The 56,700-nt window shown below is 67.4% G+C and carries 51 protein-coding genes (1 of these 51 only partly in view); 35 read left to right on the forward strand and 16 right to left on the reverse strand.

The genetic code is table 11. The features are described from left to right. Positions 1 to 72 precede the first annotated feature (72 nt). The 12 genes from C936_RS0107770 (at position 73) to C936_RS0107825 (ending at position 10,900) form a co-directional block, all read left to right on the forward strand. Positions 73 to 519 carry a glycine cleavage system protein H gene (locus tag C936_RS0107770; RefSeq protein WP_018649033.1) on the forward strand — a complete coding sequence of 149 codons (447 nt, stop codon included), beginning with the start codon at positions 73 to 75 and terminating at the stop codon, positions 517 to 519. Positions 520 to 527: 8 nt separating this feature from the next. Beyond that, complete coding sequence (locus tag C936_RS0107775) at positions 528 to 935, forward strand: DsrE family protein (protein ID WP_018138337.1); 408 nt, start codon at positions 528 to 530, stop codon at positions 933 to 935. A 37-nt stretch (positions 936 to 972) separates the two neighbouring features. Further along, positions 973 to 1,410: a glycine cleavage system protein H gene (locus tag C936_RS0107780; protein ID WP_081601199.1), complete on the forward strand. Its 438-nt coding sequence runs from the start codon at positions 973 to 975 to the stop codon at positions 1,408 to 1,410. 77 nt (positions 1,411 to 1,487) lie between these two features. Further along, complete coding sequence (locus C936_RS0107785) at positions 1,488 to 2,666, forward strand: radical SAM protein (protein ID WP_018138335.1); 1,179 nt, start codon at positions 1,488 to 1,490, stop codon at positions 2,664 to 2,666. Beyond that, positions 2,659 to 3,750: a biotin/lipoate A/B protein ligase family protein gene (locus tag C936_RS0107790; protein ID WP_038038659.1), complete on the forward strand. Its 1,092-nt coding sequence runs from the start codon at positions 2,659 to 2,661 to the stop codon at positions 3,748 to 3,750. The genes C936_RS0107785 and C936_RS0107790 overlap by 8 nt, the downstream gene beginning before the upstream one ends. A gap of 37 nt (positions 3,751 to 3,787) precedes the next feature. Further along, positions 3,788 to 4,870 carry an NAD(P)/FAD-dependent oxidoreductase gene (locus C936_RS0107795; RefSeq protein ID WP_018138333.1) on the forward strand — a complete coding sequence of 361 codons (1,083 nt, stop codon included), beginning with the start codon at positions 3,788 to 3,790 and terminating at the stop codon, positions 4,868 to 4,870. A 50-nt stretch (positions 4,871 to 4,920) separates the two neighbouring features. Next, entirely contained in the window at positions 4,921 to 6,093 is a 1,173-nt protein-coding gene (locus C936_RS0107800; protein ID WP_018174695.1) for a radical SAM protein, read from the forward strand. Between the two features lie 249 nt (positions 6,094 to 6,342). Further along, the gene (locus C936_RS0107805; protein ID WP_018174696.1) at positions 6,343 to 7,662 is read left to right on the forward strand and encodes an OmpP1/FadL family transporter; all 1,320 of its coding nucleotides are present in this window, start codon (positions 6,343 to 6,345) and stop codon (positions 7,660 to 7,662) included. A gap of 213 nt (positions 7,663 to 7,875) precedes the next feature. Further along, a complete protein-coding gene (locus C936_RS0107810) occupies positions 7,876 to 8,847 on the forward strand; it encodes a hypothetical protein (protein WP_018174697.1) in 972 nt (323 codons plus the stop codon). 142 nt (positions 8,848 to 8,989) lie between these two features. Beyond that, entirely contained in the window at positions 8,990 to 9,409 is a 420-nt protein-coding gene (locus tag C936_RS0107815) for a hypothetical protein (RefSeq protein WP_012982060.1), read from the forward strand. Positions 9,410 to 9,412: 3 nt separating this feature from the next. Then, a complete protein-coding gene (locus C936_RS0107820) occupies positions 9,413 to 10,459 on the forward strand; it encodes a lipoate--protein ligase family protein (protein ID WP_012982061.1) in 1,047 nt (348 codons plus the stop codon). 54 nt (positions 10,460 to 10,513) lie between these two features. Further along, a complete protein-coding gene (locus tag C936_RS0107825) occupies positions 10,514 to 10,900 on the forward strand; it encodes a hypothetical protein (protein WP_018174698.1) in 387 nt (128 codons plus the stop codon). A 90-nt stretch (positions 10,901 to 10,990) separates the two neighbouring features. Here the strand turns inward: C936_RS0107825 and C936_RS0107830 are convergent, their stop codons facing one another. Next, positions 10,991 to 11,308 carry a hypothetical protein gene (locus C936_RS0107830; protein WP_012982063.1) on the reverse strand — a complete coding sequence of 106 codons (318 nt, stop codon included), beginning with the start codon at positions 11,306 to 11,308 and terminating at the stop codon, positions 10,991 to 10,993. 245 nt (positions 11,309 to 11,553) lie between these two features. Between C936_RS0107830 and C936_RS0107835 the strand changes: the two genes are divergently transcribed. From C936_RS0107835 to C936_RS0107845, 3 genes are read left to right on the forward strand one after another with little or no spacing between them, the layout of a single operon-like run. Then, positions 11,554 to 12,414, forward strand: a complete 861-nt coding sequence (locus C936_RS0107835) for a CbbQ/NirQ/NorQ/GpvN family protein (RefSeq protein WP_018174699.1) — start codon at positions 11,554 to 11,556, stop codon at positions 12,412 to 12,414. Next, positions 12,411 to 14,969, forward strand: coding sequence for a nitric oxide reductase activation protein NorD (locus tag C936_RS0107840; RefSeq protein WP_018174700.1), 2,559 nt, complete (start codon positions 12,411 to 12,413; stop codon positions 14,967 to 14,969). Before C936_RS0107835 ends, C936_RS0107840 begins: the two co-directional genes overlap by 4 nt. After that, entirely contained in the window at positions 14,966 to 16,186 is a 1,221-nt protein-coding gene (locus C936_RS0107845; protein WP_018174701.1) for an acetoin utilization protein AcuC, read from the forward strand. The genes C936_RS0107840 and C936_RS0107845 overlap by 4 nt, the downstream gene beginning before the upstream one ends. Before the next feature lie 12 nt (positions 16,187 to 16,198). On the opposite strand, the gene C936_RS0107850 is transcribed toward C936_RS0107845, so the two are convergent. The 4 genes from C936_RS0107850 to C936_RS0107865 all read right to left on the reverse strand — a co-directional run bounded on the left by C936_RS0107850 (position 16,199) and on the right by C936_RS0107865 (position 20,887). After that, positions 16,199 to 16,759, reverse strand: a complete 561-nt coding sequence (locus tag C936_RS0107850; protein WP_018138327.1) for an SRPBCC family protein — start codon at positions 16,757 to 16,759, stop codon at positions 16,199 to 16,201. A gap of 130 nt (positions 16,760 to 16,889) precedes the next feature. Then, on the reverse strand, positions 16,890 to 18,116 hold the full coding sequence (locus C936_RS0107855; protein ID WP_018138326.1) for an MFS transporter: 1,227 nt from the start codon (positions 18,114 to 18,116) through the stop codon (positions 16,890 to 16,892). After that, positions 18,117 to 19,655: a GTPase family protein gene (locus C936_RS0107860; protein WP_018174702.1), complete on the reverse strand. Its 1,539-nt coding sequence runs from the start codon at positions 19,653 to 19,655 to the stop codon at positions 18,117 to 18,119. Beyond that, a complete protein-coding gene (locus tag C936_RS0107865; protein ID WP_018174703.1) occupies positions 19,652 to 20,887 on the reverse strand; it encodes a GTPase family protein in 1,236 nt (411 codons plus the stop codon). The genes C936_RS0107860 and C936_RS0107865 overlap by 4 nt, the downstream gene beginning before the upstream one ends. A gap of 133 nt (positions 20,888 to 21,020) precedes the next feature. Here C936_RS0107865 and C936_RS0107870 point away from each other — a divergent pair, with 133 nt between their 5' ends. The 15 genes from C936_RS0107870 to C936_RS0107940 all read left to right on the forward strand — a co-directional run bounded on the left by C936_RS0107870 (position 21,021) and on the right by C936_RS0107940 (position 38,083). Continuing rightward, complete coding sequence (locus C936_RS0107870; RefSeq protein WP_018174704.1) at positions 21,021 to 22,385, forward strand: replication-associated recombination protein A; 1,365 nt, start codon at positions 21,021 to 21,023, stop codon at positions 22,383 to 22,385. A 6-nt stretch (positions 22,386 to 22,391) separates the two neighbouring features. Then, positions 22,392 to 23,084 (forward strand): TVP38/TMEM64 family protein, encoded by a 693-nt coding sequence (locus C936_RS0107875; RefSeq protein ID WP_012982072.1) that lies wholly within the window; start codon positions 22,392 to 22,394, stop codon positions 23,082 to 23,084. Positions 23,085 to 23,098: 14 nt separating this feature from the next. Then, entirely contained in the window at positions 23,099 to 23,800 is a 702-nt protein-coding gene (locus C936_RS0107880) for a TIGR04283 family arsenosugar biosynthesis glycosyltransferase (RefSeq protein WP_018174705.1), read from the forward strand. Beyond that, the gene (locus tag C936_RS0107885) at positions 23,793 to 24,479 is read left to right on the forward strand and encodes a TIGR04282 family arsenosugar biosynthesis glycosyltransferase (protein ID WP_018174706.1); all 687 of its coding nucleotides are present in this window, start codon (positions 23,793 to 23,795) and stop codon (positions 24,477 to 24,479) included. The genes C936_RS0107880 and C936_RS0107885 overlap by 8 nt, the downstream gene beginning before the upstream one ends. A 10-nt stretch (positions 24,480 to 24,489) precedes the next feature. After that, positions 24,490 to 24,732, forward strand: coding sequence for a hypothetical protein (locus tag C936_RS0107890; protein ID WP_012982075.1), 243 nt, complete (start codon positions 24,490 to 24,492; stop codon positions 24,730 to 24,732). A gap of 91 nt (positions 24,733 to 24,823) precedes the next feature. Beyond that, positions 24,824 to 25,180 (forward strand): DsrE family protein, encoded by a 357-nt coding sequence (locus C936_RS0107895; protein ID WP_018174707.1) that lies wholly within the window; start codon positions 24,824 to 24,826, stop codon positions 25,178 to 25,180. A 126-nt stretch (positions 25,181 to 25,306) separates the two neighbouring features. Next, entirely contained in the window at positions 25,307 to 26,632 is a 1,326-nt protein-coding gene (locus C936_RS0107900) for a nitrate regulatory protein (protein WP_018649032.1), read from the forward strand. Between the two features lie 468 nt (positions 26,633 to 27,100). Next, positions 27,101 to 28,405 (forward strand): CmpA/NrtA family ABC transporter substrate-binding protein, encoded by a 1,305-nt coding sequence (locus C936_RS0107905; RefSeq protein ID WP_018174709.1) that lies wholly within the window; start codon positions 27,101 to 27,103, stop codon positions 28,403 to 28,405. Positions 28,406 to 28,452: 47 nt separating this feature from the next. Next, the gene (gene ntrB / locus C936_RS0107910) at positions 28,453 to 29,388 is read left to right on the forward strand and encodes a nitrate ABC transporter permease (protein WP_026278821.1); all 936 of its coding nucleotides are present in this window, start codon (positions 28,453 to 28,455) and stop codon (positions 29,386 to 29,388) included. A 25-nt stretch (positions 29,389 to 29,413) separates the two neighbouring features. Further along, the gene (locus tag C936_RS0107915; protein WP_018174711.1) at positions 29,414 to 30,214 is read left to right on the forward strand and encodes an ABC transporter ATP-binding protein; all 801 of its coding nucleotides are present in this window, start codon (positions 29,414 to 29,416) and stop codon (positions 30,212 to 30,214) included. Continuing rightward, positions 30,214 to 32,694 (forward strand): nitrite reductase large subunit NirB, encoded by a 2,481-nt coding sequence (gene nirB, locus C936_RS0107920; protein WP_018649031.1) that lies wholly within the window; start codon positions 30,214 to 30,216, stop codon positions 32,692 to 32,694. The genes C936_RS0107915 and nirB overlap by 1 nt, the downstream gene beginning before the upstream one ends. Next, on the forward strand, positions 32,691 to 33,062 hold the full coding sequence (gene nirD, locus C936_RS0107925; RefSeq protein WP_018649030.1) for a nitrite reductase small subunit NirD: 372 nt from the start codon (positions 32,691 to 32,693) through the stop codon (positions 33,060 to 33,062). The genes nirB and nirD overlap by 4 nt, the downstream gene beginning before the upstream one ends. Before the next feature lies 1 nt (position 33,063). Beyond that, on the forward strand, positions 33,064 to 35,754 hold the full coding sequence (locus tag C936_RS0107930; protein ID WP_018649029.1) for a nitrate reductase: 2,691 nt from the start codon (positions 33,064 to 33,066) through the stop codon (positions 35,752 to 35,754). A 2-nt stretch (positions 35,755 to 35,756) separates the two neighbouring features. Continuing rightward, positions 35,757 to 37,217, forward strand: a complete 1,461-nt coding sequence (gene cysG / locus C936_RS0107935; RefSeq protein ID WP_018649028.1) for a siroheme synthase CysG — start codon at positions 35,757 to 35,759, stop codon at positions 37,215 to 37,217. Then, complete coding sequence (locus tag C936_RS0107940; RefSeq protein WP_018649027.1) at positions 37,214 to 38,083, forward strand: uroporphyrinogen-III synthase; 870 nt, start codon at positions 37,214 to 37,216, stop codon at positions 38,081 to 38,083. Before cysG ends, C936_RS0107940 begins: the two co-directional genes overlap by 4 nt. A 21-nt stretch (positions 38,084 to 38,104) precedes the next feature. Here C936_RS0107940 and C936_RS0107945 read toward each other — a convergent pair whose 3' ends face one another. The 5 genes from C936_RS0107945 to hisI form a co-directional block, all read right to left on the reverse strand. Next, positions 38,105 to 39,913, reverse strand: coding sequence for a long-chain fatty acid--CoA ligase (locus C936_RS0107945; protein ID WP_018649026.1), 1,809 nt, complete (start codon positions 39,911 to 39,913; stop codon positions 38,105 to 38,107). An 80-nt stretch (positions 39,914 to 39,993) separates the two neighbouring features. Continuing rightward, positions 39,994 to 41,112 (reverse strand): nickel/cobalt transporter, encoded by a 1,119-nt coding sequence (locus C936_RS0107950; protein WP_018649025.1) that lies wholly within the window; start codon positions 41,110 to 41,112, stop codon positions 39,994 to 39,996. Between the two features lie 69 nt (positions 41,113 to 41,181). Further along, complete coding sequence (locus C936_RS0107955; RefSeq protein WP_018649024.1) at positions 41,182 to 41,838, reverse strand: DUF1007 family protein; 657 nt, start codon at positions 41,836 to 41,838, stop codon at positions 41,182 to 41,184. Between the two features lie 2 nt (positions 41,839 to 41,840). Beyond that, positions 41,841 to 43,265, reverse strand: coding sequence for a cysteine--tRNA ligase (gene cysS / locus C936_RS0107960; protein ID WP_018649023.1), 1,425 nt, complete (start codon positions 43,263 to 43,265; stop codon positions 41,841 to 41,843). Beyond that, a complete protein-coding gene (gene hisI / locus C936_RS0107965) occupies positions 43,262 to 43,705 on the reverse strand; it encodes a phosphoribosyl-AMP cyclohydrolase (protein WP_026278822.1) in 444 nt (147 codons plus the stop codon). Before hisI ends, cysS begins: the two co-directional genes overlap by 4 nt. Positions 43,706 to 43,995: 290 nt before the next feature. Here hisI and C936_RS0107970 point away from each other — a divergent pair, with 290 nt between their 5' ends. The 3 genes from C936_RS0107970 (at position 43,996) to C936_RS0107980 (ending at position 47,298) form a co-directional block, all read left to right on the forward strand. Then, positions 43,996 to 45,363 (forward strand): PAS domain S-box protein, encoded by a 1,368-nt coding sequence (locus C936_RS0107970; RefSeq protein ID WP_018649021.1) that lies wholly within the window; start codon positions 43,996 to 43,998, stop codon positions 45,361 to 45,363. A gap of 168 nt (positions 45,364 to 45,531) precedes the next feature. Next, positions 45,532 to 46,512, forward strand: a complete 981-nt coding sequence (locus C936_RS0107975; RefSeq protein ID WP_018649020.1) for a M14 family metallopeptidase — start codon at positions 45,532 to 45,534, stop codon at positions 46,510 to 46,512. 6 nt (positions 46,513 to 46,518) lie between these two features. After that, positions 46,519 to 47,298 carry a sulfite exporter TauE/SafE family protein gene (locus tag C936_RS0107980; RefSeq protein WP_018649019.1) on the forward strand — a complete coding sequence of 260 codons (780 nt, stop codon included), beginning with the start codon at positions 46,519 to 46,521 and terminating at the stop codon, positions 47,296 to 47,298. 130 nt (positions 47,299 to 47,428) lie between these two features. On the opposite strand, the gene C936_RS0107985 is transcribed toward C936_RS0107980, so the two are convergent. From C936_RS0107985 to C936_RS0107995, 3 genes are all read right to left on the reverse strand, one after another. Beyond that, positions 47,429 to 48,505: a GTP-binding protein gene (locus tag C936_RS0107985; protein WP_018649018.1), complete on the reverse strand. Its 1,077-nt coding sequence runs from the start codon at positions 48,503 to 48,505 to the stop codon at positions 47,429 to 47,431. Positions 48,506 to 48,568: 63 nt separating this feature from the next. Continuing rightward, the gene (locus C936_RS0107990; RefSeq protein WP_018649017.1) at positions 48,569 to 50,110 is read right to left on the reverse strand and encodes a S10 family peptidase; all 1,542 of its coding nucleotides are present in this window, start codon (positions 50,108 to 50,110) and stop codon (positions 48,569 to 48,571) included. Then, complete coding sequence (locus C936_RS0107995; RefSeq protein ID WP_018138299.1) at positions 50,104 to 50,859, reverse strand: FKBP-type peptidyl-prolyl cis-trans isomerase; 756 nt, start codon at positions 50,857 to 50,859, stop codon at positions 50,104 to 50,106. The genes C936_RS0107990 and C936_RS0107995 overlap by 7 nt, the downstream gene beginning before the upstream one ends. Positions 50,860 to 51,053: 194 nt before the next feature. Between C936_RS0107995 and C936_RS0108000 the strand changes: the two genes are divergently transcribed. Further along, entirely contained in the window at positions 51,054 to 52,415 is a 1,362-nt protein-coding gene (locus C936_RS0108000; RefSeq protein ID WP_018138298.1) for a sulfite oxidase, read from the forward strand. A gap of 60 nt (positions 52,416 to 52,475) precedes the next feature. Continuing rightward, positions 52,476 to 52,799, forward strand: coding sequence for a cytochrome c (locus C936_RS0108005; RefSeq protein WP_018138297.1), 324 nt, complete (start codon positions 52,476 to 52,478; stop codon positions 52,797 to 52,799). 161 nt (positions 52,800 to 52,960) lie between these two features. On the opposite strand, the gene rlmKL is transcribed toward C936_RS0108005, so the two are convergent. The 3 genes in view from rlmKL to C936_RS0108020 are tightly spaced (at most 50 nt apart) and all read right to left on the reverse strand, a layout consistent with a single transcriptional unit that may run on beyond the window. After that, complete coding sequence (gene rlmKL, locus C936_RS0108010; RefSeq protein ID WP_018862886.1) at positions 52,961 to 55,165, reverse strand: bifunctional 23S rRNA (guanine(2069)-N(7))-methyltransferase RlmK/23S rRNA (guanine(2445)-N(2))-methyltransferase RlmL; 2,205 nt, start codon at positions 55,163 to 55,165, stop codon at positions 52,961 to 52,963. Between the two features lie 50 nt (positions 55,166 to 55,215). Further along, the gene (locus tag C936_RS0108015; RefSeq protein WP_018138295.1) at positions 55,216 to 56,004 is read right to left on the reverse strand and encodes an ABC transporter permease; all 789 of its coding nucleotides are present in this window, start codon (positions 56,002 to 56,004) and stop codon (positions 55,216 to 55,218) included. Beyond that, positions 56,004 to 56,700: the 3' portion of an ABC transporter ATP-binding protein gene (locus C936_RS0108020; RefSeq protein ID WP_018174726.1), read on the reverse strand. 209 nt of this gene lie beyond the right edge of the window; 697 of the gene's 906 nt are visible here — the last part of the coding sequence; its start codon lies beyond the right edge, outside the window; it ends in the stop codon at positions 56,004 to 56,006. The genes C936_RS0108015 and C936_RS0108020 overlap by 1 nt, the downstream gene beginning before the upstream one ends.

Here is a 56,700-nt window from a genome sequence, read left to right on the forward strand (position 1 = left end):
GCCCAGTAGTACTTTCAGAAGACGGGCGCCTGGCGCCCGTTTTTTGTGTCGATGCCAGGAACGAGGCGAAACATGGACTGCAACGGTTGCGAGTTTCATCCCGAACTGTTCTACGACGACGAATTTCAGATCTGGCTGCGCCGCGAGGATGACGACACCCTGACCGTGGGGATGACCGACCTTTCGCAGACCATCGCGGGAAAGATCATTCACGTACGAGTGCGTCGCCCCGGTACCCGGCGTCCGCCCGGGAAGCCGGTCGCCACGATCGAAAGCGGGAAATGGGCCGGTCCGATCCCGAACTTCATCGACTGCAAGATCGTCGAGGGCAACGAGGAGGTGCTGGAAAACCCAGTGCTGCTGAACTCGGATCCCTACAATGCGTGGATTGCGCGTGTCGAAGCGACCGACGGTGTGGAGGTGGCGCTGGAGCAGTTTCTGACCGGCGACAAGGCCGAGGAGGGCTACTGCAAGCGCGCCAAAGATGAAGACATCGAGTGTCAGCGGAAACTGCGATAGAGAGAACGATGGCGGAACTGGGCAACGATTACTATCTGGACAACGACGAGCAGACGGTCGTGTTCATCATGACCTCGGGGCCGTCGACGCCGCATCGTTGTGCGACGCCGTTCTACCTTGGGGCGGTGATGGCCTCGATGGATGTGGACGTCTATATCTTCTTCACCATGGAGGGCGTTCGCCTGATGGAGAAGGGGGTCGCCGACGACCTGCGGGCCATGGAAGATGGCAAGTTGATCAAGGATTTTATCCAGGACGCAAAACGCGCAGGTGTGCGCCTGCACGTTTGCCAGCCCGCTTTACCGGGGTATAGAATCGACGCGTCTTCGGATCTCATCGACGAGGTCGATGAAGTGAATCGGGCGAGCGAACTGGCGGACCTGATTCTGCGTAGCGATAAAACGATAACGTTTTAATTTTCCCGCATTATTACTTTCACGCTTGGAGGAAAACATGGGCGCAGTACGGGGTTGTGATATTCCGGAAGATCTGATGTACAACGTTGAAAACAACGTGTGGGTGCGCAAGGAAAGCGACGGTACCGCGACCGTGGGCCTGACCTCCTACGCGTGCTCGCTGGCCGGCACCATCGTGTCCTTCACTCCCAAGAAGGTCGGCAAGACCGTGAAGAAGGACAAGTCCTGCACCACCGTTGAATCTGGCAAGTGGGTGGGTCCGGCGAAGACCCCGGTGACCGGTGAAGTGACCGAAACCAACGACAAGGTTGCGGCCAACCCGGGTCTGATCAACGAAGATCCGTACGGCGAAGGCTGGCTGATCAAGCTGAAGCCTGAAGACTGGGACGGCGAAGTCGGCGACCTGAAGACCGGTTCCGACGCCCTGGCGGCGTTCGAAGCCAAGATGGAAGCAGACGGTTTCGGCGGCTGCTAAGCCCCTACCGAGCCTCGGGCCGCCGTTCCCCAGTGTTCGGCGGCCTTTTTTGATTCTGTGGTATCCGGAGCAAGCTGATGACGACCTGGAACGAGGTGATCCAGCGGGTCGAACCCCTGGAAGACATCCCTGTCGATGCGGCGTTGGTGAATGACCTTCAGCACAGCGTTCAGCGGGGCTCCGATCCCGGATCGGTGCATTTCTACACCCCGACGTTCAAGTCGTATCAGTCCAGCGAACTCGCGGACTGCGGCAAGAGCGCGTGGCCGGCGATGTCGATCACCGGTGGCGACTGCAAGCTCGCCTGTGACCATTGCAAGGCCAAGATCCTGGACCCGATGATCCCGGTGCGCACGCCGGAGGACCTATGGGCTCAGGTGAACAACGTGATCGAGTCCGGTGCCCAGGGCATGCTCCTGACCGGTGGCTCGAACCACCGTAACGAGGTCGAGTACGACCCGTACTATTCCACGATTCGTCGCATCAAGGACGAATTTCCCGAATTCCGCATCGCGCTGCATACGGCGCTGGTCGACGACGACATCGCAACGTCGATGGAGCAGGCCGGTATCGACGCGGCGATGATGGACGTGATCGGCGCGCAGGACACGATCACGCAGGTCTACCATCTGCGGCGCAGCGTGGATGACTTCGAGCAGACGCTCGAGAGCCTGGTGAACACCAACATGAAGGTGGTCCCGCACATTGTGATCGGGCTGCACTACGGCAAGCTGCTGGGTGAGTGGAACGCGCTGGAGATGCTCGCGCGCCACCTGCCCGATGCCGTGGTGCTGGTGGTCGTGATGCCGTTTTACGCCCCGGCGAGCCGCCCATTCGAGACGCCGGATGTGCATGCGGTCGGGCGCTTCTTCCACGACGCCCGCGAGCGCCTGGGTGACACGCCGCTGCTGCTCGGCTGCGCGCGTCCGCCGGGCGAGGCCAAGAGCCAGATTGATAGTTATGCGGTGATGGCCGGCCTGTCCGGTATTGCGCACCCGGCCGAGGGTGTGGTCGAACTGGCCGCGCGTCTGGGCAAGAAGGTCCGCGTGACGCCGGCCTGCTGCTCGATCGCCGTGGGCGATGAGGTGATGGCGGACGGGACCACGGTCGAGAGCGGTGTCGAGATCGACCTGGACACGATCGTCGCCGAAGAGGCGCGGCGTCGCGAGCAGGAACGCAAGGCGCGCCAGGGCCTGGGCGGGATCCGCATCGTGACCGAGGGCAATGTCGCGGCCGGAGGCGGTTGCCATGTCTGAGCGCGATCAGAAGACCCTGCGCGTCCTGGACACTGGCCTGCGCCCGGCGGCGGAGAACATGGCCTTCAACCGGGCCCTGCTCGAGTGCCACCAGGAGGGCGTATCGCCGCACACCCTGCGTTTCCTGCAGTTCGAACCCTGCGCGTTGGTGGGTTTCCACCAAAATGTGGACCAGGAGATCAGCACCGAGTACTGCAAGGAAAACGGTATTGCGATCCAGCGCCGGATTACCGGTGGCGGCGCGATCTACTTTGATTCAACCCAGCTGGGCTGGGAGCTGTACCTCGACAAGCGCTTTCTCGGGACGGCCGACATGGGGCAGATCGCCGCGCGCATCTGCAATGCCGCGGCCGCCGGGATCCGCACGCTGGGCGTCGACGCGCAGTTCCGCCCGCGCAACGACATCGAGGTCGAAGGCCGCAAGATCTCCGGCACGGGTGGCGCATTCGACGGCGACTCGATCATGTATCAGGGCACGCTGCTGATCGAGTTCGATGTCGAGGACATGTTGCGCATTCTGCGGATTCCGGCCGAGAAGCTCTCCAACAAGGCGATCGAGTCGGCGCGCGATCGTGTGGTCAATCTGGCGACCCTGCTGGGCGAACGCCCGAATCTGGACCATGTGAAGGACGCGATTGCCAAGGCCTTTGCGGAAGAGTTCGCGGTTGAGCTGGCCCCCTTGGATCTGCTGCCCGAGGAGCAGAAGTCCTTCGAAGAGGCCCTGGCCGAGATCGACACCGAAGAATGGGTCTACCAGCGCAACCGTCCGGCCACCGATGCCCCGCTGTTCGAGAGCATCTTCAAGTGTGACGGCGGGCTAATGCGCGTCGGTGTGGCCCTGGACCCGGAGCGCAAGCGCCTGAAGCAGCTCTGGCTGACGGGCGACATCTTCGTGAAGCCCGCGCGTACCATCGCCGATCTGGAAGCGGCCCTGCGGGACACGCCGCAGGCCGAGATGGAAGAGCGTGTGCGCGCATTCTTTGCCGAGCGCGACGTCGAGATGCTGCAGTTGACGGTCGATGACGTAATCGCGGCGATTCAGTCGGCTCTGGCCATGGCCGAGACCGAGGAATCGGCGGGATGAAGGTCCTTTGCGCGGTACTTGCCGGGAGGCAGCAGTAATGCTCCCCGAGAAGGTCGATGTCCTGGTTGTCGGGCTGGGGCCGGGTGGCGCCTCGGCGGCGCGCGTGTGCGCGGCGGCCGGACTGTCCGTGCTGGCGGTCGAGCGCAACAAGGCCTTCGGCGAGCCGGTGCAGTGTGCCGAGTTCATCCCGAACCCCATGGGCGCCTATGCCAAGGCGGATGGAGTCCTGCTGCAGCGCATCGACTCGATGCAGAGCTTCCTGCCCTCCGGGGCCGTGGAGCACTCCGATTTCCCTGGCTTGATGGTGGACCGCGGCGAGTTCGACCGCGCGATCATCCAGGCGGCGAAGGCCAACGGCGCGCAGCTGGTGACTTCGACCCCGCTGCAGCGTGTGGATGCCGAGCGGCATGTGGCGACCGTCAAGCACCAGGGGCAGGAACACGCGGTCGAGTACCGTGTTCTGATCGCCGCCGATGGCCCGCATTCCCCGGTGGCCGAGTCCCTGGGGCTGCCCGCGCTGCCGGTCGTGCAGACCCGGCAGTACACGGTGCCGCTCAAAAAGCCGTATACCGCGACCGATGTCTGGCTGTCGGACGACTACCCGGGTGGATACGCCTGGCTGTTCCCCAAGGGCGAATGGGCGAACCTGGGGCTGGGTGCGGACAAGCGCATCGACAACGACATGAAGACGCCGCTGGAATCCCTGCATGCCCAGCTCGTCGAGCAGGGGCTGCTGGGCGAGGAGATCCGTCACCGTACGGGTGGCGCGATCCCGGTCGGCGGCCTGCGGGATTCGCTGTACGACGGCGATGTCCTGTTCGTGGGCGATGCCGGTGGATTTACCCATCCGATTACCGGGGCCGGGATTGCCGCGGCGGTGGTGTCGGGCGAGGCGGCGGGCGAGGCCGCGATTGCGCATCTCGAGGGTGACGCCGAGGCTTTCGACGATTACGATGAAGAGATGCGCGATCAGTACGGTCCGGCCCTGGAGCGCGCCTGCAAGCGCCGCGCGTTCCTGAATGAACACTGGCGTACGCCGCGGGCGCAGGAAGACGCCACGCAGCGCCGCGGATGGATTGCTTTTTCCGAGTATTTCAACGATGGTGACCAGGCCGCGTAGGCCCGGTTGGCGGGTGCCCCGCACCCGGTGAACAACGCTGGAGGAATTCCATGAGTGCAAGTGCAGAGGAGATGGTCGCGCCGATCAACTTTTACCGGCCCGATTATCACATCAAGACCCCGGACATGCGTTCGCCGGAGTACGTGCAGATGTCCACGGCGGCTGCGATCACGCTGGGCCTAGTGCCGGGCACTATGCACCGTACGTCCTGCACCCACTGCCTGAACCTGCTGGTCACCTACCCGGAAGGCTGCCGTGCGAACTGCTCCTATTGCGGTCTGGCGCGCCACCGCGAGGAATCGCGTGACTACGCCGATCGCAACTTCATCCGCGTCGACTGGCCGACCGCCAAGTACGACGAGGTGATCGAGCGCGTGAAGAATCACGCCGACGCCGGGCAGTTCGAGCGCATGTGCATCTCCATGATCACGCACCCGAACTCCGACGCCGACACCGTCGAGCTACTCGAACGCTGGGTCGCCGAGGTCAACCACATCCCGGTGTCGATCCTTTCCAACCCGACCACCATGAGCTACGAAGATCTCCAGCTCCTGCGGGACAAGGGCGCCGATATCTTCACTGTCGCGCTGGACGCGGTCACGCCGGAGATCTTCGAGCGCACCCGTGGCAAGGCGGTTGAGAGCCCTCACAGCTGGGACAAATACTGGCAGTCCATCGAGTGGGCCGCCGAGATCTTCGGGCCGGAGAAGTTCGGCGCCCACCTGATCTGCGGCATGGGCGAGACCGAGGAAGAGATCTTGCAGGTCTGCCAGCGCATCCGCGACCTAGGCGGCCACAACCACATGTTCGCCTTCTTCCCGGAAGAGGGCTCGCTGATGGAAGACTGGAACCCGGTGCCGCGCGACCAGTGGCGGCGCGTGCAGCTGGGCCGCTTCGTGATCGACTACGCCGGTGGCCGCATCGACGACATGAAGTTCAACGCCGATGGTCAGGTGGTGGATTTCGGCCTGCCGCAGTCCGAGGTCGACGAACTGATCGCCTCCGGCAAGCCGTTCCAGACCTCCGGCTGCCCTGGCAAGTCGGATGAGGAAGTCTCGGCCTGCAACCGCCCCTACGGCGATTCCAGCCCGACGGACATCCTGTCCTTCCCGTTTGCCCTCAACTCGACGGACGTCGGGTTCGTCCAGCGGCAGATGGCCGGGGAGGATGTCGGCACCTTCGACTTCGACGCCGACGAGGCCGAGGACGAAAAGTCCGCATAAAACTCGATGCATGCTGAAAGCCCCGGTCTCCGGGGCTTTCGCACGTCAGGGGGGTTGATTAGACGTTTTGAATATTCAGGTTTCGAGCGGGGATATTTCAGGGGCCCCGTCGAAAGAACTCCCGGGGGGATGGGTCGTCCACCCGCGAGCGGTCACTGCACCACATAACTGGACCGGCGGCATACAAGGGGGCCGCTGGTAACCGGGGTGCCGGGCCATACAACAAGAAGACCACCAAAGGAGAACAACATGGAAGCACGCATCATTCGCCGCAGTCTGGTGACGGTCGCGGTTGGCCTTGCAATGGGCAGCGTCGGCGTCGCCAATGCCACCAACGGCTATTTCGCGCACGGCTATGGCACCAAGGCCAAGGGCATGGGTGGGGTCGGCATGGCCATCTCCCAGGACGCCTACGCACCCGGCACCAACCCCGCCGGTATCGCCGGCATGGAAACCCGCTTCGACGCATCGGTCGCCTACTTCCGCCCAGAGCGTTCATATGAAGTGTCTGGGATGCCATCAGGGCAAGGATTCGGACTCGCCCCAGGGAGCGTGGATAGCGACAGCAACAACTTCTTCATTCCGTCAATCGCTTTTGTTCAACAGATCGACCAGGATCGTTCTTGGGGCATTGCGCTCCTGGGGAACGGTGGGATGAATACGGACTACCCGGCATTCCAGAACGATTTCTGTCCAGGTCCTACGGGCGCGGGGGGGCAGACCCCTCCGACGGGTACGACGGGCCCGTTCTGTGACGGCTCGGCCGGGGTCAACCTTGAACAGCTCGCGATCATCCCTACCTACGCGCAAAAATTCGCGGATGGGCGAGTCAGTGTAGGTTTCAGTCCGATTATCAGCTATCAGCGGTTTAGTGCCGAGGGTCTTGGGACGTTCGGTGACTTCGGAATGAGCGAAGACCCGGAGAATCTTAGCAGTGGCCGTACCGATTCAAGCTGGGGTTATGGGGCCCAGATCGGTTTTCAGGCGGAACTGGCGGAGGGTGCGCGCGTGGGTGCGAGTTACCGCTCGAAGATTCGCGCTGGTGATTTCGACAAGTACGCCGGCCTCTTTGCCAATGGGGGCGAGTTTGATGTCCCGTCCACCTATGGGCTTGGCTTCTCACTCGACGTTACGCCCGCTGTCACCCTGTCCGCCGACTATCAGAAGATCCGGTACTCGGAGATCGATGCGATCTCCAATCCGAGTACGAACCAGGCCCAATTTGGTGCAGACGGTGGTCCCGGATTTGGTTGGGATGACGTCAACATCTTCAAGTTTGGTGCCCAGATTGATGGCGGTAATGGCTGGACCTGGCGTGTTGGCTACAACCGTGGTGAGAATCCGATCCAGTCTCGAGATGTCACACTCAACATCCTTGCTCCGGCCGTGATGGAAGATCACTTCACCTTCGGCTTCACCCGCGAATTTGGGCAGCATGAGGTCAACTTCGCGGCGATGTACGCCCCTCGTCAAAGGGTCCGGGGAACGAACTCGTTTGATCCGGCGCAAGACGTAGAGATCGAGATGCGGCAGTACGAGCTCGAGATCGGGTACGCGTACCGCTTCTGATCGATGGCGCCCGGGCGGTCGTGAGCGGCCGCACCGGTGCCCGGCGCGGGCTTCGGGATGAGCTGCCGACCCTGGAGGAGGGGGCGGTACCGCCATGGAGGGCGGACGGTGCCGGACACCGGGACCCATCGGGGGGTGGGGCCCGGGCCCTTTCGTCGGAAGGCATCCTGATCGAGCCTGTGCTCGAACTAGCAAAATCAAAAGGAGAATCCCATGCGAGCAATCCACGCATTGCGCGGAGGCATTCGCGTGCCTGCCGTTCTCGCGTTCTTCGGCGCGTGTCTGCTGACCCTGGGCGCGGTCGCCACGGCGCTGGCGGACGATGTCTATCGGCCGCTGGTGCTGGCCTACACCACTTCCGGCTCCGATGTCAGCGGTGAGGTGGAGGCGGTCCGCGAGCGACTGGAAGAGGCCGATTTCCAGACCCTCGGCGAGTACCCGGTCAGTGACGACCGGCACGTGATTGTGGTGACCCACGACGACCTGCTGGCGGTGGCGGGCTCCCAGGATCGGGCGGCGTACATCGCACCTATACGCGTCGCCGTGACCGCGACCAACGGCGGGGTTCAGGTCAGCTACAACAACCTCGAGTACTTTCGACATGCCTATCGCATTGATGACTCGGTGAACGCTGTGAGTTCGCGGCTGGCGGAGGTGCTGGGCGACGAGCAGCACTTCGGGTCGGAGGACGGCATGACCCCGCGGGAGCTGCAGCGTTACCGCTATACGTTTGGTATGGAGCGCTTCAACGCCCCGTATGACCTGGGTAGCCACGGCTCGCGGAGCGCCGCCCTGGAAGAGCTGGATGCCGGTCTGGGCGATCGGCGTGGGGGCGTGTCGGAGATCTACCGGCTGGATATCCCGGGAACGGACGCTACGCTGATCGGCGTGGCGATTCGGGCCGATGATGGCGCCGATTCCGAGGCCACCGACCTCAACACCCTGGAGACGATCGACGTGCGCGAGCTTCGCCACACCGCCTACGTGCCGTACGAGATCCTGGTAGAAGGGGGCGATATCGAGGCGCTGCACATGCGTTTCCGTGCGGCGCTGCACTGGCCGGACCTGCGCATGCTCGGCGATCACAGCTTCATGCAGCTTCGCCGCGTCCCGGGCGCGCTGGAGGATACCCTTCGCGAGGTGGCCGGCTTTGAGGAGCCCGCAGACGACGGTTTCGACTGGTAGAAGCATAACGCCAGGGATGGCGAACGAACCCAGCTAATAGCCCAGGGTTCCTCTCAAGAACCCCGGTCCGCCGGGGTTTTTTTACGGCCGGGGGCTGGACTTGTTTATGCTCCCGGTTCATTCGCGGCAGGACGCACGCCCCATGAAATCGATGAAGATCGCCAACATCGGCGAGATCCGTAACGAACTCAACAAGTACAAGAAGGGCAAGAAGCTCGATATTCACCAGTTCAACCAGGTCGCGCGCCTGGCCTGGCTGGGCAAGATCGTGATGCAGCCCCTGGATCTCGAGGACCCCGATTGCCAGTCGTTCCTGGTGTATATCCAGGAGCCGGAAGAGCTGGCCGCGCATTTCCTGAACACCGATCAGGAGCTGACCGGCGGGATCCACATCATCGACGGCGAGCAGGCCATGGCCATGGTCGAGATCATGCGCGGGGGTGTCGAGGAACGTGCCAAGCTGTACGAGGACCTCTCGCGCAGCGACTTCTACTTCCGCTACTTCTACAAGCCCGGCAAGGACGACGAGGCCCCGTCCGAGCAGGACAAACCCGAGGACTGATCCTTGGTCGCATCCACGGTCACCCCGGAATGGATTGATGCCGGGGCCCGCTCCGCGGAAGAACTCCACGCTCTCTATACCGGTCTGGCGAGCAGCACGCCGCCGGAGTCGCCGTTGCGCGTGTTGTGGGTGCACTCGCGAGAGGCGCACATCTCCGTGGGCGCCAGCCAGGACCCGGCCATGGATCTGGACCTGGTCGCCTGCAAGGCCAATAGCGTGCCGGTCGTGCGCCGCCCGCTCGGGGGCGGCTCCGTCTGGGTGGATGCCGACCAGGCCTGTTTCTTCCTGATTCAGCCCCGCCAGGTCCTCGCCCGTGGCCATCGCCACCTGTTCGCGCTGGGGCTGGGCATCGCGATGGATGTGCTGCGCGAGCTGGGGCTGGAAGGCGTCGAGGCGCGCGGTCAGGACGTCTGGGTTCAGGGGCGCAAGATCATGGGTACTGGTGCGGCCACGCTGAACGAGGGTTGTGTGTTCGGCGCTAGCTTCCTGCGCCGCTTCCCGGTGGAACGCTTTCTATCGTGTGTAAATGCCCCAAGCGACGGCTACCGCGAATGGCTGCGCCCGGCACTGGAAGAGGGCATGACCGATTGTGCGGAGCAGTGCCCCGAGGCGGCGCCGACGCCGGAACGTCTGGAGGCGGCCCTGAGCGAGGTGCTGGAGCGCCGCTTCAGTACCCCCGCGCGGTGTTACCGTCCGAGTTCCGCGGAATGGGACGAGTGGCTGGCGGCCGGGCGCGAGGAACTCGCCGACCTGGCCGACAGCCAGGGCGGGCCGGCCGTGCGCGACGGTATCCGTGTGAATCGGGAGAACCATGTCTTCGAGACGCGCGGCCACTGTGGCCGCCTGCGCTTGCATATCGCCGGGACACACATTGCACGCATTTGGTGCGAGGACCCGAGCGTGGATCGCGTGCTGCGCGAGACCCTGGTGGGCGAGTCGCCGGAGCGCCTGCGTGTGCGCTCGCGCCTGAACGGCCAGCTCGACGCGGTGATCGTCGACGAGGTCAGCGCACGCATCGACGGTCTCTACCGAGGGATCGCCGCCGCCTGATCCTGCTTTGCACGCCGCTGGATACTTCCCCAAAAAGCTTTACGAGGCGAACCGATGTCCGAACCGACCATTCAGCGCCGGCTGGAGAAACGCCTGATCCTGATGAGCCAGGATCAGGCGATGATCGAGCAGATTCGCACCGCATTGCCGGATGACTGGCATCTGCACCCGGTGACCGATCTGGAAGAATTGGGCGCCTGGAACGAGGTGCTGCTCTACCGCTTCCTGCTGCTGGATCTGGACGAGATCGAGGTGTTCGACCCGCTGGACGTAATCCGCATCCTGCGCATGGAGTATCAGATCAACCTGCCCGTGTTCTGTTTTGGCGGGGACCAGGACATCCGCGACGAGATGCGCCTGGCGCGGGCCGATCGCTTCTTCGATCGCGAGGAGATGGTCGAAAAGCTCCCCGAGTTCATCCGCATGTACGACTGGGGCTGAGCGCCCCATCAAAAAGGCCCCGGGCGTTAGCCACGGGGCCTTTTTGATTCGCGGATCCGCATGATGCGGATCGCGGGGGATCGCACGGCCTTAGCCGATCCAGGCGTGCTCCAGCACGTCGATGCGGATCTTCTCGTGGTAGGTCTCGCCGTTGGCCTCGATCACCAGGTCGCCCACGCGGGTGCCGGCGGTATCAAAGCTGAATTTGCAGTCGAAGGTGCCCGGCAGGGACACGCTGCTCTCGCACAGGGCCTCGCCTTCCACCGAGAACTTGCACTGGGCGGTGCCGGAGCCGTTCAGCAGGGCCTGCACCCGGAATTCCTCGTTGATCGGGCGCCGGTAGACTTCCGGATCGCGATTCGGGTTGTACTGCAGGTTGTTCAGCTTGACGAGTTTGACAAGTTTCATACCGGGTCCTCTATTGACGCGCTGAATCCGAGTTGCGGGCGCCTTCACCTGCCCGATCCCGTACCGGGAAGGGCGTTTGGTTCATGGAAGTGCGCAGGTTCGATAGAATATAAACAGCCAATGATACAACAAAGCCTGCGGGAACACGACGGGATGCCACGGGGCATGCCGCCAGCCCGGCGGAGGGTAACGCCGCTCCCGCGCATACACCAGCCCCGGCCCCCGCGGTCGGCATCGGAGACCCCATGAAGAACCTGATTAACCGTATCCGCGGTGTGGAACGCGACGTGATCGAGAAGCCCGGCGACGCGGGCGATGCCCCGTTCTACAAGGCTCAGGGCGACGAGATCGAGATCTTTCAGGCCGCGTACTCGAAGCGCCTGCCGGTGATGCTCAAGGGCCCGACCGGCTGCGGCAAGACCCGCTTCCTGGAACACGTGGCGCATACCATCGGGCAGCCGCTGGTCACCGTCTCCTGCCATGAGGACCTGACCAGCTCCGACCTGGTCGGCCGCTTCCTGCTGGAGGGCGAGGAGACCGTCTGGCAGGACGGCCCGCTGACCCGCTCGGTCAAGGAGGGCGCGATCTGCTACCTCGACGAGATCGTCGAGGCGCGTACCGACACCACCGTGGTCATTCACCCGCTGACCGACCACCGCCGCCAGCTCCCGCTGGACAAGAAGTCCCAGATCATCGATGCGCACGAGGACTTCATGCTGGTGATCTCCTACAACCCCGGCTACCAGACGGTGCTGAAGGACCTGAAGCCCTCGACCAAGCAGCGCTTTGTCGGTATCCACTTCGACTACCCCGCCGAGGATGTCGAGCGCGAGATCGTGGCCAAGGAATCCGGCGGCCTGGATGCCGATCGGGTCGAGAAGCTGGTGGCTGCCGGGCGCAAGGCGCGGGCCCTGAAGGACCACGGACTGGAAGAGGCGACCTCCACCCGTGCGCTCGCCTATGCCGGCGAGCTGATGCAGGCGGGACTGAGCCCGCGCGTGGCCTGCCGTGCCGCGATGATCGCCCCGATCACCGACGACCCCGAGCTGATTCAGGCGCTGGAAGAGATCTTCGACGCCCACTTCCCCGAGTCCGAAGCCGCGTGAGCGACCAGGCCCGCAACAGCGGCGGGGCGAACACGGAAGCCGAAGATCTCGTCGAGATCGAAGAGATCCTCCAGCACTTGGAGGACATCAGCTTCGTCGCCCACCGCGACACCAAGGAGGCCCTCCCGGCCATCCGCGCGTTCGGTGCCGCCACTGCGCGGCGCTGGATCGAGACCGTCCGCGAGCTGTTCTTCCACGACCGCGAGGCCGGCAAGAGCTTCATGCGCAATTCCGCGCGGCTCGCGGAGCACATGCAGACGGTGGATCTGTGGCTGGAACAGGCCGTCCGGTTCAAGCAGTGGGTCAACTCCGCCGATGCACTGGAAGGCTTCATGGCCCAGGCCGATCGCGTGTATGACGCCTGGGGCGAGGCCGGCGAGCGCGAGTGGGCCGAGATCGGCCTGCGCTGGTGCGAACGCAGCCTGCCCGATGCCCGTGCCTACTTCGAGACGCCGTTCGACAAGCTCTCCGCCGGGCGCGGGATCGAGGGCCTGCGCGCGCTGATCGAGCCGGCCGAGACGCTGTTCGACGAACGCGGCCTGACCCTGGACGCCTATCTCGAGGGCGCCCCGATCGCCCGCAACCTGGTGGGCGACCAGGGCCTGCTGTCCTGGGCCCGGCGCGGAGCGGACCTGCTGAAGGCCGGGCGCTCGCGCGGCGAGGCCTATTTTCGCCTGGAGAGCGACGAGAGCCTGAAGCTGCTCCTGGAGGCGCTGCCGGGCTTTCGCCCGCGCATGCACGGGCGCTTCCTGCGCCTGGTGCTGCTGGCCTGGCTGGATGCCGATATCCCGCTGGCCGATTCCAGCTGGAAGCCGGGCGCGGGCCGCCCGATGCTCGAGACCGACGGCCGGCGGCTGTTTATGCCGGCGGTGATGGACTCGCGCGAGGAGGCGATCGTCGCCACCCAGCACGCGGCCGCGCATCTGGCCTTCGATACGTATGCGCAGTCCGACGTCGAGCGGCTGTTCGAGCGTGCCGGGGTCGAGCACCCGCCGCTGGATGACCGCTCGCGCATCACCTGGCGCCCGCTGTTCGCGCCATTCGAGGCGCGCATGTTCCGCTTCCAGGTGCTGTTCGACCTGGCCGAGGACCTGCGCGTGAACGCGCGCCTGGCCCCGCGCATCCCGAACTTCCTGCCGCGCCTGGTGGCGCTGGCCGAGGACCATGAGCGCCCGGAGGGCGCGGCCGGCGTCTACTTCGATTTCGCGCTGAAGGCCCACCAGGCCCTGCTGCGCGACGAGGCGCAGGACCCGCGTCTGGCGCGCGTGCTGGAGCCGGACGCGGATGTGGTCACCGCCTGGGCAGTCGGCGAGGAGCTGTTCGCCGACGAGGCCTTCCCCGAGATCACCATCGAGGAGCGTGCCGAGGCCTATCTGCCCGGGCTGTCGCTGAACCAGTCGCTGCCGGTGTATCCGCAGCGGAAACGCGACGGCAGCCTGGCCGACTTCCGCGACCATGAGGCGCACGACGAACACAAGTTCGAGCGCGAGAAGCAGGAAGAGCAGCCGCAGCAGGCCCCGGAGCAGGCGCAGAAAGACCCGGACGCCGACATCCAGACCCCGCAGCAGGAGACCTCTGGCACCGGCGGGCGCATCGGCACGGGTATCCCGCAGCCGGCCCAGGTGGCCAAGCGCGCCGCTCCCTACACCCCGAAGAAGGACGGCATCCCGTATCCCGAGTGGGACTACCGCGAGCAGCGCTATATCTCCGACTGGGTGAATCTCTACGAGCGCGTGCTGGACGACGAAAACCCGGAGCTGGCGGCCACGATCCTGTCGGAGAACGCCGACACCCTGAAACGCCTGACCCGCGGTCTCGAGATGCAGCGTCCGATGCGCCTGGCGCCGCAGCGCAAGCAGATGGACGGCGACGAGCTCGACACCGAGGCAGTAATCGACTTCATCGCCGACAAGAAGGCGGGGCTGTCGCCGAAGGCCTTCATCTACCGCCGCCGTGCGGTGCAGCACCGTGATACCGGCGTCATGATGCTGGCGGACATGTCCACCTCGATCATGGCGCGCCACCCGGGCGGGCAGGGCAAGATCGTCGACCGCGTGCGCGAGGGGATGATGCTGTTCGCCGAGGCGATCGAGAAGGTCGGCGATCCCTACGCGATCTCCGGCTTCGCCTCCAAGCAGCGCGACCAGGTCAACTACTACTGGCTGAAGGATTTCAACGAGGACCTGAACGACACCGTCCGCGCCCGCATCGCCGGGGTCTCCGGGCGCCTGGCCTCGCGTATGGGCGCGGGCATCCGCCACTCGCTGGAGGCATTCAAGCGCTGTTCGGCCCAGCGCCGGCTGCTGCTGATCCTGTCCGACGGCCGCCCGGCCGACTACGACGACGGCGGTGACCAGCGCTACCTGCACGAGGACACGCGCATGGCGATGAAGGAGGCGGTGGACGCCGGCGTGCACCCGTTCTGCATCACCCTGGACCCGTCCGGTTCGGAATACCTGCCGGCGATCTTCGGTCCCGGTCACTACACCATCATCGACCACGTGGACGAGCTGCCGCGCCGTCTGCCCGAGATCTATCTGAGGCTGCGCCAGTGAGTGCTATCCCCGAAGCCATCGACGCCTCCACCGGCGCTACGGCTCGGCACCCGGAGCCGGCCCGCCGTCATGCCACGCTGCTGCATGCCCCGCGCTATCGCGGGCACAGCTACGGCGACAACCACCCGCTCGGGATCCCGCGCGTCTCGCTGACCATCGACCTGATCGAGGCCTATGACGCGATCACGCCGCAGGAGATGGCCGTATCGCGCAAGGCACAGCCGGCCGAGCTCGAGTGGTTCCACACCCGCGAGTACGTGGCCGCGATGCAGCGCGCCGAGGCGCTGGGCAAGGTCTTCCAGCGCTACCGCGACCGCCACAACATCGGCAACTTCGAGAACCCGTTCTTCGCCGGGTTCTTCGCGACCCCGGCGACCGCCACCTGGGGCTCCATCCAGGGCGCCGAGGTGGTGCTGGACGGGCGCATGGCCTTCAACCCGGCCGGTGGCATGCACCACGCCGCCCCCGACCAGGCCCGTGGATTCTGCTACTTCAACGACCCGGCGCTGGCGATCCTGCGCCTGCGTCAGGCCGGGCAGCGCGTGCTCTATCTGGATATCGACGCCCACCATGGCGACGGGGTCGAGGCCGCGTTCAGCGACGACCCGGACGTGCTCACCGTCTCCCTGCACATGGACACCGAGTACGGCTACCCCTTCGAGGGCGGGCGCATCGAGGACACCGGACCGCTTGGCAACGCCGTGAACCTGCCGCTGCCCAAGGAGACCAACGACAGCGAGTTTCGCGCCGCCTTCGCGGCCGTCTGGGAGGCCGTGCGCACCCGCTGGCAGCCGGATGCGGTCGTCGTTCAGGCCGGTACCGATGCGCTGCTGCCGGACCCGCTCGGCAAGTTCGGCATCTCCACCCAGTGCTTCCTCGCCTGCGTCGACGACGTGATCGAGACCAGCCCGCGGCACGCCGACGGCACACCGAGGCTGCTGGTCCTGGGCGGTGGCGGCTATCACCCGCTGGCGCTGGCACGCTGCTGGACCGGGGTCTGGGCCCTGCTGACCGGTCGCGAGCTCCCCGCTGCGATCCCGGAGGCCGGCCAGGCCCTGCTGCGCGAGGTTGACTGGGACATGGACGAAGAAGAGGAATGGTACGAGTCCCTCTTTACCTCCCGTCTCGATGCGGATCGCGCCGGTCCGGTGCGCGACGAACTGCGCAATCGCCTTGAACGGCTGCTGGCAGGGCACCCGTTGTTCAGTTGCTCGTAGAGAGCCTGCGCGTCAGCGGCTGGCGCGGTAGTCGCGTTCGATGTAGCGCAGCAGCTCGGTCGTCTCCCGCAGGGTCGCGCGCTGGATGCGGGTCTTGCCGATAAAGCCGGGTACCCAGAAGTCCGGTTCCACATGCATCTGGATCGTCAGGTGCGTGCCGCCGGCATCGGGCTGCAGCTCCCAGCGGGTCGAGCCTGCACGCAGATTGCTGTGCTCCGGATCGACCTCGGCATCAATGCGTTCGGGGTAGTACTCGGTCACCCGTTCGTGCCTGCGGATGGTCCGGCAGAACACGAACACGCAGCTGTGCACGACGCTTGCGACCTCCACCTCGTCATCCGATCGGGAGACGATCCGGCTCTCGCGGATGGATTCCGAGTAACGGTTCAGCGCGTCGTAATCGGTCAGGTATGACCACAGGGCCTCGGGTGGGACTTCGACCCGGAAGGTCACCTCCAGCTCGTGCTGGTCACCGTCGGTATCAAAATGCCGCTCGACCACCTCCACCGCGAGTGCGGCACCGGGGGCCCAGCCGACCAAGGCAGCCAGGAGGAGGGCGGGCAACGTTCGCATCGCGGGTACCTCCTGGGCTTCGGTTCGGGGCCTGGCTGCTGCAGCTTTATGAAGAATTCGATCCCCGGATGCGGCCGGGGTTCAGGTTGCCCTACGACGGGCGGTTGGACTGTGATGATAGACAAAGACCTCAGGGGTCACTGTCGCGCTGGGGATGCGTGGTCCCCGTGACGGGCTCGTCGCGGATCGGCAGGGTGGCGAGAACGGCCAGAAGGCCGACGAGGTGGAGCGCGATCAGGATCATGAGATAGCCGCCTGTCAGGTCGACCCCGAGGCCGGTGAGGACCGGACCCAGCGCGGCGCCGAGGGCCACGGCGGTGTAGGTCATGCCCAGCAGGCGGCCCAGGCTGTACAGGCCGAACAGGCGGGCCAGGATCGCCGGTGTCAGGGCGATGTACCCGCCGTACCCGAAACCAAGTACCACCGCGAACAGCATAAGGGCGGCGTAGCTGCCTGCGGTGCCCCAGATCAGAAAGCTCAGCGTGATCAGGGCGAAGCACCCGCGATAGAGATGCATCAGGGAATAGCGATCGCCCAGCATGCCGATCGCCAGCCGCCCGACCACGCTCGCCAGCCCGATAATCCCGACCAGGCCCGCCGCGCGCAGCGGATCGATGCCGCCCGCCTCGGCCGCGGGCGGCAGGTGCACGAACGGTACGTACAGGATCGTATTCAGCAGAAAGGTCGCCAGATAAAGCTGGGCGAAGCGGCGCCCACCCCAGCGGGTGGTGGCGGCGTGGGTGCCATCCGGGGCGCGCCCGGGCCGTGGAAACAGGATGCCGGCGAGCGGCAGGATGACGGCTGCCGCGAGCGCGTAGAAATAGTACGTCGAGCGCCAGCCGTGGAGCTCGATCAGCCAGGCGGACAGCGGCGCGAAGCCAAGTACGCCCAACCCGATCCCGGATACCGCGATGCCCAGGGCCATGGAGCGTCTGCGGGCAAACCAGCGCCCGACCGCGGCCACGACGGGCACGAATACGCAGCTCGCCCCGATACCCACGCCCAGGCCATAGGCCAGGTAGGCCTGCCAGAGTTCGCCGGCACGCGCCGTCCCGACCAGCCCCGCCGCGATGAACAGGCCACCCGCAACGAGCAGCGGCCCTGGGCCGATGCGGTCGGACAGGGGGCCGGTCACACCGCTCAGGCCGAAGAACAACAGAGCGGTGGCGGAAAAGAACAGCGCGGACCCGCCGTGCCGTGTACCGAACTCCTGCGCCATGGAGGAGAAGAACGCCCCGTAGCTGTACGCGATGCCAAAGGCCACGAACAGCGCCACAAGGGAGAGCCCGCAGGCGAGCCAGGCGGTCGGGGAGTCCAGGGAGGGGGCGTCCTGGTGCTGGCGTGGACGCAGGGTCATCTAGCGCGGTCGACCCAGCAGGCGACCGGCCCCCTTGCGGGTCTGACGCCAGATCTGGCGCAGGCTTCGGGATGACGGGTGGCGCAGCAGCCGGGTCTTGCGGGTTTGCTGCATGGCCGGGATCAGCGTCTCCAGTTCGGCCGTCAGGGCGTCGATGTTGTAGGGCGTTGCGCCATCGAGCCGGGCGGGAATCACCTCCTGTTCGGGCAGGCCGAAGTCCGCGGCGATCGCCTGGCGGGCGGCGGCGATGTTCTGCGCCTTGGGCCGTTCTTCCGGCGGGTCGAGCGTATACGGCGGCTCCCATTCGCGGGCGGGCGACAGGCGATCGATGTGGCTGGCCACGATGCGAATGGGCGGCTGGCGTCGATCCGGGCGCTCTGCAAAGAAGCGCCGTACGGCTTGCAGCGCCTCGTGGTCCGGGGAGCGGTCGGCCTGGTGCGCCGGCGCGACCCATAGCACCAGATCCGCCGTCTGGGCGGCATCAACCAGGGTATCCACGTCCATGCGGTCACCAAGCCCCGGGGTGTCCACCAAAAGCAGTTCCTGGCCGTCCGCGAGGGTCAGCAGGTAGCCCTCCTGCTCGGCGGTCAGCGGCAGCACGTCCGTGGCTGCGCGGTATTCCCCCAGCAGCGCGTTGACCAGCGTGGATTTCCCGGCCTGTGGCTGGCCCACGACCAGTATCTTCGGCCGGCCCGGGAATGCCTCCTCCGCGGGGCCGCTCGCCTGTGCTTCCTGGTCGGCGATCTCGGCCAGGGCGTCGGCATCGTGCTGCAGGCGGCCGGAGTAGAGCTCGATCGCGGCGCGGCCGACTTCCTCGATCCAGATGCGTGCGACCCGTCGCAGCAGGTATTCGCGTGCGCTGCCGGAGAGCTCGTTGAAGAAGCGATCACGCAGCTCCGCGGCCAGGGCGTGGAGGGGATTGGCCAGCCGCGCGATACGGTAGGCCTTGTAGGCCGTGCGCCCGTAGGACAGCCCCGATGCCACCATGGGCCGGTAGCCCCAGACGCGCAGGATCTGGCCCATGCGCAGGCGATCCGACAGCGGTACCTCCTCCAGCAGGATCTTGCGCAGCCGGGCGCTGACCCGCTCGCTGAGCAGCAGGGCCTCGGGCACGGTGAACTCCCAGATGGGGTCTTCCTGTTCCGGGTGATAGTGCGCGGCCACGGTACGCAGGGTCTCTTCGCCCGCTTCCCGCAGGCGGTCGTAGTCGGTGACGATCTCGCCGCTGGCCTGCTCGCTCAGGCGCATCACCTCGGCCCAGGCGGCGTGTTCCAGTGGCGCCCAGTCGCCATCGGCGGGGCGCACGGGCTCGGTCGTCCGTTCGCGGGTGTGGACCTTGATCCGGTGGCGCGCCCACAGCGTCATGCCCCATACGCTTCCGGCGGCGATGGCGGCCGCGGCGATCCAGATCAGCAGGGCATTGTGTTCGTAGAGCCAGAACAGACCCAGGACGAAGGCCACCACAAAGGGCGACAGCAGCAGGAACGCGGCGAAGGTCACGCCCGTGACCTGCAGACGGGTGAGCCAGCGGCGTTTCATCGCGTGTCGTTCCCCGAGGGCTCGGTCTGGCGGTGCCGGGCGAGGTTCAGGGCCTCGCGCAGGGCGTCGCGATAGGCCTGCTCCACCCCGGCCGTGGCCTCGCGCCCGTCATGTCGCCGGGCCAGGTAGTGCCGTGCGGCATAGCCCAGCGCATAGGTGGTGGCAAAGCTGGTGGCGGCCGCCGCTGCAGCACCTGCAGTCTGACCGTAGACGGGGACCAGCTTGCCGACCTGCCGGGCCCCGTGGCTGAGGCCGAGGCCGAGCAGGGTGCTGGAACCGAGCGCCGCGGAGAACTCGCTCATACTGCGAGAATCCCAGGTGACCCCGTAGATGCTGGCCAGACTGTGCAGCAGTTTCCCCTGGACCGCCGGAACGGAGAACAGGCCCAGCAGGGGGACGGCATCGGTGGTCGCGGCGACGCTGGCGTAGCCGAGGATGTGTGATCGGGCGCGCAGCCGACGGGCATCACCGCCTGCGGACTGGCGCAGCCCCTGCAGGATCACCCCCATGCGTTCCGGAGCCAGCTTCTCCAGGGCATCGAGCAGGGCGTCCAGGCCGTAGTGGGTCGGGGTGAAGCCCTCGTCCTCGGGCGTGATGTCGACGGGCACGATCTGCACCGGGCCGGTCCCGGGCAGGTTGCGAAAGGCCTCGACCTGGGTGCGGCGCGCGCGGGCCAGTTCCTCCAGCCCGGGGCTGCGGTCCAGTTCGGCGTAGGGCGGATGATCGCGCCCGTCGGGATAGCCGTCGTGCAGGCAGGTCTGGACCAGCAGGACCGGCCAGTTCGGATGCCGGCGGCGAATGTCCCGCAGGGCATTCAGCACGGGTTCCTGCTGCAGATCCATCGCGCGCGCCACGGCGACCACCATGTGCGCGTGGCCCGCGAGCTCGGCGAGATCCTCGCTGGGGTCGTAGGCGACCTCGCCCAGTCCCCGCGTGTCCAGAAAGCGCAGCACCGGCGCTTCGGCCGGGAAGTCATAGGCGCGTGCCGTCCGGGTGCAGCTCCTGAAACCGGTCCCGATCGCCACGTCGGAGTCGCCGGTGATCGCGCGCACCAGCGTGCTCTTGCCGGACTGCACCTTGCCCAGCAGCCACAGCACGGGGGCCTGCTCGCGCGCTCGCTCGGCCACGACGTCGGCATCGGGGGCCTCGGCCTCGGGTCGCAGGACGGCCTGCATGACTTTGCGCCAGCCGAGGCCCTTCGGCAGGCGCAGGGATTGCCAGGGCAGCTTCATGCTGTGATTCCGTTTCGCGGCATGGAAACCTTTCATCAGTGAAGAAGGCGCAACTGTGCAGGGCTTGTGAGCCAGCCCGCCGCTCAGTGTGCCATGTCTCGGCCAATGTTCGCGGCGGGCGCGGTACACTGAAATGATGAGCGATATCTCCGAAGGCGACCTGTTCGGCCCGGATGCGGGTGGACTGCCCCCCGAGCCCGAACCGGCCGCACAGGGCCCGGACCCGAATGCACCGCTGGCCGAGCGCATGCGCCCGGCGCGGCTGGACGAGATGGTGGGCCAGGATCACCTGGTCGGCCCGGATGCCGCCCTGCGCCAGGCGATCGAGCAGGGGCAGACTCCGTCGATGATCCTGTGGGGCCCGCCGGGTTGCGGCAAGACCACACTGGCCCGCCTGGTGGCGGCGGCCGGGGCACAGCGTCTGGTGACGCTGTCGGCGGTGCTGGCCGGCGTCAAGGACGTGCGCGCGGTGGTGGACGCGGCCAAGGCCCGGCGACGCAACGGGGTCGGCACGCTGCTGTTCATCGACGAGATCCATCGCTTCAACAAGGGGCAGCAGGATGCCCTGCTGCCGCACATCGAGGACGGGACACTGGCCTTCGTGGGGGCCACGACCGAGAACCCCTCATTTGCGCTCAACAGCGCACTGCTGTCGCGGGCGCGTGTCTATCGCATGGAGTCCGTCGGCGCCGAGGCGATCGAGGCGCTGATTGACCGGGCGCTGAGCGATCCCGAGCGCGGACTCGGGGGGCGCGGGCTGCGGCTGGAGCCCACCGAACGCCAGCGGCTGGCCCGTGCGGCGGACGGCGATGCCCGGCGGGCACTGAACTGGCTGGAGACCGCCTCGGATCTGGCACGTGACGGCGAGATCACCGCCGACGCCCTGCGCGCGGTGATGGGGGCGCAGAGCCTGGCCTTCGATCGCCAGGGCGATGCCTTCTATGACCAGATCTCCGCCCTGCACAAGTCGGTGCGCGGATCCGATCCTGGTGCGGCGGTGTACTGGCTGACGCGCATGCTGGATGCCGGCTGTGACCCGGATTATCTCGGCCGGCGCCTGCTGCGCATGGCCTACGAGGACATCGGGCTGGCGGCCGTAGGGCTGGGTGCTCGGGTGCTGGCGGCCTGGCAGACGATGGAGCGGCTTGGGCGGCCGGAAGGCGATCTCGCGCTGATCCAGGCGGCGATCGAGCTGGCCGCCGCCCCCAAGAGCAACAGCGCCTACACCGCGTTGAACGAGGTCCGCGCCAGCATTCGCGAAACGGGCAGCCCCGGCGTGCCCCTGCATCTGCGCAATGCCCCCACGGAGCTGATGCGTGACGAGGGGTTCGGCGCCGGATACCGCTATGATCATGATGAACCGGACGGTTTCGCGCGCGGGCAGGTCTATCTGCCCGAAGGGCTGGAAGATCAGCGCTTCTATCGGGCGAAACGCGAGGGCACGGAGCGCGCGCTGGCCGAACGGCTGGAGCGACTGCGCGGCGACGGCAAAGAATAGAGACATATGCAGATACATCATCCCGAACGCTGGTGGCTGTTGGCCGCGGTCCTGCTGGCAGGGTCGCTGGTCTGGGTAGCACTGACCACCGAGTGGCCTGATCTGCTGCCGCTGCAGGACGTCGAGGCGTGGCTCGCCAGCTGGGGGATGGGCGCCTACATGATGTTTGTGCTGGCCTTTGTCGTCCTTGCGCTGTTTCCGTTGCCCAGCACCTTCTGGATCCTGCTGGGAGGGGCGCTGTTCGGGCCGTTCACCGGCGGGGCCCTGAGCCTGCTGGCGGCGACCATCGCTGCGATTATCGCGTTCATGCTGGCGCGCACCCTGCTGCAACCCTGGCTGGAACCGCGTCTGGGTCCGCGCAGCGCACGGCTGCGCGAGGATGTGGAGGCCGAGGGCTGGCGCGTGGTCGCACTGACACGGCTGGTGCCGGTCTTCCCGTTCGCCCCGACCAACTACGCCCTGGGCCTGGTGCGTATGCCGCTGACCGTGTTCACGATCACGACCCTGGTCGCATTGATCCCCAGCCTGTTCGCCTATGCCTGGCTGGGCCACGCTACGCGCGAGATGGTGGCGGGTGATACGGACAACCGGGTCCAGCTGGGGCTGGCGATTCTCGCCGTGCTGGCCCTGCTGCTGTTGCTGCCTCGGCTGTTGCGCCGGATCTGGCAGGGGCAGAAAGCCGTCCAGTCGCCAGCCTGAGTCCCGTAGCAACCATGTCGCGGGAGTCACCCTTCCTGTCCGTGATCATCCCGGTGCTGAACGAGGCCGAGTCCCTCCCGCCCTTGCTGGATACGTTGAGGGAGATCCTCGACTGTGAGGTGATCGTGGTCGACGGGGGAAGCACGGACGGGACTGTCCGGCAGGCAGAACAACGCGGCGTGAGTGTGCTGTCCAGTGCACCGGGGCGTGCACGGCAGATGAATTCCGGAGCCGAGCGCGCCCGCGGCGAGGTGCTCTGGTTCCTGCATGCCGACACTGCGTTCCCGGACGGGGCCGGGGTTGCGGTGCATGCGCTGCGCGACGTGGTGGCCCGGGGCGATTGCGCCTGGGGACGTTTCGATGTCCGCTTGTCGGGCGGTCGCGCGATATTCGCGCTGATCGCCGCGATGATGAATCTGCGCTCGTGTCTGAGCGGGATTGCGACCGGGGACCAGGGCATCTTCATTACACGCTCGGCGTTCAATGCCGTAGGCGGCTGGCCGGATCAGCCGTTGATGGAGGACATCGAGTTCTCGCGGCGACTGCGCTCGGTGGGACGCCCAAAGTGCCTGCGCACCCGGCTGGTCACGTCGTCCCGGCGCTGGGAGCAGCAGGGTGCATGGCGCACGATCTGGCTGATGTGGCGGCTGCGCCTGGCCTACTGGCTGGGTGCAAACCCGGACGGGCTGGCGCGACTGTATCGTGGCGATGCTTGAGCGTCGGCCGCTGGATGCGCTGCGCGTGCTGGTCTTTGCCCGCGCGCCCGAGCCGGGCCGGACCAAGACCCGACTGATCCCCGCGCTGGGTGCCGAGGGCGCTGCACGGCTGCACGAGCGGCTGCTGGAACACGCGCTGGACGTAGCCCGTCAGGTGGCGCCGGACCAGGTGGAGCTGTGGTGCAGCCCGGGTTCCGATCATCCGTTCTTCAAGCACTGCGCCGAACGCTTTGGCTGTTCCCTGCACAGGCAGCGGGGCGGTGACCTGGGGGCGCGCATGCGCCATGCGCTGGAGGCGGGTCCGTTTCCGGCGCTGGTGATGGGCTCCGATGCCCCGACGCTGGGTGTCGAGGACCTGATCGCTGCCCGTGAAGCCTTGGCCGGAGGACAGGACGTGGCACTGGTCCCGGCACTGGATGGCGGTTACGTGCTTCTGGCCACCGCGCGGCCCGTACCCGGGCTGTTCGAGGCCATCGAGTGGGGCAGCGACCGGGTGCTGAAACAGACCCGTGAACGGGCCCGGGCGCGGGGTCTTGCCTGGGCTGAGCTGGAATCGCGTTCCGACATCGACCGCCCGGAAGACCTGGTGCACTGTCCGCCAGCGCTCCTGCGTGGCATTGGGGCACCTCGAGAGTCCCCGATCCCAGAGCAGTCGCAAGTCGGCCCAGGCTTCGGGTAGGATGCGCGCCATGAAAGCCTTTGTTGCCTGGGTCGACCGTTCCCCACTGTGGTTGTTTGCACTGTTCGTGGCCACCCTGGGGCTGTCGCCCTATGTCCCCGAACCGCACATCGTCGAGAAGATCCGCTGGCTCTTCCAGGGCGAGCTGACCCGTCCGATCGATATCCTCGACCTGATCATGCACGCCATTCCCTGGCTGCTGATGGCCTTCAAGCTCTATCGCATGAGCATTACGTCGAAAGGCGCTTCCTGACTCGGCGCCTCCTTGAGGCTTGTGGGAACTCGACGGTCCCGGCCCGGGTCGCTACGGTGCCTGCCACTTTGACGTGACCAAGGAGAGTCCCATGCGTTTTATTGTTTCTGTCACTGCCGGTACCGACGACCCGACCCGTGCCACCCTCGGCATGATCGCCGCGAACGTGGCCAAGCAGCAGGGCCATGACGTGACCGTCTGGCTGCAGGGCGAGGCCGTGAACATCGCCAACCGGAATGTCTACGACAAGATCGTCGGCCACAACATGCCGGCGATGAAGGACATCGTGGATTCGCTGGTCGAGGAAGGCGTCCCGTTCTGGGCCTGCGAGGCCTGCGCCAAGGGCCGCGACGTCGGCGAGCACAACTTCCTGCCGAACGCCGAGATGGCCGGCATGGGTCAGTACGTCCAGGCCGTTGCCGATTTCGACCGCTCCATGAGCTTCTGATCGAGCGGGCCGGTCCGCGGGTGGGGTGTGATCCCCCGCCCGTTTTGCCCGTGTCTCCTGTGTCAGCCCCTCGAACTGGCACATCGCATGCTTGTTTGTTCCGGGAGTGATCCACGGACGACGAGCATGACCCAGACCCCATCCCCGAGTTTTTCCTTCGAAGAGGCCATTGGCGACTTCCTGGTCGCCTCGCGCAAGTGCGAGGTGGTGAGCCTGGAGCGCCTGCTGGAGGCGGTACAGCTGGTCGGGCGCATCCGCGCGCTGGTGCATCAGCTCCAGCGCGAACGCGGTGCCTCCAGCCTCTGGATCGGCTCCGGTGGCCAGCGCTATGCGGACGAACTAGCGCAGTACCGAGCTGAATCCGACACCACCGCACAGGCGTTTCGTGAACACCTTGATGGCTGGCTGGAGCCCGGGGCCTGTGCCCACGCGCGCAGCCGTCTGCTGGGGCGCATGGCGCTGGCGCTGCATGGCCTGTCGGGTCTGCCCAGCCTGCGGGCGGAGGTCAGCGAACGCACGCTCTCGCCGATGGAGGCGATGCGCGGCTTCAGCGAGCTGATCCGGTCGCTGCTGGCAGTGGTGTTCGAGGCCGCTGACTCCGCCACGGACCCGGAGGTCTCGCGGGCCCTGGTGGCCCTGCTGAACTTCATGCAGGGCAAGGAGCTGGCGGGCCAGGAACGCGCGATCGGGGCCGCCGGCTTTGGTCAGGGCGTGTTCGATGGCGAACTGCGCCAGTCCCTGTTGCACCGGATCGATGCCCAGGAACGCTCGTTTCGGATCTTCTCCGAGTTTGCCCCGAAGCCCGCCTGCGCGGCCTGGCAGGAACTGCAGGGCGCGGGCTTCGCGGCGGAGGTCGAGCGGCTGCGCCGTCAGGCCTGTACCCACGGCGATCTCCGGGGCGATCCCCTGCCGGACCCGGCCCGCGCCGAGACCTGGTTTGCCTGCACCACCGCGCGCATCGACGCGATGAAGGAGATCGAGGACCTGCTGGAGATGCACCTGAACGAGTGCTGTTCGGCACGCATCACGGCGGATCGCGCGGACCTGGGCGCTGTGCGTGATCGGGTGGAGCAACTCGCCGAGTCGGAGCTGCGCGACAGCGTGCCGTATGCGGTGTTTTTCGGCGCGCCGGAGGGCCTGGAGAGCACGCAGGAGGAGGGCGAGACCGTACTCAACGTCCCGATCGTCGGGCACTCGGTGATGGACCTGGTGCAGCGCCAGGCGACCCGGCTGCAGTCGGTGGAGGACGAACTGCATGCGGCACGCCAGGCCCTGGCCGAACGCAAGACCATCGAGCGCGCCAAGGTGCTGCTGATCCAGCACCGCGGCCTCAGCGAGGATCAGGCCTACAAGCTCCTGCGCCAGACGGCGATGAACCAGAACCGGCGCCTGGCCGAGGTCGCCGAGGCGACCGTCGCGATGTCCGACCTCCTGGGCAAGGGCGACCTGTAGCTAATACACGGGGAAAGGGATTCCGCCCCTGTGGGAGCGGGCCTGCCCGCGAAGCCCCTGCTAGTGTCCGACAATGGCAGGGGCTTCGCCGCCAAGGCGGCTCCTACGGGGTGTGCACCAGAGCGGTTCATCTGCACCGCCGGCGTGCCCCAGGGTGGTGCCGCTTGTGATCGTCATTCCCCTGCCAGGATTCGATTGTTTACCGGGAACCGTCCGATTTTTCCGCGTCAGGGTGGGCTTTGGTCCACGAGAGTCGATTAGCAACAGCTAATTGGCACACCTCCTGCAGGAGACTGAGCAAGACGAGCCAACGGCGGTTCGTCGCCTGACAACAGGGAGACCCGATGACCGGGCCTCCCGTGGGACTGGACAAAGGCGTCCATCACCCGGCTGCAAACGCGGCCGGGCTGATGCGACGCCTTTTTTCGTTTTTGGGACGTGTTTGCTGACAAGGGGAGTGAACCCGCAATGACCGATCACACGAATGACACGAAAAAGACCTCCGGCCTGTCGCGCCGGCGTTTCCTGGGCGGCATGGCCGCCGGGATCGGCGCGACCGCGCTGGGCGTTTCCGGGGCCGCGCCCTGGGGGTATGCGAAGGCCGGCAACGGCAAGCCGGAGACCACCGAGGCGAAGCTGGGCTTTATCGCCCTGACCGACGCCGCTCCGCTGTTCATCGCGCTGGAGAAGGGGTTCTTCGCCGCCCACGGCATGCCGGACGTACAGGTGCTGAAGCAGTCCTCCTGGGGCACGGTGCGCGACAACCTGGAACTGGGTTCGCGCCGCGGCGGCATCGACGGTTCCCACATCCTGACGCCGATGCCCTACCTGCTGCACCGTCGCGGTACGCCGATGAGCATCCTCGCGCGGCTGAACCTGGCCGGGCAGTGCATCTCGGTGGGTGATGAATATGCCGATCTGAAGGTCGGCCTGGAGACCGGGGAGTTCAAGGAGGCGCTGGCGGAGAAACGCGCCGGCGGCGACGAGGTGCGCGCGGCGATGACCTTCCCCGGCGGCACCCATGACCTGTGGATTCGCTACTGGATGGCGGCCGGCGGGATCGACCCGAACCGCGACATCTCCACCATCGTCGTGCCGCCGGCGCAGATGGTCGCCAACATGCGGGTCGGGTCCATGGACACCTTCTGTGTCTGCGAGCCCTGGAACATGCAGCTGATCAACCAGGGCATCGGCTACACCGCGAACACCACCGGCGAGCTCTGGCACAACCATCCGGAGAAGGCGCTGGGCATGCGCGCGGACTGGGTGGAGGCGAACCCGAACGCGGCCCGCGCCCTGATCATGGCGGTGATGGAGGCGCAGATGTACTGCGAGGACCCGGCGAACATCGAGGAGGTCGCCGAGATCTGCTCGCGCCGGCGCTACATCCACGCCCCGTACGGCGACATCATTGACCGCATGCAGGGGCACTTCGACTACGGCACTGGCCGCGTGGTCGAGGATCACCCCGACCGCATGCGCTACTGGAACGACCAGGCCTCCTATCCCTTCAAGAGCCACGACCTGTGGTTCCTCACCGAGGACATCCGTTGGGGCTACCTGCCGCCGGACCTCGACATGCAGGCCCTGGTGGACGAGGTCAACCGCGAGGACATCTGGCGCGAGGCGGCCGACACGCTCGGCATCGACTCGGCCGACATCCCCGAGTCCACCTCGCGCGGCAAGGAAGAGTTCTTCGACGGCAAGGTCTTCGACCCGGAAGACCCACAGGCCTATCTCGACAGCCTGGAGATCAAGGCGATCGCGTCCTGACGCGACGGCCCGACGCCCCTGCACAGACGATTCAAGAGGATTCGATGATGAGTGCCATTCTCGATCGCAACATGACCTTCGGCGCCGGTCGGGCCACCGGGGCCGCGGAGACCTCCACGGCCCCGGTGGCCCGACCGGCGGCGCCGCCGTCGGCGCGGTCCGGCGCTGCCCCGCCGCCCGACCCCGGGGCCTGGGGCCGGCGTATGCGCAACGCGGCCGCCGTGGTCTTGCCCCCGGTGATCGTGACCGCGATTTTTTTGCTTCTCTGGGAAATGATGACGTCCTCCCAGGGAGCCGTACTGCCCGGCCCGAGTCAGGTGATCACCGACACCTGGGAACTGATCGTCAACCCGTTCTATGACTACGGCGGCAACGACGTGGGCATGGCCTGGCAGCTGCTCGCCAGCCTGGAACGCGTGGCCTACGGCTACGCCCTGGCGGTGGTCGCCGGGATCGGTCTCGGCGTGCTGGTCGGCCAGTCCACCTGGGCGATGCGCGGGCTGGACCCGCTGTTCCAGGTGCTGCGCACCGTGCCGCCGTTGGCCTGGCTGCCGATCTCCCTGGCCGCGTTCCAGGCCAGCAACCCGTCGGCGATCTTCGTGATCTTCATCACCGCGATCTGGCCGATCATCATCAACACCTCGGTCGGCATCCGGAATATCTCGCAGGACTACGTGAACGTGGCCCGCGTGCTGCGCCTGAACGGCTTCGAGTACTTCACCAAGATCATGCTCCCGGCCGCCGCGCCGTATGTCTTCTCCGGTCTGCGTATCGGCATCGGCCTCGCCTGGCTGGCGATCGTCGCCGCCGAGATGCTGATCGGCGGGGTCGGCATCGGCTTCTTCATCTGGGATGCCTGGAACGCCTCCATGCTCAGCGACATCGTGCTGGCCCTGGTCTACGTCGGCCTGGTCGGGTTCTTCCTCGACCGTCTGGTCGCGATCGTCGGCAAATGGGTCACCCGCGGCACGCAGGCCGGCTGATCCGGCCCCTCACAGGAGAATCATCATGACCAGCTATCTCTCCATCGAACACGTCCACAAGACCTTTGGCGAAGGACCGACGGCCAGCGAGGTGCTGCGCGACGTCGACCTGCACGTGGACCGCGGCGAGTTCATCTCCATTATCGGCCACTCCGGCTGCGGCAAGTCGACGGTGCTCAACATCGTCGCCGGGCTGCTGGAGACCAGCACCGGCGCGGTGATCCTGGACGGCAAGGAGGTCAGCAAGCCGGGCCCGGATCGCAGCGTCGTGTTCCAGAACCACTCCCTGCTGCCCTGGCTGACCGTGCGCGACAACGTGGCGCTGGCCGTGGACAAGACCTTCAAGGGCAAGAAATCCGCCGCCGAGCGCCGCGAGTGGATCCTGCAGACGCTGGACATGGTCGGCATGAGCCACGCGCTGGACAAGCGCCCGGACGAGATCTCCGGCGGTATGAAGCAGCGTGTGGGCATCGCCCGGGCGCTGGCGATGGAGCCGAAGGTCCTGCTGATGGACGAACCCTTCGGTGCGCTGGATGCGCTGACCCGGGCGCACCTGCAGGACGAGGTGATGCGCATCCAGTCGGAGCTGGGCAACACCGTGCTGATGGTTACCCACGACGTGGACGAGGCGGTACTGCTGTCCGATCGCATCGTGATGATGACCAACGGCCCGGCCGCGACCATCGGCGAGATCCTGGAGATCGACCTGCCGAAGCCGCGCGAGCGCCTGGTGATGGCCGACAACCCCCAGTACAACCACTACCGGGCCGAGGTGCTGCGCTTTCTCCACGAGCGCCACAAGAACCCCGAGTCGGAGGCCGCGTGATGGATACCGCGAACGACAAGCCGCGGCTGGTCCTGATCGGCAACGGCATGGCCGGCATGCGCACGGTCGAGGAGCTCTTGAAGCTCAAGCCGGACATGTACGACATCACCGTGTTCGGCGCCGAGCCCTGGGGCAACTACAACCGCATCATGCTCTCGCCGGTGCTGGCCTCGGAGAAGACCGTCGACGAGATCATGCTGAACGACGATGCCTGGTATGCCGAACGCGGCATCACCCTGCACAAGGGCCGACGCATCGAGCGGATCGACCGCGTGAACCGGCGGGTGATCGCCGAGGACGGCACCGAGGCGCCCTATGACCGCCTGCTGCTGGCGACCGGCTCCGACCCGGTGATGATCCCGGTGCCGGGGCACGAACTGGAGGGCGTGGTTGCCTTCCGCGACATCCACGACGTGGACGCGATGCTCGCGGCCAGCCGCGCACACCAGCATGCGGTGGTGATCGGCGGCGGCCTGCTGGGCCTGGAGGCTGCCAACGGCCTGATGCGCCAGGGCATGGAGGTCACCGTGGTGCACCTGATGGATCACCTGATGGAGCGCCAGCTGGATGCCGAGGCCGCCGGGATGCTGCGCGGCTCGCTGGAGGAGCGCGGCATGCGTTTTCGCATGGCGCACCAGACCGAGGCGATCCTGGGCGAGGACCGCGTCACCGGCGTGCGCTTCACCGACGGCAGCGAGGTCGAGGCGGATCTGGTGGTGATGGCGGTCGGCATCCGTCCGAACACCGCGCTGGCCGAGTCCGCCGGGCTGCACTGCGAGCGCGGCGTGGTGGTGAACGACACGATGCAGACCTATGACCCGTCGATCTACGCGGTCGGCGAGTGTGTGCAGCACCGCGGCGCCACCTACGGCCTGGTCGCGCCCCTGTGGGAGCAGGCGAAGGTCTGCGCCAACCACCTGGCCGAGTACGGCATTGGGCGCTACGAGGGCTCGATGACCTCCACCAAGCTGAAGGTGACCGGGATCGACCTGTTCTCCGCCGGCGACTTCACCGGCGACGAGACCACCGAGGACCTGGTGTTCAAGGATGCCGCGCGCGGCGTCTACAAGCGCCTGGTGCTGAAGGACAACCGCATCCAGGGGGCCGTGCTGTACGGCGATACCCTGGACGGCTCCTGGTACTTCCAGCTGATGCGGGACGGAACGCCAGTGGCCGACATCCGCGAGAACCTGCTGTTCGGCCAGGCGCATATCGGCGACTCCGGTCATGGCGACCAGGCTTCGCGGGTCGCGGCCATGCCCGACGAGGCCGAGATCTGCGGCTGCAATGGCGTGTGCAAGGGCGAGATCGTCCAGGCGATCAGCGAGCACAAGCTGTTCACGCTGGAGGACGTGCGTGCCCACACCAAGGCGTCGAACTCCTGTGGTTCCTGCACCGGGCTGGTGGAGTCCGTGCTCGCCACCACGCTGGGTGGAGACTACTCCGACGCCCCGGCGAAAAAGCCGGTCTGCGCCTGCACCGACCACAGCCACGACGAGGTGCGCGCGGCCATTGCCCGCGACGGCCTGAAGACCATGGACGCGGTGTTCGAGGCCCTCGACTGGAAGACCCCGAACGGCTGCCATGTCTGCCGTCCGGCGCTCAACTACTACCTGCTGGCGGCCTGGCCGAAGGACTACCAGGACGACGCCCAGTCGCGCTTCATCAACGAGCGCGCCCACGGCAACATCCAGAAGGACGGTACCTATTCCGTCGTGCCGCGCATCTGGGGCGGGGTGACCACCCCGGCCGAGCTGCGCGCGATCGCCGAGGTGGCCGAGCGCTACCAGGTGCCCACGGTCAAGTTCACCGGCGGCCAGCGCATCGACCTGCTGGGGGTGAAGAAGGCCGACCTGCCGGCGATGTGGCGCGATCTCGGCGACGCCGGGTTTGTCTCCGGCCATGCCTACGGCAAGGCCCTGCGTACGGTGAAGACCTGTGTCGGCTCCGAGTGGTGCCGCTTTGGCACCCAGGACTCGACCGGACTCGGCATCCAGCTGGAACGGATGAGCTGGGGCTCCTGGACCCCGCACAAGTTCAAGATGGCGGTCTCTGGCTGTCCGCGTAACTGCGCCGAGGCCACGATCAAGGACCTGGGCGTGGTCTGCGTGGACTCGGGCTACGAGCTGCACGTGGGCGGCAACGGCGGGGTGAAGGTGCGCGCCACCGACTTCCTCTGCAAGGTGGAGACCGAGGCCGAGGTGCTGGAATATGCCGGGGCCTTCATGCAGTTCTACCGCGAAGACGCGCGCTACCTGGAACGCACCGCCCCGTGGATCGAGCGCGTCGGGCTGACCCGGGTGAAGGAACGCCTGGTGGACGACGCCGAGAACCGCGCGGCACTGTACGCCCGCTTCCTGGAGTCGCAGGAGGTGGCGCAGGTGGACCCCTGGGCCGAGCGGGCCGCCGGGCATGCGGCGCACGAGTTCATTCCGATCACGCCGGTGGACGCGCCCCCGCGCCAGGGGGTGTCGGCATGAGCTGGCTTGCGATCTGTCCGCTCGAGGACATCCCGCCGCTGGGTGCGCGCGTAGTGGCGAGTCCGAACGGCGACATCGCCGTGTTCCGCGCCGCGGATGACCGCGTGTTTGCCCTGCGCGACCAGTGCCCGCACAAGGGCGGGCCGCTGTCGCAGGGCATCGTCCACGGCGAGCGCGTGACCTGCCCGCTGCACAACTGGGTGATCGACCTGCAGTCCGGCGAGGCCACCGGGGCGGACAGTGGCTGTACCCATGCCTTCCCGATACGGGTGACCGACGGTCAGGTGTGGCTGGATTTCTCCGGCGCCACGGGCGACGCCGCGGACCATGCCGCTGCGGCACCGGTCGCCTGCCGCGAGGCGGGCTGAGATGGCCACGGCCGAGCCGGTGACCCGTACCACCTGCCCCTATTGCGGGGTGGGCTGCGGGGTGGAGGTGACCGCGACGCCGGAAGGCGAGTTTCCGGTCGCGGTGCGCGGCGACCCCGCCCATCCGGCGAATGCCGGGCGCCTGTGCTCCAAGGGCGCGGCACTGGCCGAGACCCTCGGCGACGAGGCCCGGCTGCTGCACCCGGAGATCGGCGGGCGGCGTGTCGACTGGGAGACCGCGCTGGATCATGTGGCGAACGGCTTTCGCGAGACCATCGCGGCACACGGGCCGGATGCGGTCGCCCTGTACGTCTCCGGGCAGATCCTGACCGAGGATTACTACGTCGCCAACAAGCTGATGAAGGGCTTCATCGGTTCGGCGAATATCGATACCAACTCCCGGCTCTGCATGTCCACGGCCGTGGCCGCCCATACCCGCGCCTTCGGGGTGGATGGCGTGCCGGGGAGCTATACCGACCTCGAGCAGGCCGATCTGGTCGTGGTGACGGGCTCCAACATGGCCTGGGCCCACCCGGTCCTGTTCCAGCGCCTGCAGGCCGCCCGCGCGGCGCGCCCGGAGATGAAGCTGGTGGTGATCGACCCGCGGCGCACGGCCACCGCCCAGGCGGCCGACCTGCACCTGCCGCTGGCGCCGGGCACGGATGCCTGGCTGTTCAACGGCCTGCTGGACCACCTGCGCCGGGAGGATGCGCTGGACCCCGGCTTCCTGGAGCGCCATGTCGACGGTTTCGCCGACGCCCTGGCGGCCGCGCGGGCCTCCAGCCCATCGATCGCCGCGACGGCAGAGGCCTGCGAGCTGGAGCCGGAGGCCGTGGCAACGTTCTTCCAGTGGTTTGCCCGTACCGAGCGCACCGTGACCGCCTTCTGCCAGGGCATCAACCAGTCCGACAGCGGCGTGGACAAGGCCGGGACGATCCTCAACGTGCACCTGGCCACCGGCCGTATCGGGCGCGCGGGCATGGGCCCGTTCTCGCTGACGGGCCAGCCGAACGCGATGGGCGGGCGCGAGGTCGGCGGACTGGCCAGCCAGCTGGCCGCCCACATGGGCTTCGACGACGCGGCCCTGGACCGGGTCGGACGTTTCTGGGGCGCACCGAACCTCGCGCGCCAGCCGGGGCTGAAGGCGCTGGACCTGTTCCGCGCGGTCGAGTCGGGGCAGGTGAAGGCGGTCTGGATCATCGGCACCAATCCGCTGTTCAGCCTGCCCGAGGCCGCGCGCTTCGAGCAGGCCCTGGCCGCATGCCCGCTGGTCGTGGTCTCCGACTGCGTGCGCGAGACCGAGACCACGCGGGTAGCCGACGTCCTGCTGCCGGCGACCACCTGGGGCGAGAAGGACGGCACGGTAACCAACTCCGAGCGCCGCATCTCGCGCCAGCGCCCGTTCCGGGCGCCCCCGGGCGAGGCCCGCCACGACTGGTGGGCGCTGGCCCGAGTCGCGCAGCAGCTGGGTTTCGCCGACGCCTTTCCCTATACCCATCCGGGCGAGATCTTCCGCGAGCATGCGGCGCTGTCCGCCTTCGAGAACCACGGCACGCGCGACTTCGATATCGGCGCCCTGGCCGGGCTGTCCGACGCCGAGTACGAGGCCCTGGAGCCGGTGCAGTGGCCGCTGCCGGCGGGGAGTCGGACGGGCGCCGAACACCTCTATGCCGATGGCCGTTTCTTCACCGCCAATGGCCGGGCGCGGCTCGCGGCCGTGACTCCGCAGGCCCCGACCGACCCGGTCGCTGCCGACTATCCGCTGCGCCTGAACACCGGCCGCATCCGCGACCAGTGGCACAGCATGACCCGCACCGCACGCACCCCGCGCCTGAGCGCGCATCAGCCGGAACCGTTCGTCGAGATCCATCCGGTGGATGCCGGGCTGTTCCGTCTCCAGGGCGGCGATCTCGCCGAGGTGACCAGTCGCCACGGACGCCTGCTGGCGCGGGTGCAGGTGAGCCGCGAGCAGCGCCCGGGCAGCGTGTTCGTGCCCATGCACTGGAGCCGTCCGATCGCGCGGCTCGCCCGGGTCGATGCGCTGGTGCCCGCGCATGTCGACCCGGTCTCCGGTCAGCCGGCGTTCAAGCACACGGCCGTGGCCGTGCGCCCGGCGGCACTGGACTGGCACGGCTTCGTGCTGAGCCGCGAGCCGATCGCCGCACCGGACGCGGACTATGCGGTGACCGCCCGCGGTCCCCGACACCTGCGCACCGAACTGGCTGGGCGCGGCGCACCGCCCACGATGGATGCGTGGCGCGAACGTCTGGACGGGCCGGGGGAATGGCTGGAGTTCGCCGACCCCGCCGGGGGGCGCTACCGCGCCGCGCGGATCCATGAAGGGCGGCTCGCCTGCGTGCTGTTCGCGGGGCCCGACCGGGGCCTGCCCGAGCGCGAGTGGCTGGCGGGCCTGTTCGCGGTCGAGACGATCAGCGATACCGAGCGCATGGCGCTGCTCACCGGTAGAGCGCCGAACGGCCAGGCCGCGCGTGGGCGCATGGTCTGCGCCTGCTTCGGCGTGGACGAGACACGCATCCGCACCGCGATCCGCGAGCAGGGGCTGGCCACCTGCGAGGCCGTGGGTGCGGTCCTCGAGGCGGGGACCAATTGCGGCTCCTGCCGACCCGAGATCCAGACCCTGTTGAACGAGGAAGCCGAGGCGCCCACGGACCCCGTGGCGCGGGAGGGATAAGCATGGAACACCTGCCGATCTATATGCAGTTGCACGGCCGCGAGGCTCTGGTCGTAGGGGCTGGTCCGGTGGCCACGCGCAAGGCGGCGCTGCTGCTGGAGGCCGGGGCGCGGGTGCGCCTGCGGGCCCCGGCGTACAGCGAGGCCGCCGAGCGCCTGCTGCGCGAACAAGCGGGGTCGATCAGCCGCGATCCGGGGGTCTATGACACCGAATGCCTGGCTGGGGTGGCGATCGTGATTGCCGCGACCGATGACGCGGCTGTAAACCGCCAGGTCTCGGAGGACTGCCTCGCGCGCTCGATCCCGGTGAACGTGGCCGACCAGCCCGAGCTGTGCAGCTTCATCCTGCCGGCGATCGTGGAGCGCGGGCCGCTGACCGTCGCGATTGGCTCGGGTGGCCGCGCCCCGGTGCTGGTACGCCTGTTGCGCGCGAAGATCGAGAGCCTGATCCCGGCCGGCTATGGCCGGCTGGCCGATCTCGCCGGGCGGCTGCGCGACCGGGTGCGCGCCCGTTTCGACCACGTGAACGCCCGCCGCGCGTTCTGGGAACGGGCCTTTGCCGGGCCGGCCACCGAGCTGGCCCTGGCCGGGCGCATGGACGCGGCCGAGGCGCGCCTGGAACAGGAACTGGCGGACGCCGCGGCCCGCACGCCGGGCGAGGTCTACCTGATCGGCGCCGGACCGGGCGATCCCGACCTGCTGACCTTTCGCGCGCTGCGCCTGCTGCAGCAGGCAGATGTGGTCGTCTACGACCGGCTGGTGTCCTCCGAGGTGGTGAACCTCGCGCGGCGCGAGGCCGAGCGCTTCTATGTCGGCAAGGAGCGCGATCACCACTGCGTGCCGCAGGAGGAGATCAGCGCGCTGCTCTCCCGACTGGCGCGCGAGGGCAAGCGCGTGGCACGGCTGAAGGGCGGCGACCCGTTCGTGTTCGGCCGGGGCGGCGAGGAGCTGGACGTGCTGGCGCGCGACGGCGTGGCCTACCAGGTCGTCCCCGGCATCACCGCGGCCAGCGGCTGTTCCGCCTATGCGGGCATACCGCTGACCCACCGCGACCATGCCCAGTCGGTGCGATTCATCACCGGCCATACCCGCGAAGGGCGGCTGGATGTGGACTGGTCGCAGCTGACCAGTACCCGCGAGACCCTGGTGTTCTACATGGGCCGCAAGGGGGTGGGCGAGATCTGCCGGGGGCTGAAGGGTGCCGGCCGCGCCGGGCAGACCCCGGCGGCGATCATCGAGAACGGCACCACTGCCCGCCAGCGCGTCGTGACCGGCACGCTGGATACCCTGGCCGCGCGCGCCGAGCGCGAGCAGGTGGGCTCGCCCAGCCTGATCGTGATCGGCGAGGTGGCGGCCTGCCACGCGCGTCTGGCCTGGTTCCAGCCGGATGCCGGGGCCGCCACGGTGTTTCCACAGCCGATGCCGATGTCGGGGCCGCGTGCCGCGGCGGCGAGTGCGGCGTGACGGCCGCATCCGTCCTGCCGGAGGCGGCGGCCAGTGGCCTCGCGGGTCGCCGCGTGGCCCTGCCGGAGAGCCGGGCGCTGGAGGTCTTCGCCGGTCTGCTGGAGCGGCGCGGGGCCGAGGTCTGGCGCTGCCCCCTGATCGCGATCCACGACAGCCCCGACCGCACGGCGATCGAGGCCTGGCTGCACAGGGCGATCGAGGCGCCGTTCGACCGCCTGATCTTCCTGACCGGCGAGGGCTTTACCCGCCTGACCGGCTTTGCGCAGCGTGCCGGACGCGAGGACGCCTGGCTGGCCGCCGTGGTGCGGACGCCGACCCTGGTGCGCGGCCCCAAGCCGGGGCGGGCGATGAAGCCCTTCGGCGTGCGGCCGGATGCGATCGCGGCCGCACCGACGACCGAGGGCATCATCGAAACCCTTTCCGGACAGGATCGGGCCGGGCAGCATCTGGCCGGGCAGCGTATCGGGGTGCAGCTCTACGGCGCGGAACCCAACCGCCGCCTGCTCGAGTTCCTGGAGCAGGCGGGCGCCGAGGTCTTTCCCGTCTGGCCCTACCGCTATGCGGACGCCGCCGAGACCGGGCGCGTGACCGGGCTGATCGAGGCCCTGATCGCGGGGGACGTGGATGCGATTGCCTTCACCAGTCAGGCCCAGGTGCGGCGCCTGCTGCGCGTCGCCCGCGACGCGGGGCGCGAGGACGCGCTGCTGGCAGCGCTCGGCCGCACCGTCGTCGCCGCGATCGGCCCGGTGGTGGCCGACGAGTTGCGCGCCCACGGGGTGCACCCGACAGTAGTCCCTGACGGGCAGTACTTCATGAAACCCCTGGTCTCGACGCTCGCGCGACACCTGGGTGCACATGGCGGCTGAATGGCGGGCCCAGCGCGGGTCTCAGTGACCGTCGTGGCCGGCGTACATCGCCTCGATGGCCTCGCTGTAGTGTTCGACGATCACCGGGCGCTTGAGCTTCATGGTCGGGGTCAGCATGCCGTTGTCCACGGACCAGGCCTCGTGCGTCACATGCACATGGCGGATCTTGGCGTAGCCGGGGAAGTCGCGTAGCTGATACTGGATGCGCTGCAGCAGGGCGCGTTCGGCCTTGCGCGGCAGGCGACCCTCGGCCTCGGCGTCGAGGTCGTGGTCGCTGGCAAACGAGGCCCAGGCCTCCGGCTCTGGAACGACCAGGGCGGTCAGGAAAGAGCGGTTGTCGCCGACGATCATCACCTGGTCGAACAGCGCATCCAGCGCGATCGCCATCTCCATGTCGGCCGGCGGGACCTTCTCGCCGTTGGTCAGCACCAGGATGTCCTTGATGCGACCGGTGATGAAGACATGCCCGCTGTCGTCGATGCGGGCCTGGTCACCACTGTGCAGCCAGCCGTCCTCGCCGATGGTCTCGCGGGTGGCCTCCGCATTTTTCCAGTAGCCGAGCATCACGCAGGGGCTGCGGGTGAGCAGTTCGTCCATCTCGCCAATCTTCACCTCCACCCCGGGCAGCGGCTTGCCGATCGAGGCGGGCAGGTTGTTGTCCGGGGTGTTCACGGTGACCACCGGGCTGGCCTCGGTCATCCCGTAGCCGTGCAGGACCGGCAGGCCCAGGCCGATAAAGAACTGGGCGATCGGCGGTGGGAGGGGGGCGCCGCCGCAGACCGCGAAGCGCAGCTCGCCGCCCAGGCGGTCCAGTACCTTGCGCGCGACGATGCGCTCCAGCAGGGGCCAGAGCAGGAAGCCGGGAGACCATCCGCCCCGGCCCTGCTGGTGCTCGAAACGCTTCCAGCCGATATTGACGGTCGCCTTGAACAGGGCGCGGCCGAGGCCCGATTTCTGTTTCAGGCCGGCCTGGATGCGGCCGTGTACGCGTTCGTAGATGCGTGGTACCGAGATCAGCACGGTGGGGCGCACGTTGACCAGGTCCTCTCCCAGGGCCTGAATGGAGCGCGCGAAGGCGACCTCGGCACCGATCAGCATGGGCATGTACAGCCCGGCGGTGCGTTCCAGCATGTGCGACAGCGGCAGGAACGAGAGGAAACGGTCGGCGGGCGACAGCGGGCCGGTCTGCGAGGAGGCCCAGGCGTTCTCCAGGATGTTGCGGTGCGAGAGGATCACGCCCTTGGGGCGTCCGGTGGTGCCGGAGGTATAGACGATCGTGGCCATGGTCTCCGGATCGAGGTCCGGGTGGTGGAACTCGGTGCCCTCGTGCCGCGCGAGCCAGTCTTCCAGCTCGATCACGCGCTCGTCGTCGGGCTCCGTATCCTCGCCGCCGATGTTCACGATGCGCCGTAGCGATGGCATGTTCTCGAAGTGCTCGGACAGCCGTCGGCTGTGGGCGCTTTCGCCCAGCAGAAGGATGCGCGCCTGCGTCTGGCCGATGATGTAGGCGACGTTGTCGGGACGATCGTCGGTGTACAGCGGGACCGGGACCAGCCCCAGCCCCATCGCCGCTTGGTCAAACGCGACCCACTCGCGTGAGTTGCCGAGCATCAGTGCCACGCGTTCGCCAGGCTTGAGGCCCTCCGCAGCCAGCGCGGCCTGCCAGCGATCCACCATCGTTCCCATCTCGCGCCAGGAGGTCTGCTGCCACCCTCCGCTTTCGCTGTTGTACTGGCGATAGGCCGGGGCATCCGGCGTCTGCTCGACGCGGACACGGAACAGCGAGGGGAGGGTCGGGGCCTGGTCGGGACGGATCGCGGAATCGGACATCGGCGCGTCTCGCAGCTTGGAGTATGTTCGGGACGTTAGAGGACCCGGACCTGTGCGGCAACCTTGGCGTCTGTGGCGTTCTACAGTCCCAGCGGGTGGGCGGCGGGCCGGTAGGCGACCGCACCAATCACCAGGCTGATACCGATCAGCGCGATGATGCCGCCACCGGCAAGCCCGAAGGCCGGGCCTACGTAGGTCAGGCGGCCGACGCGCGTCGGGCCCAGCCAGCGGCGGGTCCAGTCGCGTGCGGAGACGGCCAGTGTGGCCAGAACGGATACCGTGGCCGCGGTTCCCAGCGACATCGCCAACACGGCCAGCACGCCAGCCCAGGCCAGACCCAGGGCCGCCGAGACCGCCATGATCAGCACCGCGCCGGAGCAGGGGCGGATACCCACAGCCGCGACCGTACCCCACCAGGTCCCGCTGTGGTTCGGGTCGACATGATGCGGGGTGCCGCAGCCGCAGTGATCGTCGTGGGTGTGGTGGTCATGGTGGTGATGGTCTGCGTGCTCATGCCGGGCCTCCGCACGTGCCTGGGCATGGGCCTTGTGCAGGCGCCAGGCGTGGCGCAGGGCACGCAGCATCAGCCAGACCCCCAGCAGGGCGACCAGCGCGAAACTGGCGATCTCCAGGGTGCGCACCTGGCCCAGCGTATCGCGCGCCAGCCAGCCGAGCAGGCCGATCAGCACCCCGACCAGCACAATGGCCGTGACCCCCTGGGCCAGTGCCGAGACGGTGGAGAGCAGGATGCCGCGTTTCAGGTTCTGGGGCTGGGTCAGCAGATAGGCGCTGATGACCGCCTTGCCATGGCCGGGGCCGGCCGCGTGGAACACGCCGTACAGCAGGCTGACCAGGATCAGGGCGCCGGCCGTCTGGGCGGTGGGGGCGTCGCGCAGGGCGTGCAGTCCCTGAGTGAGGTCGCGATGCAACTGGCGCTGGGTCTGCAGCATCCAGGCGGTGACGCGCTCCAGTGCCCCGGGTGGATCGGCAAGTGTCTCCGGTACCGGTGCGGTGGCGGTATCCGGCATGGCCGAGCGTTCCTCGGCCTCGGTTTCGCCCGCAGGGGTGCCGCCGCCCAGCGGATGGGCCGATTCGCCGGCGTGGGCGCTGAAAGCGCCCAGCAACAAGAAGAGCCCCAGGGTCAGGAGGACCAGGGGGGCAGTGAAGCCGTGAAGTCGATGGGCGGGGGCGACGATCATATCGTTACACTATAACGCTGTCCTGCGGATTCATCGAACGGTTTTCGTTCTAATCCTGTGTGGTCGCGCTCAGTCCGAACGGTTCCGGCATTGCAGGGTGGCGGTCTCGGCAAAGTGGCGTCCGAGATTGTCGACAGGACTGCGGTCCTGACGTTCCAGGGTGGCGGCATAGCGCATCAGTTGCGGGTCCGGGCGCGCCTCTTCGATCTGTACCTCGCAGCCCTGGCGATTCTCGATATGCACCACGTCGTCCGCGTCATGCAGGACCTCGATCCAGTAGGTCGGGTCGAACACGCGATAGGTGAAGCCGCTGGCATCGTCGAGGGCGTGCTCGGCCAGCGGCAGGTCGAAGCGCAGATAGAGCCGCCGGTCCTCCAGCGAGAGCCGGGCGTTTTCCGCCCGAGGTACCGCGATCTCCGCGTCGTCGTGGCGCAGCTCGGTGAAGTAGTCGTAGGCGGCCAGGTTTTCCAGCATGCGCTCGGCGACCCGATCCAGCGCCTCGTCGATGCCGATATCGCCTTCCAGGTCCCGGGTCATCTCTTCCAGCAGCATGTGGCTGTAGGTCGGATCGATCAGCCAGGCCTGCTGCATGCGCTCCAGCTGGCCGTTGTCGTCGAACACCAGCCCCACGCGCAGGTCGATCCAGGCGTGGGGGTGTGCCAGCGCAAGGCCCGGGATCAGTAGCGCCAGGCCCAGCAGGAGTCGCCGGATGAGGCGTCGGGCCATGTTCAGGCGACGCTCCCGCTGCGCTGCCAGCGTGTCCCCTCCGGGGTGTCCTCGAGTTCGATCCCGCGGGCGGTGAGCTCGTCGCGGATGGCGTCGGCGGTGGCGAAGTCGCGGTTCTGGCGCGCGGCCTGGCGGGCGGCGATGCGTTCCTCCACCCAGGCGGCGAGTTCGTGGTCCTCGCCATCCCCCTGGAACCAGGCCGTCGGGTCCTGCTGCAGCAGTCCGAGCAGCCCGGCGCCGGCCATCAGTTCGCCCTTCAGGCGGGCCCGTTCGGCCGCGTCGCCAGCCGCGGCCAGGGCATCCGCCAGGCGGTGCAGGGCGGTGATGCCGCCGGGGGTGTTCAGGTCATCCAGCAGCGCCGTGAACACCGGGGTCTCGGCGGCGTTCACGGGGGCCGGTTCGACATCGGCGTGGTCGCGCAGCACGCGGTAGAGCCCGTTCAGGGCATTGCGCGACTGGTTCAGCGTGTCCTCGGAGAAGTTCAGCGGCGCGCGGTAGTGGCGCGACAGCAGCGCCATGCGCAGGACCTCGCCCGGATAGGCCTGCAGCAGGTCGTGCAACAGCTGGAAGTTGCCCAGCGACTTGGACATCTTCTCGCCGTCGATGGTCACGTGCCCGTTGTGCACCCAGTAGCGGGCGTAATGCGTGCTGTGCTCCGCGCAGCCCTCCGCCGCGCAGCCCTGGGCGATCTCGTTCTCGTGGTGGGGGAAGACCAGGTCGTGCCCACCACCGTGGATGTCGATCATCGCGCCCAGGTGGCTGCGGATCATCGCGGTGCATTCGAGATGCCAGCCGGGGCGGCCATAGCCCCAGGGGCTGTCCCAGCCCGGTTCGCCTTCGGCGGCCGGCTTCCACAGCACGAAGTCGCCGGGGTGGCGTTTGTAGCTGGCGACCTCGACCCGGGCGCCGGCCTGCATGTCCTCCAGCGTGCGCCCGGACAGCGCGCCATAGTCTGGATAGGAGGTGACGTCGAATAGCACGTGCCCCTCGGCCGGGTAGGCATGGCCGCGCTCGATCAGCCGTTCGATCAGCTCGACCATCGGCTGGATGTGATCCGTGGCGCGCGGCTCGAGGGTCGGCGGTAGCGTGCCCAGCTCGGCGATGTCCTCGTGGAAGGCTCGGGTGAAGCGCTCGGTCAGCGCGGCGATCGGTTCGCCGTTCTCCGCCGCGGCCTTGTTGATCTTGTCGTCGACGTCGGTGATGTTGCGCGCGTAGATCACGTGCTCCGGGCCGTACAGCTCGCGCAATACGCGAAACAGCACGTCGAACACCACCACCGGGCGGCCGTTGCCCACGTGTACCCGGTTGTAAACGGTGGGGCCGCAGACATAGAGCGTGACGCGTTCGGGGTCCTGCGGACGAAAGGGCTCGTCGTGCCCGCCGAGCGTGTTGTGCAGGATCAGCTCGCGGCCGGGGTTGGCGCTCATTTCGTGTCGTCCTTGTGGCCGTACAGGGTCTCGGGGGCGATCTCCGGGTCGCTGGTGATCACGGCCTCGTCGTTGTCGATCTGCACGTAGAAGCAGCTGCGCCGGCCGGTATGGCAGGCGGGGCCGGTCTGGTCGACCTTCAGCAGGATGGTGTCGCCGTCGCAGTCCAGGTGCAGCGATTGCAGCTGCTGCACCTGACCCGACTGCTCGCCCTTGCGCCACAGCGCCTGGCGCGAGCGCGAGTAGTAGCACACGCGCCTGGTCCGCAGGGTCTCGTCCAGCGCCTCGCGGTTCATCCAGGCCATCATCAGGACCTCGCCGCTGTCGAACTGCTGGGCGATCGCGGGGATCAGGCCGTCCGGGTTCAGCTTGAGTTTTTCCAGCACCTCGGCGGCTGGCTGGCGGGTGCTGCGCGAGGCTTTTTCCAGTGTCTTGAACATGTACGCCGGCATAGCGGAAACCAGCGCCAAGGGTACCATTCTGCGCCCGTGATGAGCAGAACGGGACGCGCATCCCGATGCGACTTCCGGGAAAACCGTTGTGGCCCGATATCGAATGCAAACAGCGAGCACGGGCCGTTGGCAGCCTGCGCCTTGGAAGCCCTTGCATCCCCGAGCCGGCTGGTCGATCCTCAAACGAAATTAGCAACACGCAGGCGGATTTCTGCGGGGGCTGGGGAACGGGATTGAGGCGCGACACGAGGGACAAGGCCGGTATTCCCGACAGAGGAGTGAGTGCCTGGCGTACCGCCAGCTGGGTGGCACTGGTCTATCTGGCGCTCGGGCTGCTGTGGATTGGGCTGTCCGACAAGGCGTTGCTGTGGCTGGTGGACGATATCCAGTTGCTGGGCTGGTTGCAGACGGTCAAGGGCTTTTTCTATGTCACTGTGACCGCACTGGTCCTCTTTCTGCTGTTGTACTGGGTGCTCGCGGCCCGTGACCAGGCCTCGGCCGAAGCCCGTTATCTGACCGAAGTGGTCAATCGCTCGCCGGTAGTCGCCATCGAGTGGGCCGCGCGTCCCGGCTGGCCGGTGGTGTATGTGTCCCCGAATGTGCGGCGCTGGGGCCTCGAGCCGGAGGATTTGCTGTCCGGTGCGGCGGACTATGCGCAACGGATTCACCCGGACGACCGGGAGGCCATCATCAAGGACGTGCACCGGCATATGGAACGCGGGCCGGACGAGTATGTGCAGTACTACCGCCTGGATGTCGGGGGGACGCGCTGGATCTGGGTCGAGGATCGGACCTGGCTGGAGCGGGACTCCGGTGGCGAGGTCCTCGGCTTTCACGGCCTGCTGACGGATGTAACCGAACGGGTCGAGGCCGAGCGTGGCCTGCGCGACAGCGAGAAGCGCTTTCGGGCCATCTTCGACAACGTGCAGGAGGGTATTCTGCTGCAGGACTTCGAGACGGGTGCCTTTGTCGGAGCGAATGCCGCGTCGCTGGCCATGTATGGCTACGAGCACGAGGCGATTCTGCGTTGCACGGTCAGCGATCTTAGCGCCCAGGAGCCCGGCTACGAGGTCGAACGCCAGCAGGCCTTGATCAACCGCGCGCGACATGGCGAACAACTGTCGTTCGAGTGGCGCGCTCGCCACCGTGACGGCCATGTCTTCTGGGTGGAAGCGAATCTGCAGGCAACCGAGATCGCCAACGAACGTCTGCTGCTGGTGACCCTGCGCAATATCGAATCACGCAAGAAGGCCGAGCAGGCGTTGAATCGCCAGGTGGATCGCCTGGCACGCGCCGAGCGTCATGCGGGCCTCGGTTCATGGGAGTACGTGGTCGAGACTGGTCGCCTGTGGTGGTCCGATCACCTGTATGACCTGATGGGGCTGGATTCTCGCCACCATACGCCCAGTCTGAGCGAAGTCTGGAATGTGCAGTTCGACCCGGATGCCGGAGATGCGGAAGAACTGCGAGAGGTCTTGCGTAAGCTGGCCCCCGGTCAGGAGGGTGTTGGGCGGCGGTTCCGGCTGCGGCGGCATCCCTCGCGCGGCGAAGAGCGCTGGTTCAGCCTGGTGGTGGACTCGGTGGTCCAGGGCGACGACGGTCTGCACGCGGTCCAGGGGACGATGCTGGATATCACGGATCTGTAGCGGGAAGAGTCGTTATGTCGGGGGGTGACAGCGGAAGGGCCCAAATACGGTCCCGCTGTGACCGAAACAGCGGTTTGACCTCTTCCGCTTGAAGTAGTCGCCCGTTCGCGCTCACGGGGTGCGAGCGTACAATGGCGAGCTGATTCCCCGTTCGCCGGAGCTCTCGATATGTCGTCCCAGCCGCACCCCACCGCCATGCGTTCCCTGACCTTCCACGGCCTGACCCCGGGGCCGCGGCTGATCGTGCTGGGGGCGGTGCATGGCAACGAAACCTGCGGCACGCAGGCGGCCGAGCGGTTGCATGACGAGCTGGAGAGCGGCGAGCGTCGCCTGCAGTGCGGGACGCTGACGCTGGTCCCGCGCACGAATCCGCTGGCCTACGAGCTGGGGCAGCGCATGGGCGAGCGCAACCTGAACCGCAACTTGCGCGTGACCGAGGACCCGCAGGACTTCGAGGACCGCATCGCCAACGTACTGTGCCCGCTGCTGGCGGCGCACGACGTCCTGCTGGATCTGCACTCGTTTCATACCGGCGGTCAGCCGTTTATCATGCTTGGCCCGCGGAACAACGAGGGCGGGCTGGAGGGCTTTACCCGTGCCCGCGAGGAAGAGGCCCTGGCCGCCTGCCTGGGCCCGAGGCGCATGGTCGAGGGCTGGCTGGATACCTACGCGCGTGGGGTCGCCCGGCGCATGAAAAACCCGAACGCCAGCCACCGCGCGCAGATGCTCTCCACCGACCCCAGCTACGGCATCGGCACCACCGAGTACATGCGCTCGCAGGGCGGCTACGGGGTGACGCTGGAATGCGGCCAGCACGACGACCCGCAGGCCCCGGTGGTCGCCTACAACGCGATCCTCAATACCCTGGCCCACCTCGGCATGATCGAGGCCCCGGCCACGCCCGGGCAGGATGATCCGGAGGTCCTGCGCCTGGTCGAGGTGATCGACCGCGACCACCCCGATGACCGGTTCGTGCGCGAGTGGAAGAGCTTCGATCCCCTGCGCGAGGGTGACGTGATCGGTGTTCGCGCGGACGGGACCGAAGTGAAGGCCCCGGCCGACGGTTTCATTGTGTTCCCCAACCCCAACTCGCTGCCGGGCAACGAATGGTTCTATCGCGCCGAGTTCAGTGATCGCCGCGTGATCTGACCTCCCGTGGAGTTCGTCTTCTCCGGCGTTGCCGCGCTACTTTTTGCGGCCGGGTTTTTCGCCGGTGCCTTGAATGCCCTGGCCGGGGGCGGCAGTTTTCTGACCCTGCCGGCCCTGATGGCCGTGGGTGTCCCGCCGGTGGCGGCCAATGCCACCGGGACCGCCGCATTGCTGCCCGGGTATGCGGCCAGCCTGCTCGTCGATCACCGTCGTCTGCGCATCCTGGGGCGGGATCTGGGCATGCGCCTGCTGGCGCTGTTCCTGGTCGTGGGGGCGCTGGGCGGGGCGCTGGGCGCGGCCCTGCTCCTGCTGACGGGGGACGCGCGTTTTCGGGCCTTCATCCCCTGGCTGCTGTTGCTGGCGACCCTGCTGTTCGCGCTGGGCCCGTGGCTGCAGCGCCGCGCGGCCCATGCGGCCCGTCCGGCACTGGCCCGGGTGGCGGGCGCGGGGCTTGGCTGTGTCTACGGTGGCTATTTCAACGGCGGGGTCGGCATCCTGCTGCTGGCGATCCTGCGGGGGCAGGGGATGGTCGACCTGGCACAGGCCAATGCCCTGAAGAACCTGCTCTCCACGGTGCTGACGCTGATTGCCGTCGTGGTCTTTGTCGTGGGTGGACAGGTGGTTGCGACCGGGCTGCTGGCCGTCGGGGCCGGGGCCATTCTCGGCGCCCGGGTCGGGATTGCGCTACTGGGTGTGCTGCCGGAACCGTGGTACCGGCATCTGGTTACGCTGGTGGGGGCCGGCACCACGGTGCTTTTCTTCGTTGATCCGGCCTGGCTGGGGTAGTGCTCTGGCGTTGGGTTGATGCAATTCGCGGGGCTCATTGCATCCTACGGTCATCTCGGAGGGGAGCTCGGGCGCGTAGGATGCGATGAGCGTAGCGAATCGCATCGGTTGCCCGGGCCGTCCCCCTGACTTATTGCGCGATACGCTGAGGGCCGGTGCGAGCCTGCTGCAGGGCCTGGTCGAAGTTGTCCAGCGCCTGGGCGTCGGTCTCCGGAAGGATGGCCTCGATGCGCGGGCGGGTGCCGGCGGCGGGCGCTTCCATGGCCTCGAGTCCGCCGTCGCCCGTCACGCGGTTGATGCGCTGCCAGCCCTGATCGGTCAGCACCAGACCCTTGAGGCGTTCTCCGGTGAAGCCGCTCACCAGCGTCTCCAGGACCGTGTGGTCGAACGCCTGCCCCTCGGGCAGCAGCCAGCTGCGGCCCAGGTAGCCATCGCCCCGGGTGTCGATGGTCACGGGTTCGTACCCGTGCTCGTTGGGTGCATGACCATGACCATGACCATGGTCGTGGTCGTGGTCGTGGTCGTGGTCGTGGTCGTGGTCGGGCGTGTCACCCGCGGATAGAAACGCCCGAGCCTCCGGGAACAGGGCCCCGCCGCGTTCCAGCCGGGGGTGCTCCAGCCACGCCGGTTCCACACATCCCTGGGTCGTCTCGACCACCAGCGGACGTGGTGGCGGCATGGCAGCGACAAACGCCTGCAGGGCCTCGCGATCCGCCTCGCTGTAGAGGTCCGCCTTGTTGGCCAGCAGGACATCGGCCAGTGCGATCTGGTCGTTCCAGTTCGGGTGTTCGCGGTGGCGGGGCGAGGATAGGTGGCGGGCGTCCATGACCGTGATCGTGGCGCGCAGGTCCAGCACGCCATCGTAGGGGGGCTGGGTGAGGGTGCGGATGATCTCGGCCGGGTGCCCGAGCCCGGTGGGCTCGATCAGGATGCGGTCGGGGTGCTGCGAGCGGATCAGCCGGTTCAGGCCGACGGTGAACATCTGCGCGGAGACGCAGCAAAGGCAGCCGCCGGGGATCTCCTCCAGCGCGACGCCGGTATCCGCGAGCAGGCCGCCGTCTACGCCGATCTCGCCGAATTCGTTGACCAGCACGGCCCAGTGCTCGCCCTCGGGGCGCAGTGCGAGCAACTGGCGGATGGTGGTCGTCTTGCCCACCCCCAGAAAGCCGGTAACCAGGTGGGTGGGGATGTCGTGGTGGGTGGTCATGTGGCGTCGGCCTGGTTGGCGGGCGGACCCGGGCAGCGGGCACGCCACGCGATTGGTTTCGGTTCAGTCGTCGGCGCGCAGTTCGCCCTGATAGAACGCCTCGGCGTCGTTGAACAGGGCTTCGTTGGTGTCCGCCCGCATGTACAGCATGTGCCCGCCCGGGTAGGCGCGCGGGATGATGCGCGAGTCGGCCTCGTCGCCGGCGGCGAACGCGATCTGGCCCAGCAGCCACTCGGTGGTGAAGTAGGGCGTGATCAGATCTGCCTCGCCATGCACGCTGAAGATCCGGAAGTCGCGGTTGAGCGAGAGGGCGGTGGCCAGCTCGTCCATCGCGGTGAAGTGTCCCTCGCGGCCGCTGGCCTCCCAGTCCCAGGCCCGGAACACGTCGCGACTGAGCAGGCGGTACTGGTGCCCGTGTTCCCAGTCCAGGGTGTTGCGCAGGTGGTCCAGCATCGCGGTGGACAGCGGGGCGGTCAGGCCGTCCAGGATCGCATCGGCTTGCGGCATGATGTTGGTGGGCACCGGGTCGAGGTTGTCGATGCCGCCGTCGTACAGGCTGACCAGCCGGCCTTCGTCCATCAGCAGGCCGCGCTGGGTCATGTCCAGCGTGATGCGTCCCCGTGTGGCCTTCAGGCGATCGCGCGACAGTCCGGTAAAGCGGGCGACCTCGCCGATCCAGTCGTCGTCGATCTGCCCGGGGTGGATCAGGCCCTGCAGGTAGTCGCCCAGGGCGAAGGCCTCGGCCTCTTCCAGGCTGGGCGGGTCATCGCCCAGGCGACCCTGTGCCTTCGCGGCGGCGGTGATCGCCGGCAGGCTCAGGGCCCAGCCGATCGGGCGGGCGGTGCCGTGTTCCAGCATGCCGTAATCCAGCGCGGGCGAGATCAGCACTGTGCCGCTCAGGCTGATGCCGGAGCCCTTGGCAATGCGCGCCGGCAACGCGGCGGCGCGGTAGCCCCCGTAACTTTCGCCTGCCAGGTACACCGCGTCACCACGCCGGCCGTGTTCATCCAGCCAGCGTTCCAGCGTCTCCTCCATCGCGGCCAGGTCGCCGTCGCGGGAGAAGTACTGATCGGCTTCGCCGCCCATCACGCGCGAGAAGCCGGTCCCGACCGGGTCGATAAAGACCAGATCGGTAAACGCCAGCCAGGTCTTGGGATTGTCGACCAGCCGGGGCGGCGTGGAGGCGGCCAGACCCTGGTCGTCGGTCTCCAGTACCCGCGGCCCCAGGCCGCCCACGTTGAGGTAGGCCGAGGCCGCGCCGGGCCCGCCGTTGACCATGAAGGTGACCGGACGATCTTCGTCGCTGTCCACCGTGTAACTGACGGTAAACACCCGGGCATCGGGGTCGTCCATCGACTCGCCCAGCGGGACATAGCCGACCGTGGCCTGGTAGTCCAGCGTGCTGCCGTCGAGCAGTTCCAGCGAGTGCTCGGTGGTCACGGCCTCGGGCAGGGGGGGCGTTGGTTCAGTCTCGTTGGCCAGCAGGGGAGCGGACATCCCGGGACCGATCAGCAGGCCGAGCGCCAGCCCGTAGAACGGGCTGGCGCTGGTGCGCGATGCAGGTGTGGGTTTGAGCGGGCGTCGTTGCGGCGCCGTTATCAGCATTGAGCGGTCTCCTCGTGATCCGGGCAGTCATGGCGTACGACACGGTCATCGTCCAGCCATTCCATGATCCCGTCGGTCACGTTGTAGATCTTGTCGTAGCCGAGCCCCTCCGACAGGGCCTGGGCGAGTGCGCTGGTGCGGTTGCCGACGCGGCAGATCAGGATCACCTCGTCGTCGGAGTCGACCAGCGCGGTGAACTTGCTGCCGAACTCCGGGTTGAGGCTGCCGTCTTCCTCGAACGCGGTGATGCGATGGCTGCCTTCCACCACGCCCGTCTCGGCCCACTCGTCCGGGCGACGGATGTCGACGATGGTGACCCCCTCATCCAGCTTCTCGGCCAGTCCCTCGTTGTCCAGGCTGCTGAACGGGGCGCGCTGGACCTCGACGACCTCGAGTTCGAAGCGAAGGGTGGCGTTCGGCGGGATGATGTTGCCGGCGCCGCGCTCGCCGTAGGCCAGCTCCGGCGGGATGATCGCCTCGCGCTTGCCGCCCTCGCGCATGCCCTTCACCGCCTGCTCGAAGCCGGGGATCGTCTGGCCGGACCCGATGGTCACGGACAGGGGCTGGCCGCCGCGGCTGGAGTCGAACTCGGAGCCGTCTTCCTCGAGGCGTCCGACATAGTGGACCAGGGCCGTGTCGTGCCGTACGAGTTCGGGGCCCTCGCCCTCCTCGATGTCGCGAATCTCGATGCTGTCGGCCAGCGCGAAGGCCGGGGTCAGGAACAGGGCGAACAGAAACCAGGCTTTCATCATTTTATCCTTATAAATTGCAAGTTTTTGTTTTACATGCCGGCTTTTACCAGACCAGAAAACTCCTTCCAAAATTCCTTGGAAAAACTTTGAAATTCATTTGAACCTGATCTAAATGATTCAGGGATCCCTGAATCGACAAGGCCTTGTTGAGGGGGATCTTGACCGCAAGGATCCGTGTGACGGAGGAGCATATGACCAGGAAACAAGAAAACCAATTCTGGGATCGCCTGCGAGGCGTAACGGAAGACGCCGGGGCGGACCCGCAGACCCTCGAGATCTTTGACGAAGCCGTCTCCCGGCGTCGTTTCATGGGCCGCATGGGCGTGGGCGGCGCTGCCCTGACGCTGTTCGGCTTTGGTGCCGGCACCGACGCCGCGATGCGCGGCCTGTTCGGGCGTGGCCTGATCCCGGCTGCCTGGGCGGACGAAGCGAATGGCCTCGAGGACGAGCAGGCGAAGTCCGCGATGTCCGACGCCGGCAAGGAGGATGGCCTGATCGTCCATAACGATCGCCCGTTGAACGTCGAAACCCCGCCGCACCTGCTGGAAGACGAGGTTACCCCGGCCAGCCGTCATTTCATCCGCAACAACGACCTGATCCCGCAGCAGGCGCTGGATCGCGACCCGAATGGCTGGTCGCTGAAGATCGACGGCGAGGTGCATGAAGAGCTGGAGATCGGTCTCGACGACCTGAAGAGCATGGACAGCAAGGACCTGGTCCTGCACATCGAGTGTGGCGGCAACGGCCGTGCGAACTTCGACCCGCAGCCGCGCGGCAACCCCTGGGACCGCGGTGCGGTGGGTAACGCCAAGTGGACCGGCGTGCCGCTGAAGGACATCCTCGAGCGGGCCGGCGTGAAGGACAGCGCCGTCTACACCGCGCACGAGGGCTACGAGCCGATCCTCGGTGACCGCGGTCCGTTCTCCCGTGGCGTGCCGATCGACAAGGCGATGGAAGAGCACACCATCGTGGCCTATGCGATGAACGGAGAGGACATCCCTGCGACCCACGGCTTCCCCGTGCGTCTGGTGGTGCCGGGCTGGTACGGCTCCTGCTCGCACAAGTGGCTGAACAAGATCACGCTGCGCGATCAGGAACACGACGGCCGCGGCATGACTGGCTACTCCTACCGCATGCCCAAGTATCCGGTGGCCCCGGGCGAGCGCCCGCCGGAAGAGGACATGAAGGTCGGCGGCCCGTGGCTGATCAAGTCCGTGATCACCGGTCCGAAGAAGGACACCGGTCTGGAGCGTGGCGAGACCGTCAAGGTCACCGGCCATGCCTGGGCGGGCGAGGACGAGGTCGCGGAAGTCTGGATCTCCACCGACTTTGGTCTCAACTGGGAGAAGGCCGATCTCAAGGGCGACCCGGTCAACAAGTACGCCTGGGTGCACTTTGAGAAGGAGCTGTCCTTCGAGAATCGCGGCTACTACGAGATCTGGGCCCGCGCGGTGGACGACAAGGGCAATACTCAGCCCATCGTTCAGCCGTGGAACCCGCGTGGCTACGACGGCAACATCGTCCACAAGATCCCGGTCACGGTCGCTGCGTGACAAACCTCCATACCCGGGGCATCATTTCCCCGGGTTTCTCTTGAGCAGAACGGAGTACGCATGAAGCGTTTTGTAATGCTGTCGCTACTGGGGTTGGCGTGTGCGGCCCTGGCTTCGCCCGTTGTTGCCGAGGAGGCCATTCCCGAGGAAGAACAACAAGCCCAGGAAGAGAAGGCCGAAGAGGTCTCGGCGACCAAGGAATTGTTTGAACAGACCTGTGCGGCCTGCCACGGCATCCGTCAGGCGACCAACCAGAACCTGAATCGTGCTGACTGGAACTGGGTCATGGACGACATGGAAGACTACGGCATGACCTGGCTCACCGATGAGCAGCGTGACGACATCGTGGATTTCCTGGTGGAGAACTACGGTTACGGTGATTAAGGCTGTGCAGGAGAGCTCCGTTGTCAGGAGCCGTACTTCCAGGCGCCCCACGGGGCGCCTTTTTTGTGGTGGTCTCTGTGCAGCGCGGCAAGCCGTGTGCGCTTCGCGAGCCTGTCCGTCGCCCTTGCATGGCCGGTGGCGATGCCGGGTCTCGTGGTGGGTCAGTCCGCGGCGTGCGAGATGGCCCAGCAGCGATGGGGTGGGGGTGGGCGGCGGAAATCCTCGTCCAGCGTCTCGCGAGTGATCTCGCGGACTTCCAGGCCCGCGAGGGACTCAGTGTCGAGTTCGAAGCGGCGGCGGTTGGTCGAGAAGTACAGGATGCCGCCCTCGGTCAGCAGGCGCGCGGCGTCCCGGATCAGTTCGACATGGTCGCGTTGCACCTCGAAGTCCGCCTCGGTGCGTTTCGAGTTCGAGAAGGTCGGGGGATCGAGGAAGATCCGCTCGAAGCGCAGCGCCGGGTCGTCTGCGGCCTCCCGTACCCAGGTGATGCAGTCGGCACGCAGCAGCGCATGGGTGTCGGGGCGCCGCCGACTGCGCCCATCGCGCACGCTGGCCTCGAAGCCGTTGGCCGCGAGGTTGTCGGCGGCCCAGTCGAGGTAGGTGTTGGACAGGTCCACCGAGACGGTCTGGCGGGCACCCCCCATGGCGGCATGGGCACTGACCGCCGCGGTGTAACAGAACAGGTTCAGCAACCGAAGGCCCCTGCATTCTTCCTGCAGACGGCGCCGCATCGGGCGGTGGTCCAGGAACAGCCCGCTGTCCAGATAGGCATCCAGCTCCACCTTCAGCCGGCAGCCGTGTTCCTCGACCCAGAAGGGGTCGGGTTGGGCGGTCTCGGCGCGCTGGTACTGCGAGCGGCCTTTCTGGGCGCGCCGCTGCTTGTAGTGCAGGTGGGCGGGCGCGACGCCGGTGACCTCCAGAGTCGCGGCCAGCGCCCCGCGCAGGCGCGCCTCGGCACGCGCGGGTTCGACCGATGCCGGGGCGGCGAACTCCTGCAGGTGCAGGTGCACGGAGCCGTCGGTCGCCTGGTAGCGATCGATCAGCAGCGGGTACTCGTCCAGGTCGGCGCTGTAGATGCGGTAGCAGGTCACGCCCTGGCGCCGGGCCCAGCGATCCAGGTGCTTCAGGTTCTTGCGCAGGCGGTTGGCGAACTCGGGTGCCGGGGGTGCCGCCTCGGCCTGTCCCTCGCGGGCATGGATGTCGAACTCCAGCAGCTGGCAGTCGATCGGGCCGTTGTGTACGCGGTACTTGCGCGTGGCGCGCAGCCCGAGGCGGCGGGAGTCGGTGGTGTCCGCGACCAGCAGGGCCACCTGCCAGCCGCCAAAGGCCTGTTTGAGGTGCTCGCCCAGCAGGCTGTAGAGCTTGATCAGTTCGGGCTGGTCGCCGATGCGTTCGCCGTAGGGCGGGTTGCTGATCAGCAGCCCGTTCGGTGCGGGGGGCGTGAGGGTCAGCACGTCGGCGACCTCGAAGCGGGTGCAGGCGGCGACTCCGGCTGTGCGGGCCGCCTGGCGCGCGGCCTGCACCGCGCGCGGGTCGCGATCCGACCCCAGCAGCGTCGGGCCCTGCCAGGGGCGGACCGCCGCCTGGGCCGTATCCACACAGCGCTGCCACAGGGCGGCGTCGTGCCCGGCCCAGCCCTGCGGACGGAAGTCCTGGCGCAGCAGCCCGGGAGCGGTGTGCGTGGCGATCAGGGCGGCCTCGATCACCAGGGTGCCGCTGCCGCAGAACGGGTCCAGCAGCTGCGCCTGTTCCGGGTCGTCCTCGACGCGTGCGGGCCAGCCGGCACGGGCGAGCAGGGCCGCGGCGAGGTTCTCGCGCAGCGGGGCCGCCCCTCCGGCGCCGCGATAGCCGCGCCGGTGCAGGCCGCCATTGCCGATATCCACGGACAGCCGGGCGTGATCCCCCTGCAGCTGCAGCAGGATGCGGACGTCCGGGTGTTTCGGGTCCACGTCCGGGCGGGCGCCGGTTGCCTCGCGGAAGGCGTCGGCCACCGCGTCCTTGATGCGTACCCCGGCGAAGTGGGTATGGTGGATGTGGCGGCTCTTGCCGCCGACCTCGACCGCGAAGGTCGCACCGGGGTCCAGCAGCGCGGGCCAGTCGATCGCGCGGGCGGCGGTGTAGCAGCCATCCCCGTCCGGCTGCTCGAAGCGCGCCAGTGGCAGCAGGATACGGCTGGCGATGCGGCTGCCCAGCAGTACGCGGTACAGCGTCTCGAGATCGGCCGAGAAGTGCACCGCGCCGCCCTCCTCGCGCACGTCGGCGGCGCCGAGGGTAACCAGTTCCTCGGCCAGCAGGGGGCCGAGCCCGCGGGCGACTGTGGCGCGGTATTCCTGCGGGGTACTGGGATCGTTCTCGGGCGTGGCCATGCGGTGTCTTCCTGGGACGGGGGCCTATCTTGCCACAGCCGCCGTTGGGGTCAGCGCAGCAGGCGGCGTCGGATCAGCGCGGTCGCCAGGATGATAGCCGCCGCGCCGTAGCCCGTGATCACCGCCAGGTGCGGCCAGACGCTGGCGGGCCAGCTGCCGGTCATCAGCGGACGCACGATCTCGACCACGTGCGCCAGCGGCAGGGCCAGCGCCAGGGTCTGCACCCAGTTGGGCAGCTCCTGTAGCGGGAAGAACACCCCGGAGAGCAGGAGCATCGGGGTCACCGCGAGGGTGAAGTAGTACAGGAAGAAGTCGTAGCTGCGCGCCAGCGCGGTGATGACCAGGGCGAGCGCGCCGAAGGTGAACGCGGCGAGGAAGATCACCGGCAGGGCGAGCAGGGCGCGAGCGTCGCTCACCAGCCCCAGGACTGCGGCGACGACGAGGATGGTGGTGGCACTGATCAGGCCCTTGCTCGCGGCCCATATCGCCTCGGCGAAAACGATGTCGTCCAGCGTCAGCGGTGTGGCCAGCATCCCGAGCCAGGTGTTCTGCTCCGCCATGCGCGTGTAGGCGGAATACATGCCCTCAAAGCTGGCGGTGAACATCGCCGAGGAGCAGATGATCCCGGAGGCGATGAACACCATGTAGCTCATGCCGTCGAGGTCACCCACCAGGCGGCCGAAGCCGTAGCCAAATGCGAGCAGGTAGAGGATGGGTTCGCCGAAGTTGCCGAGCATCGACGGCACCAGGAGCTTGCGCCAGACCAGAAGGTTGCGGCGCCAGACCGCGACGAAGCGCAGGCTGGGCCGGGGGAGCCAGGTCGAGGTTGGGTCGGACATCAGTCGCGCAGCTCGTGGCCGGTGAGTTTCAGGAACACGTCTTCCAGGTCCGCCTCGCGCAGGGTCGGTTCGAGGCCCCGGGCGCGCAGGCGTTCGCGCAGCCGGTCCGGTTCGGCCGTGTAGACCAGCCAGGTATCCGCGACCTGATGGGCGCGATCCCGGGGGCCGATCTCCTGCTCGATCGCGGTGCCGGCATCGGGCCCGCCGACCGTGACCACCCAGGGTTCGATGTGCTCGGCGATCAGGCGGCTGGGTCGGTCACAGGCAATGATGCGGCCGTGGTCGATGATCGCGATGCGATCGCACAGCTCCTGGGCCTCCTCCATGTAATGCGTGGTCAGCACCAGCGTGACGCCGGAGGCGCGCAGCTGCCGGAGCTGGCGCCAGAGGTGGTGGCGCGCCTGTGGGTCCAGCCCGGTGGTCGGCTCGTCCAGCACCACGACCTCGGGTTCGTTGATCAGGGCGCGTGCGAGGGTCAGCCGGCGCTTCATGCCGCCGGACAGGGCATTGATGCGCGCGCCGCGCTTGTCGTTAAGGTTGACCTGCTCCAGCAGGTGATCGATGCGCGCCTGGACCGTTGCGCCGGAGAGACCGAAATACGCGGCATAGGTTCGCATGTTCTCGATCACGGTGAAGTCCGGGTCCAGCGTGTCGAACTGCGGCACGATGCCCAGGCGCTTGCGCACCTCGCGCTCG

It is taken from the genome of Thioalkalivibrio sp. ALJ4 (genome assembly GCF_000377225.1).
In the GTDB taxonomy this organism is placed as follows: domain Bacteria; phylum Pseudomonadota; class Gammaproteobacteria; order Ectothiorhodospirales; family Ectothiorhodospiraceae; genus Thioalkalivibrio.

Excerpts from the sequence above, each read along its gene's own strand:
- C936_RS0107770 (WP_018649033.1), top strand. The coding sequence starts at position 73 with ATGGACTGCAACGGTTGCGAGTTTCATCCCGAACTGTTCTACGACGAC.
- C936_RS0107775 (WP_018138337.1), top strand. The coding sequence starts at position 528 with ATGGCGGAACTGGGCAACGATTACTATCTGGACAACGACGAGCAGACG.
- C936_RS0107780 (WP_081601199.1), top strand. The coding sequence starts at position 973 with ATGGGCGCAGTACGGGGTTGTGATATTCCGGAAGATCTGATGTACAAC.
- C936_RS0107785 (WP_018138335.1), top strand. The coding sequence starts at position 1,488 with ATGACGACCTGGAACGAGGTGATCCAGCGGGTCGAACCCCTGGAAGAC.
- C936_RS0107790 (WP_038038659.1), top strand. The coding sequence starts at position 2,659 with ATGTCTGAGCGCGATCAGAAGACCCTGCGCGTCCTGGACACTGGCCTG.
- C936_RS0107795 (WP_018138333.1), top strand. The coding sequence starts at position 3,788 with ATGCTCCCCGAGAAGGTCGATGTCCTGGTTGTCGGGCTGGGGCCGGGT.
- C936_RS0107800 (WP_018174695.1), top strand. The coding sequence starts at position 4,921 with ATGAGTGCAAGTGCAGAGGAGATGGTCGCGCCGATCAACTTTTACCGG.
- C936_RS0107805 (WP_018174696.1), top strand. The coding sequence starts at position 6,343 with ATGGAAGCACGCATCATTCGCCGCAGTCTGGTGACGGTCGCGGTTGGC.
- C936_RS0107810 (WP_018174697.1), top strand. The coding sequence starts at position 7,876 with ATGCGAGCAATCCACGCATTGCGCGGAGGCATTCGCGTGCCTGCCGTT.
- C936_RS0107815 (WP_012982060.1), top strand. The coding sequence starts at position 8,990 with ATGAAATCGATGAAGATCGCCAACATCGGCGAGATCCGTAACGAACTC.
- C936_RS0107825 (WP_018174698.1), top strand. The coding sequence starts at position 10,514 with ATGTCCGAACCGACCATTCAGCGCCGGCTGGAGAAACGCCTGATCCTG.
- C936_RS0107830 (WP_012982063.1), bottom strand. The coding sequence starts at position 11,308 with ATGAAACTTGTCAAACTCGTCAAGCTGAACAACCTGCAGTACAACCCG.
- C936_RS0107835 (WP_018174699.1), top strand. The coding sequence starts at position 11,554 with ATGAAGAACCTGATTAACCGTATCCGCGGTGTGGAACGCGACGTGATC.
- C936_RS0107850 (WP_018138327.1), bottom strand. The coding sequence starts at position 16,759 with ATGCGAACGTTGCCCGCCCTCCTCCTGGCTGCCTTGGTCGGCTGGGCC.
- C936_RS0107855 (WP_018138326.1), bottom strand. The coding sequence starts at position 18,116 with ATGACCCTGCGTCCACGCCAGCACCAGGACGCCCCCTCCCTGGACTCC.
- C936_RS0107860 (WP_018174702.1), bottom strand. The coding sequence starts at position 19,655 with ATGAAACGCCGCTGGCTCACCCGTCTGCAGGTCACGGGCGTGACCTTC.
- C936_RS0107865 (WP_018174703.1), bottom strand. The coding sequence starts at position 20,887 with ATGAAGCTGCCCTGGCAATCCCTGCGCCTGCCGAAGGGCCTCGGCTGG.
- C936_RS0107870 (WP_018174704.1), top strand. The coding sequence starts at position 21,021 with ATGATGAGCGATATCTCCGAAGGCGACCTGTTCGGCCCGGATGCGGGT.
- C936_RS0107875 (WP_012982072.1), top strand. The coding sequence starts at position 22,392 with ATGCAGATACATCATCCCGAACGCTGGTGGCTGTTGGCCGCGGTCCTG.
- C936_RS0107880 (WP_018174705.1), top strand. The coding sequence starts at position 23,099 with ATGTCGCGGGAGTCACCCTTCCTGTCCGTGATCATCCCGGTGCTGAAC.
- C936_RS0107885 (WP_018174706.1), top strand. The coding sequence starts at position 23,793 with ATGCTTGAGCGTCGGCCGCTGGATGCGCTGCGCGTGCTGGTCTTTGCC.
- C936_RS0107890 (WP_012982075.1), top strand. The coding sequence starts at position 24,490 with ATGAAAGCCTTTGTTGCCTGGGTCGACCGTTCCCCACTGTGGTTGTTT.
- C936_RS0107895 (WP_018174707.1), top strand. The coding sequence starts at position 24,824 with ATGCGTTTTATTGTTTCTGTCACTGCCGGTACCGACGACCCGACCCGT.
- C936_RS0107900 (WP_018649032.1), top strand. The coding sequence starts at position 25,307 with ATGACCCAGACCCCATCCCCGAGTTTTTCCTTCGAAGAGGCCATTGGC.
- C936_RS0107905 (WP_018174709.1), top strand. The coding sequence starts at position 27,101 with ATGACCGATCACACGAATGACACGAAAAAGACCTCCGGCCTGTCGCGC.
- ntrB (WP_026278821.1), top strand. The coding sequence starts at position 28,453 with ATGAGTGCCATTCTCGATCGCAACATGACCTTCGGCGCCGGTCGGGCC.
- C936_RS0107915 (WP_018174711.1), top strand. The coding sequence starts at position 29,414 with ATGACCAGCTATCTCTCCATCGAACACGTCCACAAGACCTTTGGCGAA.
- nirB (WP_018649031.1), top strand. The coding sequence starts at position 30,214 with ATGGATACCGCGAACGACAAGCCGCGGCTGGTCCTGATCGGCAACGGC.
- nirD (WP_018649030.1), top strand. The coding sequence starts at position 32,691 with ATGAGCTGGCTTGCGATCTGTCCGCTCGAGGACATCCCGCCGCTGGGT.
- C936_RS0107930 (WP_018649029.1), top strand. The coding sequence starts at position 33,064 with ATGGCCACGGCCGAGCCGGTGACCCGTACCACCTGCCCCTATTGCGGG.
- cysG (WP_018649028.1), top strand. The coding sequence starts at position 35,757 with ATGGAACACCTGCCGATCTATATGCAGTTGCACGGCCGCGAGGCTCTG.
- C936_RS0107945 (WP_018649026.1), bottom strand. The coding sequence starts at position 39,913 with ATGTCCGATTCCGCGATCCGTCCCGACCAGGCCCCGACCCTCCCCTCG.
- C936_RS0107950 (WP_018649025.1), bottom strand. The coding sequence starts at position 41,112 with ATGATCGTCGCCCCCGCCCATCGACTTCACGGCTTCACTGCCCCCCTG.
- C936_RS0107955 (WP_018649024.1), bottom strand. The coding sequence starts at position 41,838 with ATGGCCCGACGCCTCATCCGGCGACTCCTGCTGGGCCTGGCGCTACTG.
- cysS (WP_018649023.1), bottom strand. The coding sequence starts at position 43,265 with ATGAGCGCCAACCCCGGCCGCGAGCTGATCCTGCACAACACGCTCGGC.
- hisI (WP_026278822.1), bottom strand. The coding sequence starts at position 43,705 with ATGTTCAAGACACTGGAAAAAGCCTCGCGCAGCACCCGCCAGCCAGCC.
- C936_RS0107975 (WP_018649020.1), top strand. The coding sequence starts at position 45,532 with ATGTCGTCCCAGCCGCACCCCACCGCCATGCGTTCCCTGACCTTCCAC.
- C936_RS0107985 (WP_018649018.1), bottom strand. The coding sequence starts at position 48,505 with ATGACCACCCACCACGACATCCCCACCCACCTGGTTACCGGCTTTCTG.
- C936_RS0107990 (WP_018649017.1), bottom strand. The coding sequence starts at position 50,110 with ATGCTGATAACGGCGCCGCAACGACGCCCGCTCAAACCCACACCTGCA.
- C936_RS0107995 (WP_018138299.1), bottom strand. The coding sequence starts at position 50,859 with ATGAAAGCCTGGTTTCTGTTCGCCCTGTTCCTGACCCCGGCCTTCGCG.
- C936_RS0108000 (WP_018138298.1), top strand. The coding sequence starts at position 51,054 with ATGACCAGGAAACAAGAAAACCAATTCTGGGATCGCCTGCGAGGCGTA.
- C936_RS0108005 (WP_018138297.1), top strand. The coding sequence starts at position 52,476 with ATGAAGCGTTTTGTAATGCTGTCGCTACTGGGGTTGGCGTGTGCGGCC.
- rlmKL (WP_018862886.1), bottom strand. The coding sequence starts at position 55,165 with ATGGCCACGCCCGAGAACGATCCCAGTACCCCGCAGGAATACCGCGCC.
- C936_RS0108015 (WP_018138295.1), bottom strand. The coding sequence starts at position 56,004 with ATGTCCGACCCAACCTCGACCTGGCTCCCCCGGCCCAGCCTGCGCTTC.